We start from the raw sequence: 57,671 nt of genomic DNA on the forward strand, positions 1-57,671 counted from the left end.
AAAAAAGACCTACGGATATCAAGAACGGGACGAGCAGCAGCGTCAGGCTTTCCGAGAACGGCTGAAAACGAAAACGGTCGAACAGCTCGTCTACGACGGGTGTTGCAGGCATTGACAACCGAGATGACTATCCCTATGGCTACAGCTCCGTTGGACAACGATTTTACGCTCTCAAACCTGGCAGCCGTACTGAGCGTGTCAGTTGGATTGCAGCGCTACGCCAAGGGAAAGTGTTTGCACCGATGACAAATGTTTGCTCCTGTAACCGTAACTTATTTGAGATGTGGTTAGAGCAGTGTCTTATCCCTCAATTGCGACCAGGCGATGTTATCGTCATTGACAATGCAAGTTTTCATCACTCCCAGACAATTGATGAGATTGTAGCAGAGGCTGGATGTGAGTTGTGGTATCTTCCCCCATATTCTCCAGATTTGAACAAGATTGAGCCTTGGTGGTTTGTCCTGAAGAATTGGATGCGACAACAATGGAGTGAATTTGACAGCTTTCGTGATTGTGTTGATGCTGCCTTTAAACACTGTCCTAACGTGTTTCCGTAGCGCTATATCCCTCTTTTGTCACTTTCAGGAGAGTAAAATTTAGAACCTGCGTTAGATAAGGCTTTGGGCAAAACGGCTACAAATCAACTCCGATATTAGAAAACAAAGGGTAAAAGATATACAGTACAAGCTTTTTCAAGTTTTAGTTTGTTTTTTCTTTACTCAGAGTGACAAAAGAGGGATATTAGTGAAAAAGCTGGGGAACTTGTAATTGTAATATAACTGTCGTGGTTCTGTCGGTGCAGCATCAAGCACACAAGCAACTACAGAGTTCTTGCATACGTCGAGTCCTACAACTCGCATTGTGTATTCTCCTATTTATTTGCGGTGAGGCCTTTTTACCTAGCTATGCAAGCCTGCGAATCACCCATAGGCACGAGCGCCTAATTCACTTTTAAGGCGGGTTCCGAGCGACGAATCGCCCAGGCATAGTAGGGACTATCGCGCCTTCCACCACAAGCGCCTATGAAATCGAAAAGGCAACGAGCGCCTACTTCACCATTGAGGTCTCATAGTGGTGGAATGCTTGCTAGTACGCTTTGGTTTGGACCCAAGCCGCGACACCGGATCTCTTTGCGGTGTTTCGCCAGGGGGTCAATCTGGCTCGTCAGGCGGCTAATAATCGTCTTCCTCGTAGTAAGGCGGCAAGTCGCCCCAACGAGCATCCCAAAAATCATCCCCGTCAAGAAACTCCTTCCCTGCTAGTTGCTCTATGCTTCCAGGCATCGACACCATAAACAGATAAGAGGCGACTTGCTGGAATGCCTCAACGCTGTTGCGCTCTAAGTTTTGCCATAGGTGGCAATTATTGATGTAAACCGTCCCACAATAAGAAAATTGCACGAGACATTGATCGTAGTGCCAGCGCGAAGAATCGCCCCAATCTTGAGGTCTTGAAAAACCTAAAATTGGGGTTTCTACGTCGATGCCCTCAACGTCAATTTCATAAAGGGTGTAAATGTTGTGGACTTCAATTGTTTCCATGCGTATCAAGTGCCTAAACTTGGGTGCGGGAATATAGCCTAAACCAGGCTTCCATCAACTTCGTTGCATCTTTGTCTCGGTAAGTAAAGGTATCACCATTTATCCAAGTAACTTTAACTAGCGTTTTTGGGCCATATTCAACCTCAACAGAACGAATTTGAGCCAAATTGAGCCAATGGTCGCCTTGTAATTTGCAGAGGTACATAGGTTAGAAATTATCTGCGGGAACATTGTCAAATAAAGGGTTATGTTCGTCCGGGAAGGGACTGACTGGGGCATCTAATTGAAATTCGACAAAGGCTCGTAACTGCTTAACCGCCTCGATTACGCATTCGTCTTCAACAACTGTGGCAGTTGCTTCTAGGCGCTCGGATTCGTAGTTACCCAGGTTTTTGACTTTCTGGTAACTGATGGATTTAATAATCATGGGTTTTTATTAGTAAGGAACGAGGTTATCTAGGCGCTGTTGGACGCGAAGCTTTGCGAGCGCGCTGGCGCTATCGCGCGTTTCTCCTGGAAGCGCGGCTAAAACCATCTCCCGCCAGTTTTTGGGCATGGGTACAACTTCAACATCGGGTAAATTGGCAACGGTGAATATCTTAGGGCTGTAAGCGGGGGCTTCTGGCACAAAATTCTTATACCATTCCTCTTTTAAACACTTCAAAAGCCACCCGGTAGCGCTCTTGATTTCTTTGCCTTTAGCGATGGTTGCTTTGTAGTAACCCAAGGCGGCGCTTACTTGCTCTAGGCTAAAATCCTTCAGCGATTGAGCGATTGAGGTAGGAACGGCGATCGCGCACTTCTCAATTAGTTTGATTTTTTCATCGGTGGATGAATCCTTATCAATAACGAGGGGCGATATTGTGGGCGCGGGCAACGAAACCACCGCCCGTTTCTTTATCGGCTCATTGATGAAAATATGCTTTATTTCCAGCCCGTTAGTAGTGACCAATTCCCAGGTGGTGGAAAGCCTTTTGAATTTGCGTCTAAGTTCTCCGCATTCGAGTATCCAGCCACCAGTCACGCGAGATAATGCCATGCCGACATCTAGCTTGAAGACTCGGTTTGCCCTGGGGCGGACGACTGGGCTTATGTCCTTGGCACGATTGATAATTGTCTTTTTTTCCCTAAGTTCGGCTTTTAAGCGTTCGTTCTCCTCTAATAGTTGGCGGTAATGCTCTCGTAAAACTTCGGCGTTTGCTTCGGCTCTTGTTGGTTTCATTAGTCCTCGCGGTGGTAAGAGTGGATGATTTCCTTAATTACTCGCTCACTTGCACCGATGATTAGTTTTTGTTGCTTGACCTTTGCTTTTAGTAGATCGATGGTTACTGCCTGTTCATTGCATCTTGATTGCAGGCTTTTTCTATCTGCCCTGAGTTCATCAATCTCTTGTCGCAGCCATGCGATTTCTTTTCCTCGGTGGTTACATAGCATCAATATGGTTTCACCTTCACCCCCTAAACTTTCGGTGCGATCGCTCTTCTGATTGGTTTGCACAAATGTTCTCCTATTAGTACAGATGTTTTCCTCTTGACCTATTACTGCCAAATGCGATCGCTACGACTTACGGCGGCAAGTGTTGGAGTGAGAAACTGAGACAAAAGGACAGGCATCATACTTAATTCTCTTGGCGGAGGCATCCAGTAAATGCCTGTCCTTTTATGTCGTCTATCAATATGAGCTTACGCATATTTCATTAAGTTATCAATGCGTATACGCATATCAATATACAATGGTTAGAAAGAAGCAAAGCGAAAACCCAGATGATATGCCAGTACTGCGACGTTTACGGGAGGTTGCTGGTTTAACTCAATCTCAGCTTGCAGGAAAGATACCTGACAAGACCAGAACGAAAACGCTTAACCAGTCAGTTATTAGTAGATGGGAGAGTGGAGAGGATGAACCAGAACTGACTATTCCTCAGATGAGGGCTTTGTGTTCTGCTTTGGGAATTCCGTTTGAAAACTTACCCGATGACTTTGGCCCACCAAGTCGTCCAGCCCAAACCGAATAAGCAAACCAAAAGCCGCCCAAACTTACTACAGTTTGAGCGGCTTCGGTGAAATATCTAGCGTACACCGCTTACAAGTATGGCAAAAAAGCGCACCCTTTCTGACCTAATCCGAGACGAAGTAGAACAGTAATCGCTATTTAATATAGATGCCTATGAGGAGGCTGATGGCTCCGATTGGGTAATAGATAGCTGTTATGGAGCAACCTACGATTTACCAACAAAACCAAAAAAGGGTTCGTGCGTCCCCTTCATTAAACCAACGCACGAACCAAAATCCGCGCAATGGGTACAAACATACTGGGTCTCTCGTCGCGGCACAAAACATGAGTATTTTAGATTCTGCTACTTGAAGCAAAACGGCGTAATTGGTTCGTGCGTCCGGGTGCATATCCCCGGTGGGAATACAAAAAGCGATCGCGCCTTATTGCTAAAAGAAAAAGTAGATCGGGCGATCTCACAGGGCTTGTATCCCGCCCAAATCATTACTTTGATCCACGGCGTAAAGCTACTTGCTGTGGCAGTGGCTCCGCGTCAGACATCGCCTTAAATTTGATCAGGCATTCGTACTTGTTCTCGCCTCGTTCGTCCTTGCCAACACACCTACTAAACCAAATCGCCGCCCCAAACTTATTAGAGGAACTGCGGCGCAGATAGATATGTTTGCGCCAAAGAATCGTGCTTACCCCGTCGCTGTCGTAATCAGCCACCACAGCGCCGATAGATTCCCAATCCATTGTCGCAAATTTATCAAGAGCAAACTGATAGTTAGGAGCCGCCTGGGGAGGAATCATGTGTTCCAGGGCGATCGCAATTCGAGATAGCGATTCACTAATTAACTGCTGCAATTGCAAGTAGGTTTGAGAGTCTTGGGGAGTCATAGCTACAAATTGAGCAATATCTTTAAATTGTCCAGAAACTAAACGGGCGACAACTAAGCCCATTTGATAAGCCAGAGGTACAGAAATTTTCATAATAGTGCTAGTGCCTTAGTAATGCGATTAGGGTCAGCCTCGATATAACGGACAAGAGCTTTAGGATCTTTGTGTCCAGTGAGTAATTGAATTGTGTGCAAATCTACCCCAGCTTCCCAGAGGCGAGTAATAAAAGTGCGCCGCGTCCAATGGGTGCTAAATCCTTTATGAGCAAGGTTGCATGACTCCACCGCACCGCGAAATAGCAAGTCCGCCGCTCTAAGCGTGATGTGAGTACCGGGACAAATGCGGCTTTCAAACAACCATCCATTATTATTCGTGGGCTTATTCGCGCTTAACAGTTCGTGCAAAGCGGGATGAACAGGAACTTGCCGCGCGTGTGGCGCTTGCCTTTGGTATCAGCCTTGCGAATGCCCGCCGGGAAAGTAATTTCTCCTAGAGGATTGCCTACGCCATCAAAAATATCTTCTATTTTTAGTTGAACAATCGCCCCCCAACGCTCTCCCGTAAATCTGGCGATATCGAGCAGCAACTTATATTTTTTACTTCTTAAAGATTTGCGGATTTTTTGATATTCAATTTCCGAAATAATAGCAGCTTGACCGTAACGATTATTTTTCAACTATCCGACCTTCTACTTTTAGCTAATAATTAACTTATTCTTTTGTCTAATTAATGGTTAAAAGTGGAATAAATCAGAGAATAACTATTAATTGAAAGTAAGTCAACTACAGCCTGTAATTAGGATAGAGCGCCATCAGTAATCTTCATGATTTCCATAGAAGCCGAAGTTTACGCCATCTTTATAAAGGAATAAGCTGGAAAGCAAATCACTAATTTATTGCTCTATAAAGTTATGACTGCTCTAGTAGTTTCTACCGATATCCCCTCGAACATTAATACGCTCGAAAAACTAGCCGCTTGGGTAGGATTAGCCTTAGAGGATGTTTTAAAAGTTATAAAGGGTAAAATTTTCTGCCAATCGTCTCACCATAATTCGGAGCATGGCAAGGTAGACAAAGGTCTCTGCCGTTTCAGGGAGTAGCTCGCACGTCTTTGTTTAACCGCCGACACCAAGTCAGCCCTGCGAAGGTTCGCTCCACCACCCAGCTAGGCAGTAAGACAAACTTCTTGCACTCTTGGGGTCGCAGGACTACCGGCACAGTCCAACGGCAAGAATCCATCACCCACCTAGTGAAAGGGTTGCCGTCAAAACCAGCATCAACCCAGATCCTATGCAGGCGCGATACGGCAGTTCCCATTTGTTTGACCTGATTGAGTACTTGTTTGCCACCATCACGCTCACCGACACTAGCTGCGGCGATCTTTGCCCGTAATCCTAAGCCCAGGGTATCCACTGTCAGGAAGCGTTTGCGTCCCCTCACTTTTTTACCCGCATCCTATCCTACCGCTTGACTTACCAACGCCGCACTTTTCACCCTTTGACTGTCTATAATCGCTTCTGATGGACTCGGTTCTCGCTCCGAGGATACTCTCATCCATGCCCTTAGCCCGTCATGCATCTTCACCCACGTTCCCTCTTGGCGCCAGTTACGGAAATAAGTGTAGACTGTCTGCCAGTTTGGGAAGTCCCCTGGTAAGGCACGCCATCCACAGCCCTCACAAAGCACATAGAATATAGCGTTGAGAATGTCCAAAATATCGACTTCACGCTTGCGACCACCGGGTTTTTGGGGTGGTATTAACCCACTAATCAGTTCAAATTGTTCTGGGGTTAAGTTACTAGGGTTTTCTTTACTCATAGCTCTCAATGGTGCTGTATCTAAGTATTTACAGCTTACGCCCTGAGAGCTTTTTTTACTGCTTAACCGACTTTTCAAACATCCTCTTAGAAATTGTCGGTGGAGTGCCACAAATAATCGGCAACTGGGAAGCAACCACAGAACCCGGCAACTACTATACCCGTAACCCAATGAATAGCGGGGGCGCGGCGCGAATTAAGTTCGGGCAATATACCTCGTGGCGGGTTGGACTTCACGGAAAGGATCGCCATGAAGCTTTAGTCCAAGTGGCTCCAGTGTCGGTACACCGCGACTTTAACAAGGATTTTAAACGCACAGGCGATCGCATTACGACTGGTTTATACGGCATTAACCAGCACTGGGGCTACGATTTGCCGCTTAACAATATCAGCACTGCTTCGGCGGGTTGCCTCGTTGGTAGAAGCCACGGCGGTCATAGAGAATTTATGAATTTGATTAAGACGGACTCACGCTACAGACAAGATCCGTCTTTCATCTTCACCACTACAATTATTCCCGGTGACGAACTAGCAAAACTATTTCCTGGGGATTCACCATACAAAAAATCTATGACGGCAAGGCTACTTCTACAGAATACTTAAATCGCTTCCCCGTTGGCGGCGATAGTGCAAAAAAACCTCCGCAGCGACTACTTTTGCCGATAATAATTCCAGACGCGGCGCAATTAATTCTGTAAATCCTTCTCCATCTACAGGAGTAGGGGCATTATTTCCCCCCAGTAGCAACGGACACACCGTTAACCACAATTCATCAATCAAATCTGCCGCCAACATTGCCGCTACAATCTCACCGCCGCCTAACACTGCTAAACGCTTTAAACCCATTGCTAAGATTTTTTCTAGGGCATTAGTCAAATTAATCTTACTTTTGGTAGTTTCGCAGATAACAATTTGTTCAAACTCTGAGGAATTTTGCCAAGGTTTTGCACCCCCAGTTGTGGTTAATAAATATCGGGGTACAGGTTGGCGAAAAAAGGATAATTGGCGATCAATATTTCCACTACCAGAAACTACTATTTGAACAGGTTGCGGGGGTAACAATTGCTGGTATCTTTGTTGTATAAGTTGTGGCTCACAGATACGTATAGTCGTGCCGTAAGCTCGAAGCGTACCTGCGCCGAATAAAACAGCATCGGCGGCGGCAACTTGCTGTTCTAGGTGGTATTTGTCGGCTGGAGACGAAAACCGAGCAGGCGATCGCGCTTTTGTCGCAATTTTGCCATCGGCGCTCATTGCCAAAACAACAGTAGTATAAGGTCGATTGTCAGGTAGTATCATCGCGCAGACTTAGTTTGGAACCAAAAAGACACTTGTACATAGATAACAGCTTTTTCCCAAAGAGCAGTATATGATGACAAATGCAGATATTATTTATACCCTTTACAACCTTAAAGTAGTAAGTAGCGGCTCTCAAACCAAGATATTTTTAAAATTGGTCTGGAGAATTAAGGCGCTCAAGCTGTAGATATCAGAAATATACAAAACCTAAAGAAATGCCCCGTCGTGAGTAAGCCGAAAGAAACCAATGTCAGCACTGTTCTCTTGCATAGTTTTAGGTTTTGTTTTTCGTTGAGGACATTGTTATATGGTTAAGCTCAATCAATCCTCTTTTCGTCGCATTCTACTGTCGAGAATATTACTTCTGAGTTTACCAGTTTTGTTAATCGGCGAAGTAGTAGCATTTCGCCAAGTCCGTTCTAGATTGCTAGAAACATCGCTTCAGCATCTTAATGTCAGCGCCAGGGAAAAAAGTAAACAAATCAGAGCGCAAATTGCCACTATGCAAACAACAATGCTGTTAGCAAGTCAAATTACAGCGCTCAAATCGGGTTCGCCGACTTCAGTTAGACAATTTTTAGAAAAACTCCTGCTTCAACTCCCAACTCATATTAAGTGCCTTCAACTTACAAGCTTGCCAGACGATAAACTAATTGCTAGTACCTGCAAAAGTCGCTATCGGGTCATGAAACAAGAATTGTGGTCACAGCAAGGGGATTTGCTTTACGAAGCGCAAAATATTCAGGTTCAATCGGTATTTGCACCCTCATCGCCCACTACTGCACAAATGCAGCTAATATTATCGGCTCCTGTATACAACAGTGCGCTTCAACGGCGTTATGTCTTGACAATGCAATCAAGTTTAAGCAGCAGTCAAAGTAATACTCGCCAGCCAGCTAATTTTATGCTGGCAGACTCTACGGTAATAATTGCCGAAAATGGCACAATTATCGCCCATCCAACAGTCGAACTTGTAGGAAAAAATATTAGTCAACAGCCAAATTCCCTGCTATGGAAAAAGATAATTAGCAATGCGATCGCGCGGCAAAATGATGGTAACTTAAATAATTTCTCCTTTACCCAAAATGGCGACACCTTCCTAGCCAGCTACAAAGCTATCGATAGCCCAATTTCTACCGAACGGGGACACTGGATAATACTCGCTGTAACACCCCAAAGCATAGCTCTACAAGGCTTGAAAGAAATTAAATTAATTTTATTTTTACTTACTCTCAGCTTACTAGGTGCGAGCTTATTAACAGCCCTGCGTTTAGCGCGGGAATTGGCAGAACCTTTAGAACAACTAGGTAACTACGCCCTCAAGCTGCAAAATTACCATGAAGTAAAACGGATGCCCCATAATTTTAAAATTAGGGAATTCAATCAATTAGCTTCCGCTCTCGATTTGATGGTAAAACGGTTGCAACTGTCCGCCGAAGAACTAGAAAGAGCTTGGACTGAAGCAAAGGCTGCTAACGAAAGTAAAAGCAATTTTTTAGCCACAACTTCTCACGAACTGCGAAACCCCCTCAACGCCATCATCAACTGCATTCGTTTAGTTCGAGAGGACTACTGCGACGATAAGCAAGAAGAAGCGGAGTTTTTAGAACGAGCCGAAGAAGCGGCAATTCACTTACTAGGCATCATCAACGACTTGCTCGACATTGCCAAAATTGAATCTGGGAAGCAGTCTTTAGTAATGGAAGAACTAAACCTAGAGCAGATATTGCAGGAAGTAATTAGCTTACAGAAAATCCACATTCACCAAAAAAACTTGCAATTAATCGTCTCTAAAAGCTCTGAGCCAATTATAGTTAAAAGCGATCGCGCTAAGTTAAAGCAAATCTTAATCAATGTAATTGGCAACGCCGTTAAGTTTACGGAAATTGGCAGCATCAGCATTAAAACTCAAATCGAACCACAAACCAGTAGCAATGACTGGCGAATTAGCATCATTGTTGAAGATACAGGGATAGGTATTGAGCCATCCCAGCAATCTAAACTATTTCGTCCTTTTGGGATGGCTGATGACACAACAACTCGAAAATTCGGCGGTACAGGGTTAGGCCTTGCCATTTCAAGAAATTTAGTTGAACTCATGGGCGGGAGTATTATGTTGTGTAGTGCAGGCATTGACCAAGGAACAACGGTAGCAATTTCTTTACCTTTAATTAAGGTTGTCGTAACCCAAGAATTGCCAGCAATCAAAACACCCTTAATTGCTACTCCCCCTGCTGGCTCAATGTCCTAAAAGCAACTCTAGCGGCGGCTTGTTCGGCGGCTTTAATTGAACGTCCTTTACCCTGCCCCAATTGCCGATCTTGCAGCCAAACTTGAGCGCTAAACCGCTCGTCTGGCACTTCAGAACGATGCCCTTGAGGAGTTTCAATTACCCGATACTCTGGTAATACTTTGAAATGTCCCTGAGTCCATTCTTGCAAGGCAGCTTTGTAATTTAGTCGCGCCGGATCGCTACGAATTTCTGTAGCTAATTGAACAAAATGCGGATCGAGCCAAGGTCTAATTAGTTCTAAAGTATGGGTACTCAGGTACAAAGCCCCTAATACAGCCTCAAAAGCATCGGCTAACCTTGACTGCTGCCCCTCTTTGTCGCTGCTAGTTACCAGTAAGTAAGGTTCAAGCCCATAACTAATTGCTAAAGAAGCCAAAATGCGATCGCTCACCAATACCGAACGAATTGCCGCAAATTCTCCCACTTTCCAATCTGGATAAACTTCCCACAACACCTCTGCCGCCACTAGGCGCACTACCGCATCGCCGACAAACTCTAATTGTTCGTAATTTGCCACCGCCGAGACACTAGGATGAGTCAGCGCCAAATCTAACAATTGCCACTTTACTTGAGTAATACTTGGAACTCCTAAAATTTGCAGCAAGCTTTCTAACTGCTTTTGGCGAGGCGGATAACTCAATTTCGTCATGGAAGTTGTTTAGCAGGAAATTTCCGCAAATTGTCTATATTATTGGCATAGTTTAATCGACTTCTAGAAAATTAATTAAAGACTCCGCCTTTTCTTTGCTCTCTATGGATTTACCGTTAATTTATCATCCTGACTATGTTGTCCCGTTGCCCCAAGCTCACCGTTTCCCCATGCCCAAGTTTCGGCAACTGTACGAACTATTATTAAACGATAAAGTTGCCCAAATAGAGCAGTTTTTTATTCCCGAAACTCCATCCCAACAACTGATTGAGCTAGTTCATACTCCCCAATACGTCCAAGCTTATATACAAGGAACTTTAGATGCTAAAGCCCAGCGTCGGATTGGTTTACCTTGGAGCCCAGCTTTAGTTAAACGCACAAATATCGCCGTAGGTGGCACAATTTTAACAGCCAAACTCGCCCTAAAATATGGTTTAGCTTGCAATACGGCGGGGGGTACTCATCATGCTTTTCCAAGTTACGGATCGGGCTATTGTATTTTTAACGATTTAGCGATCGCCTCTCGCGTTATTCAGCATCTCAATCTTGCTTGCAAAATCTTAATTATTGACTTAGACGTACATCAAGGTGATGGTACGGCGTTTATTTTTCAAAATGACGACAGCGTATTTACTTTTTCGATGCACTGCGAAGTCAATTTTCCTGGTACTAAACAAGTTAGCGATTTAGATATTGCGCTCCCGGTAGCAATGGAAGATGAGGAATATTTACAAACTTTGGCTCATTATCTAACCGATATCCTCACGGCTGTTAAGCCCGATTTGGTGTTGTATGATGCGGGGGTAGATACTCATATAAGCGATCGCTTAGGCAAATTAGCCATGACTGATACCGGGATTTTTCGCCGAGAAATGCAAGTATTATCTACCTGTATTGCGGCTAGATACCCCATTGCCTGTGTCATTGGTGGCGGTTATGCTGACGATCTTAAGAGCTTAGTGTATCGTCACTCTTTGCTACACCGCGCCGCTAGTCAGGTTTATCGTCAATACAGCCTTTAACACTATTTCTTACAGCAAAGGGCATGGAATCACCATACCCTTTGCTTTAACCCGATATTGAGAAACTTACCCCTACGGAATATTTACTTGAGGAGAATTTGTAGGTATTCCACTACTGTCAGGATTCTGCATCACATATTTATCTTTATCTACTGGCACTAAAATGTAAGCAGTCTGAGTTTCGGTCGGCTTTTGCGTACCCTCTACTGGCTGATTTTCTGCCTCTGATACTGATTGGCTGGCAGCATCTACCGTACTTCTGACATTTTGGCTCACACTTTCACTAGCACCCTTAATTACATCGGCTGTCCCTTTAACAGTGTAATTAACGCTTTGAGCAGTATTTTTAACTACATTTACCGTGCCTTTCAAATTTTCGTTGACTTCTTCTGCTGTACCTTTAACAGTCGTACCAACATCTTTAAGAGTGTAATCTACATTTTCCGCTACATTTTTGACGGCATCGCCCACACCTTTTACTGTTTTGCCTACACCTTCGGTTGCACCTTTAACGGCATCGCCCATACCTTTTACTGTATTGTTTACGCTTTCAATCGTAATTTTACTTGCAAAGGCTGCTGCCGCCGCGCCCATCAAAGCCCCAAAAACTGCACCAATGCCGATTGTAGCTAAGTTATATCCCTTATCTGTATTTGGTTCAACCTGATCTTGAGCCGTAGCTTGATCTTGTGTAGTTACATCTTTATCTAGCAAAATGCGATCGCTCATTTTAATTATCTCCTTAAGGCTAAAACTATCAAATTATTGTCAGCAGACATTTCTTAACTAAACAAGTTGCACTTTCTGTCGTTCTATTTGCTAACCTTTTCTATCTTGGCAGCAAATAAATTCTCAATTGAGCAACTGTTGATTACAATCTATTTGTAAGGCGTGGAGTTTGATTTACTTACAATTTAAAAGTAGTTTTTTATTGCTCCACGCACTTAACCCTACAAAAAATAGGTTTTTAAGTTTGAGGAAAAATCGTTATTGCTTAGGTTTAGTATCAATAACATTCGCGATCAAAACTTAATCATTAAAATCAGAGTTTTGCTCGTTATATTGATTTGCTTGGTCATAATCTTGACTTGGTTGATTCAATTCTTCTGGCATAACGCTTTCTTCAGAATCTACATTTGGCGCAGATTCAACAATTATTGTGCGCTCAATAATCCGCTCTTTTTCTACAGGAATTAAAACATAGGTCGTTTGAGGTTCAAATTCTTGGTCAGCAGGATTAACATAGTCAGCAGTTTGCTTTAACTTATCTGTAACGCTTTCTAAAGATTTTTTAGCCCCTTCTGTGGTATCTTTAATTGCATCTACCACCGGATTTACTAAGCCTTGATTGACACCCTCAGCTACGGTTTTTGCTGCTTCTCCTACGCCTTTTGCGGCAACATTAACACCTTCACCTACGCTTTTTACCGCATCCCCAACGCCTTTAGCAGCAAGGTTAGCGCCTTGAATGGTTTTTTTATTCGACAACGCCGCCGCTAACGTTCCTAAAGTTGCGCCCAGGAGTCCACCAAGCAAAACTTTATTTAAGTTGTTACCTTTTTGACCTTTGGATTGAAGCGGATTATCAGAACTTTTTTCTCTAGGCATGGAAGCACCTTTAATGCTTTCATTTTTAGGTAATTCAGTACTTATTTTTTTACTTACGGCTCTAATATAAAATTGACCATCTGTAGCAGTGCTATCATTTTTATTTTGCTGGTTCATAGCTGTTTGTTCATCTAGTTTCATGACAATTTCTCCGTTGTTGTAAACTACTTAGATTGTTCATTTGTGTGATTTCTGTTTGAGAAACATAAACCTACAAACTTTAGCATCTATACAATTGCAGATTTTAAGAAGGGGAAAAGCTTTGCTATTGCCTCAATACTTGCTTCAAGAATGCTGGTTTTTTGCTTCTCTTTTGTAATCTAACAATTGCCGAACTCTAACTTCACTAGACTAAAGATGTACATTCTCCAATTCTTAGTCTTTCTTTAGTTGTAATTTATTGAATTTAATTTAAGCCACTTATTTTTGCTTGAATAAATTTTTGATATGTTTTATTGCTAATTAACCTTAAACAGTAATTCTTAGGTTCTCTAAAAAGTAAATATTAGGCGCTCAAAGCAGCGAATGGGAAATAAACGTCCAACAACTCAATTTAATGCTAAATTTGCCTAATTATCTAGCTAAAACTACGTATTTGCGATTAATTGCTGCGTTTAGAGTTAACCAATTGCTAAAATGCGAAGCCCTGCGTGCGCGCTTGCGCGATCGCACGTCCCGCCAAAGATTATAAAAATAGATGATAAAATTGAAGCTTGTCAGCCAAGGCAAAAAGTAAGTCGAACAGTGTAGTAGTGTATTACTACTTTAGACAAAGGTTTTGTTCTAAAGACAGATGAAGCATTTTGCTAGGCTAGATACAATTTTTAAAAACAAAAAAAGCCGAGGAATAATCTGTGCTGCTATCAAAAGGCTTTGAAATTGAAATGTATACGGGAACGCACCAAGGCGATATTGTTGGTCTTTCTGACCAAATAATAGCCGCCGTTGACGGTTATATGCGCGAACCCGATAGCCGCAATGTAGAATATATCACCCCCCCCTCTACCCAATACGACACTCTATTATGTGACTTGGTGCGACCTCGGCAACAGTTGCGAAAGTTTTTACAGCGCCTAGGTAATTACACTCTTATTCCTGGTAGTACCTTATCCTTGGGTGGTAGCGAAAATTTTTATAGATCCGACCCTCAGAACCCCTACCATACCTATATTGAGCAGACCTACGGCACTAAAGTTGTTACCGCCAGCGTCCATATAAATATTGGCATTGACGACCCAGAGTTATTAATGCAAGCTTGTCGTCTTGTGCGGGTAGAAGCACCTTTATATCTTGCCTTGAGCGCTTCTTCGCCCTTTTTAGACAGCCGAGTTACTGGGTATCACTCTACTCGTTGGGGTCTATTTCCACAAACTCCTACAGATGTCCCTTTATTTACCAGCCACGCCCATCACATCGAATGGGTAGAAGCCCAAATCGCCGCCGGGACTATGCAAAATGTGCGTCACCTGTGGACTTCTGTGCGCCCCAATGGCGATCGCCGTCCTTACGATCTCAATCGTGTAGAATTGCGAATTTGCGATTTAGTCACGAGTCCTATTTCCTTACTAGCAATTACTGCCTTAATTGAAGCTCGTCTCTGGCAATTGCTCGAAAATCCGGGACTAGATCCACTTACTAACAGCATCTTCTCCCCTTCAGAGTTATTAGAAGTAACTAAAAACAATGAAATTGCGGCGGCGACAAGTAGCCTAGATGCTCCCTTAACCCACTGGCAAGATGGTAGAAGTATTGTTGCTAGAGATTGGATTGAAGAAATTTATGCCCAAGTATGGGATATCTCTAAGCAAAAAGGTTTTAGCTGTTTTCTCTCTCCCTTAGCAAAGCTGCTCCGCGAAGGTAATGAAGCCCAGCAGTGGTTAAGATTAAACTCTTGCGGTTTCGATCCTCGGCAAGTGCTGACTTATGCTCAAGTAGCGATGGCAGAGCAAGAATTAGAACTAGAAGATAAGTTATGTCCGTCTTTGCTTGCTTAATTTCTCTCCTATCGGCTTTTGGCTAATAAAATGTCAACTTATCTTGCCAAAAGTCAGATTAAAGCTTCGGAATACCTAATCAATCAAATAACTAAACTAAATATTAATTAAACCTATATAAAAATTATAGGTATGATGTCCATCATAATTAGTATCTCCGGTGCAATACAAGCCTTAAATGCCTCAAGTTGTCTTAATTAACCCTCAAATTCCTCCCAATACGGGCAATATTGCCCGTACCTGCGCCGCAACTTGTACACAACTCCATTTAGTTGCCCCTTTAGGCTTTGAAATTAGCGATCGCTACCTCAAACGTGCTGGCTTAGACTACTGGCCCTATGTAAACCTCCACTATCACGATTCCATTGATGCTTTTCAGTTGTACCAGCAGCAAAAAGGAGGGCGCACTATTGGCTTTAGCGTCAGGGGCAAAGGTAGTTATTTAAACATTCAATTTCAAATAGACGATTGGCTGCTTTTTGGTAGTGAAACTGCTGGGTTGCCCCCAACGCTTTTAGCTTCTTGTCAAGAAACAGCCTACATTCCTATGAGCCAGCCGGGAGTAAGAAGTTTAAATCTATCGGTAAGCGTAGCTGTAGGTTTGTTTGAAGCTTGTCGTCAAGTTGGATTGCTAAAATAACCCTAATTTTCTTCGTAAAATTACGGCTAACTTCAGGGTTTTTAAGGTTGATTAGCGCTGATTATACCTGCTTTTAAGAAATTTATTTAAGCCTTTACTCTTAACACAGTGATTAGATACTTTGCCACCCAAAGCATGATAAGAAATTCCTATATTAATTGAGCAAGTCTGCTACTATCTAGCGTCAACTTCTGCGATTTTAATTAAACTAATTGGCAAGATAAATAATTAACCAATGTCATAGCTAGTATAGGCTTGAGCAGCTTGATATTCAAAATCGTTAATTTGTGTTGGCAAAAAATAATTTGCTCATCGCCCTTGCTTTTTAGAGAAGTTATTAGCTAACTTTGCAGTGGTATTTTAATTAATCAAAGTACGTTGAACGTGAGGTTATGTTACAAAATTTTGCTTAATCTTAGCGCAGGACTGCAACGATCGCCTATGCTAAATCTTTGGGTTTGGGTAAATCTGCTCCCTGGGGCGATCGCCCTAAAGAAATCTCACCCTAGTAGTTACTCAAGAGCGATGATAATTACTTGATAGCCAGCAATTAATATTTACTTGCCAAATTTTCAAGTGTTGAAATTTTTTCAAATTGGTGTAAACTTGTGTAAATTAATTAATTATTCAAAAGATATGAAGTAAATTATGTCGGTTGGATGATGACGAAAACAAAATAGTAGTATTGTAAAAGCGAGGCGATTGTTGATTAGATAAATCAACAGCAGTCAAGCAAAGCGTGTTTCTAGGAGGTCGTTTTTGAAACGAACATCGACTAAAAAAATTAAAGGTTTGCCCAGTTGCAAGATGAGTAAGAATGCACTGGAAAAACAATTACAGCCAAAGGTGCGGGTATTTCGGACATCGGCAGCCATCATTGGTTTAACAGTATCGGTAGGAACGCCAAACCTTTTACTGACACAAGCGGCACAATTGCCACAGGTAAGTAGCTCATCAACGCAGGGCGAAGTCAGCGCCCCAGAAATAGTACAAGTAGTACCGTTAGTAAGCGCATTGCCTATAGAAAGACCTCAAGTAGTGCCATCCACGCCTTACAGTACAGCCAAAAAAGCTATTGCACCGATTTACAATCATCCGGCTCCTGTGGTTGAATCCAGCGCCCCAAAAACAAAGTTTACAGTGCTACAGCCCTCTGAGGAGTTAGTATCCCAACCTCCCGTGGCTAATAGAAGTCTTGCTCTAAGACTTCGGCAACATCAGCAGGAAAGCACTTTAGAGCGCACCCAAGCCTTATCGTCCATAACTGCAAGCAATGCACAACAAAACTTCGCGCCAATTAAGGCTACTAGAGAAGCAGAAGTTGTTCAAAATCGAGCAATAGAGATTGTCCCCAATCAAATAGTTGTCGCTTCTAGCCCCTCAGAAGTGCGATCACCCCTTAATGTAGAAGCAAATAGTGGTTGGACAGCAAAGCAAAGGCTGCTAATAGATGGCTTAAAAAGTAAAGAAAATTCTAGACCTTTAAACAATCCTGTAGTACAAGTACCTAATAATACTGATTTAGCGCCACCAGTAACTACCCTTAGCCAACCAGCAGTAGTTGCAGCCCCGAACCTCGAAGGGACGTTACCAAAAAACATTGGGAGTCAAGCCTTAGTAGCAGCAACTAGCGACCAAAGCCGGGAATTTGCAGCGCCGCTACAAGCAGAAGTAATTGTATTACCGCAGACACAAAGCAATCACGACTTAGCTACTACGCCAACAGAGGTTGCCGCAGCAGCACCAGGCGATCGCACTGCAACAGAGCAGTTAGCAATATCGCGATCGCCAGGATTTGTCCCGCCAGCGTCGGTAGCCCCATCCGCAAATACTACCTCTACAGAAGTAAAAGCCGTTGACGAGCAACAAATAGCCACCCAGGCGCTACCGGAAGCAGTAGAAAATTCTTCTCCCGTTAAAGAAATAGTAACTAGCGTCAACGAACCAATTATAGTAAGTGCCACAACATCAGAGTATCAAGTAAAACCAGGAGATACGCTGATAACTATTGCTTCAGCCCATCGCCTATCTTTGCCGGAAGTGGCTAAATTTAACCATTTGTCCGATCCTGACTTGCTGCTAGTAGATCAAAAGATCAAGATCCCTAGCTTAACTAGCATGACACCTCAAGCAAACGTTGCCGTTTTACCACCAATTGAAAAAGTAGAGCCAACCGCACAGACAAACAGTTTACCTGTGGTGGCGCTGCCATCCGTCGCTAAGGTGCCGCTTGTAGCTACGGCACAAGAGGTTGTACTTACAAACCCACCCGCACCAGCTTACACTGGTGTAGGCGGGAATACTCCTGGTGAAGTAGAAGCAAAGCCACTAGAGCCAACAGCCCTAAATGACCTGCAAGTGCAGTACGCCCAGAAACTACAAAACGACGTACAGAAGCTAAAGCAAAAATACCATGCTCAAAATAGCAGCAACCCTATAGTGCTAGTACGGGCGGTAAAAGGCGAATCACAACAAGTAGTTAGACCTAGCGCGAAGTTAGATAACGAACCGATCAATCCAGACTTTCAAGTTGCTCAAACCTATCAAGACTTAAAACCTGTAACTCAAAAGCAATTAATAAATAGAGTTAATTACTCGGCTCCAGCTAGCGTTAGAGGTAGGGTAGCTACCGCTCCTGTAAGTGGAGATAATTCCAACGAATCTTTTCCTGCACGGCAAGTTATTCCAGAGTTGCCCCCCTTAGATCCGGCTATGAACTACCTGCCTCAGCCTAATGGGGGAGCTCCTTTAAACGGTTATATCTGGCCAGCACGCGGTGCATTAACATCTAACTACGGCTGGCGCTGGGGACGAATGCACCGAGGAATTGATATTGCTGCCCCTGTAGGTACGCCCATATTTGCCGCCGCACCGGGTGTAGTAATTAAGTCAGGCTGGAATAAGGGAGGCTACGGCAACTTAGTTGACATTCAGCACGCTGACGGTACTTTGACCCGCTATGCTCACAACTATCGACTTTTGGTGCAGCCTGGTCAATTTGTAGACCAGGGGCAGCAAATTTCCCTAATGGGTAGCACGGGGCGCAGTACAGGGCCTCACCTCCACTTTGAAATACGTCCTAGTGGCAAAGGTGCAGTTAATCCTATTGCTTTGTTACCAAAGTCTAGGTAATTGGAAATGGGGAATTGGGAATTGGGAAAGATTCAAATTCCCAATTCTTTTCTTATTTAAAGTTACTTAGCATTCCGTAAACTGCCCAAATCGCCATTGGGCGCAGGTAGTGGCAAGCCCGGAATGTACTGACGGCTGTAATCGCTTCAGGGGTACGAAATTGCAGCCCATTGTTGTAAATTTGCTCTACTACGGTTTGGGTTAGCTTTAATGCTTCTTCTTTCATATCCATTTGAATCAGAAAAGCCGCTAGTCCGAAGTTAATTCCCGTCCAGACTTCTAGGGGATGAGTAGCATCGGGGTTTTCTGGGGAACCATCAATTTTTAAGCCATTAGCAGCGCCAAAAGCTCCATTGTGGAATTTGAGAAAGCAAGCATTGTAGACAGTTTTTAAGCTAGAAAGAGTGCGAGTACTTTCTACAATATCAGGCACGCCTAGTAATCGCGCATAAAATTGTCCGCACAACTGATCTGCCATAACTACATCAGAGCCACTTTCACTATCAAGGCGATAATACTGCCCATTCCAGAGTTTTTCTTGATAAATTGGGCGCGATTGTTCTAGCCAAGTTTGATAAATAGCAATAGTTTCATTAATGGGCGGTTGATTTAAAGGAGACGTGAGAATTTCTCCTAATGGATGCTCCGGGGGATAACTGGTTAAAATTTTGCCAATAGCGATCGCACTTTCAAGTCCTGCTAACCACAAGCCGCCACAGTAGGCGCTAACTCCTTGCAAACGCCAATCGTCAAAGGTCTGATCGGGCGCTCCTGAGTTCTCTGGGATGCCGTCGCCATCTAAATCGAAGGTTTTGAGGTAATTTAAAGTTTGGACAATTGCATCCCAACAATCCCACAGCAATTCCCAATCTGTTGACCCTGTGAGGACAAAATCTCGGTGGACTTGCAAGACAAAATCGCTAGGTAAATCTTTCCATAAATTGCAATCTTGGTAGCTTGTATAGTTAGTTTTTTCCCAGGGATGTTCGTTTGGCGCTCCTAAATCGTGGGGAGTTGCATTGGCAACTTTTCGCATTCCTGTAGCTTGGTTGTAGCCAATTTCTCTAAGAGTGCGATCGCTTGTTGAAATTGCTCTAGCGTAAGCTCGTAAAATAGATTTATCTAATTTTGCCCACAGCATTAATAAACCAAAAGAGCCATAAAGCCGGACATCTAAGCTTTCGTACCAACGGTAATCTAAGCATTCTAAGACGGCAAATTGTCCGACTGGATCGCGTTCATCCGCCGCACTCCACAACGTACCACCGCTAGTTAAATCGTAAAGCTCGTTAAATAGAGCCATTTTGAACCAATCAGGCAAATCAACGCGATCAATAATTGGTTGCTGCCATGCTTGGACTTGCTTTTGCCAAGAATGGTATTGTTGTAAAGCATTAGTTACGATCGCCCAAACATTGTGACCGTTACGTCCAAAAAAGTCTGTATAGCGACGATAATAATTTACTCCTGGCGCAAATTCAGTTATCGGGAAATCCCAAGCTAAAACGAAAGGTATCTCTAGACTTTCTCCCGGTTCTAGAGTAAATTTAATGGCGATCGCACTTGCTAATTGTTCGCCATCAGCAACTGGTGTTTCATCTATATAGTTAGGTAAAGTACCATCATTAGAAAAGCTTTGCCACACATCTGCGCCTGTACCTGTAGGATTCCAGCGAGTATGATGGAATATTTGGTATTTAGGATTAGTCGAAGTTGCGATCGCCCATTGTCCTATCCCTTCTTCTACAACGTCGCTGCCAACTTTATCTAAAATACAACCTAGACTATTAGCGTCTTTTACTAAAACGTTGTAATTTCCCGCACTTTGTCCTAAACGCGGTTCATAATCATAAACTGGACTACCATCATCTCTAACTCGCACTTGTGGAGATTTAATCGAATTTGTAAACCAGCCCACCATATTTTGCCATGTCAGCATAATACTGAGCGTTAGCGGTTTATCGGTAGGATTAGCAGCTTTCCAGACAAATACTGCCACAGGATAGCTAGTTTCTTGGTAATTATCCGGCAATATAGGTGAAAATTGTTCGCATATTAGCTGAGACTGAAATACATTTTCGTAGACAAACCAGCTACGAGGATAAAGAGCATGGTATGTACCGCCATCTTTTGGATACCATTGCCAAGCTTGTAAAGTGCCGTCTTCTGGAGCTTCTGTACATAAAGCATAAGCTAAATTGCTTTGCTGTTCAAAAACGCTAAATTGACAAGCGGGAATGCTTTTAAAAGTATGCTCTCCCCCGTCAATATGCCACAAATTAAAATCGCCTTTAGAAGAACGCCCAATACAACCCGCGCCAAAGCCACCTAAAGGCATACCATGCCAAGCACCATCATCAAGGTTACTAGGATTGCGAACAGTGTAGGGTTTGTCCCATCCTAAGCCAATGGGACGATTCCAAGTACAAGGGGGAATTTGGGGTAAGAGGTGATTTTTCATCTCATCATCTTACGATTTTGGTAGCAATTTTGAAAATGCTTCTTTAAACCGCTTGCTAAAGTTTTAAACTCAAATGATTATGCGATCGCTCTATTAAAACTCTCATGAAACAACTTCCAGATGAGAAAATTTTACTTGAACTACTATCTCTAGCTCAAGAAACTGAACAAAAAGCTGAAGAACTATGTGACTTAACCGCAGAAGTTGATGAAAAATGGCGCGATCGCCTAAAGTCACTCACAAAAAAGCTATCTATTCGCCGCAACACCTAAAAACGCTTCTTTAACAAATCTTTCTCTATCTGAAGCAATAAGATCGCCAATACTCTTAAACCGCTTTTACCTAGTAGTTTAGATTCATAGCTAATAAATATCTGTTAATTAAACAAATGAAAGGTCAATTGTAGTGAAAAGCGATCGCCTTTTCCCCTCTACCCCCACACTGACACGAACAGCTTTTTTAACGGCTACTTAATTTTGAGACAACCGTTTTACTTCTTCGCCCCCTAATAGTTGATCGGCTTCAATAAGTAAAGAGGGAATGCGATCGCTATGTGGACTCGCCGCCAAACATTGACTCAAATCTACCTTGTCTAACTTATCAGCCTTAGCACCGGGAAACCAATCGCCGCCAGAACCTAGTAAGTTGTAGCGCATCTTGGCGTACTCAATCATGTCATAAGAAATTGCCAAATCTCTCAGCGCCAAAATCACCGGAATATTCACCTCTCCTGGTGTTTCGTTGAACTTTGGTAAGCCGATATGCCCAGAATTTACCCAATCTTTCCCTAATAATGCGACTTTTTGTTGTTCTAATCTGTGCAAAATTGGCGGCAAAATTTCTTCAGCCCGATCTAATAATTCTAGGGTTTTTAGGTGTTCGTCAAAGTCTTGCGGCTTTGCTGCACCAATGCTTAAAGTATGTACTTGCTCATGACTTAGACAAAATAAGTCATTAAATACCATTGGGCTAAGAGGCGCACATAAATCTACTAACTTTTGGGGCGGTTTGTACAGCATTCCGCCTTTATCAGACGGGCTAATGATAAATACACCCATATCATGACGATTAGCAGCTAGAATCGCCTCCCAGTTGATTTGATTGATGTAGTACCAATGAAGATTTATATAGTCAAATTGATTAGTGGCGATCGCCTGTAAAATAATTTCAGTCGCTCCGTGCGTCGAAAAGCCAATAAATCTAACTTTTCCTCTAGCTTGCAATGATTGAGCAACTTCTAAGCAACCCCCAGGACGCATACTTTGGTTGAAAGTTTCTTGATTATTAATCCCGTGTATTCCTAGCAAATCCACATAATCTAGCTGCAAATTGGCTAAAGATTGCTCAAAATTGCGGAGAAATTCTTTAGAATCGGCTTTAGGCAAAACTTTAGTTTGCACAATTAGGCGATCGCGCTCTAACTTAGATAAAATTTTCCCCAACTGCAACTCTGACGTACCATAACCCCGCGCTGTCTCTATATGGTTTATGCCAACTTCTAAGGCTCGTTTTATTGTTGCTTCTAAATTCTGCTGATTATCCGCCGGAATTTGCTCTTCTGGAACATCTTGCCATTTATACTGATACCTCATCCCACCGCAAGAAAATAGCGGCATTTGCAACTCTGTACGCCCAAATCGTCGATATTTCATGGTTGAGTGATAACTGATGGTGGTAGCTCGGTACTCAATCGTAATGGTAAATTAGGAGTAGACAGCGATTGAGCGTAAGCAGGAGTGAGAAAAGTCTGATAAATCTGCGCGTTTGGTGTCAATTGGTTGATAAATGCCAGACTTACCCCAGAAATTAGCTGACGCAGTGGTTGCGCCTCTGCCCCTCGACGTTCTTTAATTACCCCTGTATCGGTAAGTGCTTGGCTATTAGGATTCCCTACACTTAAATGCGTCCCCCCGATGGCTGTAACTAAATACTTTTGAGCGCCAAGCTGAGTAAAAGGTCGCAATTGATGATTGAGTACGGGCGTTATTGCATCATCGGTACTCGCTAAAACTAAGACGGGAATATTAATTTTACTTAAACCATTTTCCCCAAATAATTGCCCAACTACTGGATTAAGCGCGATCGCATTTTTTATGCGTTTATCTTGCAATTCCACTTTACTATCAATCAAAGTCGCTGCTCCACATTGCAACCAATCGGCGGGTGCTTGCGCCAAAGGGTTTACACCTTTACACGCTTGACGCAATTGCTGTAAGTTTAATTCTCCTCCAGCCACCGCCAAAGCTGTATATCCGCCCAAAGAATGACCAATAATACTCACCTTTTCTGTATATAGTTTGCCATGTAATGCTCCTGGTTGCTGGTTTAGCTTGCTCAACTGGTCAAGCAAAAAGCTAATATCTTTAGGACGATTAACAAACTCTGTAGCTGGTAGCAACGAATTTGGACTAACAGTGCGATCGGGATGTTCTAAAGCCGCTACCGTTAACCCATGACTCGCTAAATGACGCGCTAAGTAGCTAAAAAACTTGCGATCCGCCCTCAAACCTGGAGAAATTACAACTAAAGGAGTTGGGCGCAAAGCGGATAATAAAGAGTTTTGCTGAGGATAGTAGATATCTACAGGAAGATTGCGATCGCGTTTTCGATCTTGGAAAACTACTGTTTGCTCTATTACCTTGGCTTTCCCTAAAATAGTAGGGTCAAAACTAGGTTTAAACTCTGTACTACTGGTTACTGCTAACTTATCTGCTAAAGATGAACCTACTGCCTGACTTTGCAAATAAGAGGGATTAAATTTTACAGCTAAAGCGATCGCCGCCGTTGCATCTATAACAATATTTTCTTGAGGATAAGCTTTAATTAAATTAACTACGCTCACTCCGTTAGCTTGCTGGGCGGCTAAACTGACGGCAGCTTGGAGTTGCGGTAAAGTTAGTTCAGGAATCGCTACCCCCAAATACTTGAGTAATTGCTTTCCATAAGGCGAACTAGATAGTTCCTTAATATATCCATCAGCACGTTTTGGATCTATTTGGAGGCGATTATTTAAAACTTTTCGGACTTGAGGAGTTAAAAAAGCCGAGTAAAGCTGCAATTGTGGGGGTAAAGTCCCAGTTTTGGCAAATTGTTCTAATTGCGAAATTGCGATCGCACTTTCAAATCCTCCCAATTTTAGCGTTACTTTTTCGGCTGCAATTACTGGAGTTGCGGCAAGTTGCATAGTAAAAGTAATCGCTAAATACCACCATTTTTCTCTAACTACCTTTTCAATCCTACCGCTACTAAATTTTTGAACGTTAGACAGTAGTGTATTTTTATTAATCACAAAATTTTATTACCCATTTCGTTCTATTATGTACGCCTCTGGTTTTGACAGTGTTCAGCCAAAATAGGGACATTAATAATTAATTACTCAGTTTTAAACCTGCTTGCTCGTGCAAAGCAGCTTGGAAAACCATAGCTCAGAGCGTTTAAACTAGCAAAAACTAAGGTAACAAAAAATACTGGACTACTTAAATAAGCAAATAAGGGAAACAAAACATAAAATAGTGAAGACTAAAAACTTAGAGAAACTATTACATCGCTATTATGGTATTTATTGTATCGTCGGTAGTTACACGAACAGTTGCGGGTTTAACAACCATTTTAGCAACGGTTGCGATCGCTTATCCGTTTCCCAGCATTGCCCAGTTAAATCAACAGCAACCCGCCGCCCCTAGTTTACCAAGTCCAGCGAGGCGATCAGTACAGCCAGCGCTTGACTATACCTTGGGAGGAGGCGATCGCATTCGTCTTAATGTCTTTGAAGTACCAGAATACAGTGGTGACTACCAAATTCCCCCCGGAGGATCGCTATATTTACCTTTAATAGGTGGCATAACAGTGCTAGGACTAACCCAAGAACAAGCCGCCGAAGCGATCGCGGCTAGGTACTCTCGTTACCTGCGACGACCTTTAGTAACAGTAAGTTTAGTTTCTCCCCGTCCGATTAACGTGGTAGTTGCTGGAGAAGTCTATCGTCCTGGCTCTTATACAGTAGGTTTGCAAGGCGGCGCTGGCGATAATCCTGGGGTGCAGTATCCGACGATTGTAGGCGCGCTGACCTTAGCCGAGGGTGTAACCTTAGCTGCCGATATTCGTCAAGTGCAGTTGCGGCGACGACAGGGATTAGGGCCAGAAGTAGTGACCAATCTTGACTTAACCCAACTAATCCAATCAGGAATTGCCCCGCAAGATATTACCCTGCGTGATGGAGATACAATTTTTGTTCCGGTGTCGTCCCAGGTGAACTTAGCGGAGATCCGGCAATTTTCCACCGCCAGTTTTGCTGGAGCAATCAATAGACCCCGCACAGTAACCGTAGTGGGCGAAGTAAACCGTCCTGGCTCCTACACGGTAATTGGAGGCTCTACGACGGGGATTGCGACAGAGCAAGGTGGAGGCGGCGCGGGTGGCGGACTGCCAACGGTATCGCGGGCAATACAGTTAGCTGGAGGGATAAATTCTTTAGCCGATGTGCGAGGTATTCAATTACGCAGGCCAACCAAGTCTGGAACCGAACAAACTCTTAATTTGAATTTTTGGCAACTATTAACAGGCGATTCCTATCAAGACACCATAATTCAAGATGGAGATACAATTGTAATTCCTACGGTTTCGGAGCAAAACCCCGCCGAAAGCACAGTATTAGCTACAGCAAATTTTTCACCAGCGACTATCCAAGTTAGCGTCATTGGTGAAGTTAAGCGAGGAACTGGCGGTACTGGGGGTACAACCTTGCAACTACCAGCCAATACACCGCTCAATCAGGCGATATTGGCAGCCGGAGGATTCAACGATTCTAGAGCTAGGAGAACTACCGTCGATTTAATTCGTTTAAATCCCAATGGTTCGGTGACAAAACGCCAAGTTAGAGTTAACTTAGGACAAGGTATTAGCGAAGAAGTTAATCCCATCCTCCGCAATAACGATACTATAGTTATCAATCGTTCTTTCTTAGGTAGAGTCGGAGATACTATAGGCGCAGTGGGTAATCCTATATTTAGCCTGTTTAATTTTTTCAGATTGTTTGGGAATTAATTGTTGACTTAAAAGCAGGGCGGCTCGGCTCCTACCGCCGCCCTTAAAAAATCGCCCTACGGGGATTGATTTAACATTGATGCGATCGCCCCTAACAATTTTTCTGGGACAAAAGGCTTAGTAAAGTAAGCATTTGCCCCCAAATCTTTAGCTTTTTTACGGTGTTGATCGTTTTCCCTTGAAGTCAGCATCGCCACAGGTAAATTTTGCCAATTTTTAGAACTGCGAATCTCTCTAAGTAGGCTAAATCCATCCATCCGAGGCATTTCAATATCTGAAATTACGGCGTTGTATAAATCCCCTGGCTGGTTCAATGCCTCTACAGCTTCTTTCCCATCTCGACATTGCACAACTTGATAGCCCGACTTGCTCAAAACTTGGTCTAGTAACCGTCTTACCGTCACTGAGTCATCAACAATTAAAATTGTGGTCTTAGCTTGGGAAGATGACTTAAACGCCCCAGGCGAGGCTAATAAGGGCTGTTTTCGATTGATTAAGTCGCCCCAGTAGTTAGGCGATAGAACTGTAACTACTTCACCCGTACCTAGCACCGTACAGCCAGCAATATAAGGTGGCACTTTGACCGTAGCATCAAAAGGCTTAAGGACAAGTTCTTTTTCTCCTAGTAAAGAATTGACCGCAACAACTACAGGCTCACCGCCTACATCTAAAACAATGCCTAAGTGTTGGTTAAATTGCTCCGCCGCCGGGACGCTATCAGCGCGAGTGTAGGGAAGGATTTTTGTCAAACAAAATATTGGTACAGGGCGATCATGCCATGTTATTGTCTCCGTTTGGGCAGAATAACCGCCAAATTCAGCTAAGGCAATAATTTCTAAAATATTTACTGATGGAATTGCCAATGTGCGCTGCTGACAACGACAAAGTAGCAGAGGTAAAATACTAAATATTATGGGAATCGTAATTGTAAACTTAGTTCCTTGTCCAACTTTAGTTACTACTTGAACTGTGCCGCGCAGTCGCTCTATTTGGGTGCGAACTACATCCAACCCCACACCCCGACCAGAAAGATCGGTAACAGTCTTCGCTGTAGAAAACCCCGGCATAAATAGAAATTGCAAAATTTGCTCTGGCGTAAGCTCCGCAGTTGAGCTATATAAACCCGTCTCTATGGCTCTGTCTAGGACTTTTTGAGTATCTATACCGCGTCCATCATCAGAAATTGTAACTACTACTTGATTGGCTTGAACATGAGACGTTAGAGTAATTTGCGCGACTTTTGACTTACCTGAACTTAGCCGTTCTTCGGGGGTTTCGATGCCATGATCGAAAGAATTGCGGACTAAATGAGTTAGGGGAGTTTGCAGTTGTTCGAGAATTACTTGGTCAATTAAAGTTTCTTTGTTTGTAATCTCAAGTTTTACAGATTTATGATAGCGATCGCACATTGTTTGCAATGGGCTAACAAACCTTTGAGCCAAAAAGTTAAACGGTACTAAGCGAGATTCGGTCAAGTCGCCCCGTAAAGAGTCAAGTTGTTGGCGCAATCGATCTAATCCAGTCTGAAAGTCACGACTAATTAGTTCAATATCAGACTTGGTTTCCTGCACTCGTACCATGACTTCCTGCAAATCTTGCAACGTTGTGTGAAAGCCCGTGTACTGGTCAAATTGCAGAGCATCAAATTCGCCGCCATCTAAATTACTTATCCCCATAGACGCTAAAGGGCTGGCTAATTGGTCGTAAAAAACCCTGACTTGTTCGTTGATAGGATTGAGCTTATGCGACTCTTTATTGAGAGTCAAATTTGACTGATAAAGTTGGGAATTATACAAAGACAAACGCTCGTGACCGATCAGTAATTCCCCTAAAGCATTACTCATCCGGTCGAGTTTAGTAACAGGAATCCGTAAGTTTAAAGCCGGAGCAACTTGGGCGACAAGTTGACTTTCTGTCGCCCCAACGGGTTCAGGAGTCGAAGTTTGCGGAGCAGGATTAAGAACTTGACTGCGCTTTTCCCGCAATTGAGTAATTTCTTTGATGACTGTCGCTAAAAGTATCTCTACTTTGGCGCTTTGTACTTGTTCAACGTTCGAGGCTGAGGCGATTAGCCATTCTAGATTTAAAGTTTGCCCTAATAAAGTACATTCTTCTACAAAACCCGTCAACCCTTGTTTGAGCAATACTATTTGGATAGGTGCGATCAGCAATTTCTCGATTCTTTGCAGACATTCCTCTAAATCAATCTCTAAAACCGTTTTGAGGATAAAAGGATTAATCGCCACTGATTCAAAAGCTGTATCCTCTTGACGGGGAGCTAATTCTTGCAAAAACCCTTCCAGAGCGATCGCAATGGGTAAAGTAGATTCTGACCCTATTACCGCGTCGGGATTGCTAACAGCTTGGGCGACTAACTCTTTAACTTGCTCTATACCAATAAATAACAGTTCGTAAGCTGTATCTATTTGAGATTTTGCCCGACCATCGTTTAGCGCTTCTAGCAAGTCTTCTAACTTGTGAGCGAGTTTGTGTAAAACTGGAATTTCGGCAATCCCCGCGCCTCCTTTAATTGAGTGCGCCGCCCGCATCAGTACCGTATATTCTTGCTCAATTTCTTGAGGCTTTACACTAGCTGGACTACGGGCAAAAGCCACTAACTTTTGCATTCCTTGTTCTAGCATTACCAAATAATCGGGCGCATCCTCGTACAAAAAGCAAGAACGAGCTTCAAGTAAAATTGCTTTTAAACTAGCAGTATCTAGTACCATTTATTTTTCTACCTTGCTTAAAGTGTGATAATTTTTCCTTTTTGCAACTCTCCTCCTTCCTACCGCATTGGGAATTACCAATTACCCATTACCCATTACCTATTTTTCTACCTGAAAGCGAGCTACAGAGTTTTGCAGTTCTTCAGCAACGCCGACTAATTGCTTCAAGGATACCGAAACGGCTTCGGATTCCTGGGAATTATTTAGGGCAATCGCGGCGACTTCGTGCATAGTTTTATTAACACTTTGAGAAGCGATCGTCTGAGAAACGGTACTTGCAGAAATTGACTGTAATAGTTGGTCAATAGTGTTGCTAATGTTGGCTAGTCCCGCCAAGGTTTGCTTAGTTTTGCCCACCAATTGAGTCCCGGTGACAACTTGAGTTGTACTATTTTCCATTGTTTGCAATACTTCGGCGGTTTCTTGTTGAATTGTGCCAACTAATTGCTCAATTTCTTTGGTTGAATCGGTAACTCGTTCCGCCAAGCGTCTAACTTCGTCGGCTACTACGCGGAAACCTTGCCCGTGTTCTCCGGCGCGAGCGGCTTCAATAGAGGCATTAAAAGCTAATAGGTTTGTTTTTTCCGAAATTCCCGAAATAATGCTTACAACTTTAGAAATCTCTTGAGATGACTCCGCTAGGCGTTTGACTTTTTTTGAAGTTTCGGCGACGCTAGAACGAATATTTTGGATACTACCTACAGTTAAATCCATAGTCTCACCACCCTCTTTAGCAGCTTCTACAGCCTCACGAGCGATCGCGGCGGCTTTTTGAGCAGAATCGGCTACCGATTGAATTGATTGCCCAATTTCTTCTACCGAGTTGAGGGCTTGATTAACTGCTTGTGCCTGAGTTGTGGCTTCTGTAGAGAGTTTGCCTACTGAGGCTTCGCTACTAAAGGTTGATTGTTGTACTTGGCTGCTGGCAGCTTTTACTTGGGTAACAATTTCTCTCAAACTGCGAATTGTGGCGTTAAAAGCATCGGCAATAGATCCCATTGCCCCTTCGTCTACTTTTGCCTTAATAGTTAAATCTCCTTGTTGAGCATCTTCAATATCTAGCAAAAAGGCAATTACTCCTTGTTGCAAACGTTCTTTTTCTTGTCGTTGAAAGTCTGCTTCGGCTTGGCGGATATCAGATTGGTCTTGTAAAGCGGCGGCGGCAGCGTTGATGCTATCAGCCATTTGGTTAAAGGTCAAAGCTAGTTTTCCTACTTCATCAGTGGCAAAAACCTCCGCTCTTACTGTGCGATTTCCTAAAGAAAATTCTTGCGCCGTCTGCTGCAATCTTTCGATTGGTTTAGGAATAGCTCGCCTTAAAATTATTGCCCAGGCTGTGATTAAAACTATTGCCAACAGGAGTACAGCTAATTCTTGCCATAAACTTTGATTTAGTAAGTCGTTAAGGGCGTTTTCGGGTGTGCCTCTAACTAAAATTGTCACCGCCTCCCCTGGAGCGTTAGGAACCGCCACCGCCCCTTCTGCTGTCTCTCTTGTGAGGTTTGGTAAGGTTCTAGCTGCTAACGTATAGGTTTGGTTGCCCACTTGCGATCGCTTTGTGACTGATTCTCCTTTGGCAGCGATCGCATCTTCTAGTAGTTCTGTATCTGGCAATAATACCTGTGATTGAGCTTGTTCTAAATTCTTGCCAATTCCTCGATCTATTGAGGTTGCCATAGCAAATTCTCCCGTAGGTTTATGGGAGTAAATAGCACTATAGCCACCGCCAATAGCTTTTAATGTGCCTTTAACTATCGGCAATTTTCCATTTACAATATCTCCCGAAACCAAAGCCCCAATAATCTGTTTGCTTACAGGATCTTTCACCGCCGTTACTGTATAACGAATTAGAGCATCTTGATTTGTAAAACCTTTAGGTAAAATTGCCCCTTCTTTTTTTAATTCATTCCAATTGACAATCGCACTAGCTTTAATTTGCCTCTGGTCGTTAAAAACTTCTTTAACTAAGTTGTTAGGATTAAAAACTTCTCCCTGTCGATTGGTATTTGCATTAATAATAATGCGTAAATCTTTGCCAACTAAAGTAGCGTATTCAATTTTTCTTGCTTTTACTTCATTAACAAGAATCTTTTTGACCTGGCTTTGTAATTCCGCCGATATAGGCTTGTTTTCTGCCTGAGCTTTTGCAGCATTAATAATTGCAATGTTGTCAGATTGACCGCGAAACCCAAACCCCATTTGGTTAACTTTAATGTTGTAATTAATTTCTGTAACGGCTACTTCAGATTTTGCTTGATTAAGTAGCTGGCTTCGCAGTCCAGTTTCAATAATGTATCTTACTCCTAATCCTAGAGCGATTACAGATACTAATTCTGAGGCGAGTAAGGCGATAACCTGCTTTCGGCTAATAGGCAGGTTATAAAACCATTGCAAAGGCGATTTTTTGACACTGGATATAACTGGGAGGGGCGCTTTTTGCCCTTTGTTTTGAGGTAGCTGAAAGTTACTAACGTGGGTGGAATGTAAATTAGGTTCGGGTTCTAAAAAGCTACTTTCAGGAAATTCTAATGCTTCCAAAGCTTTACGGGCAATAGCTCCCATCGAGCCTACGGGGTCAGCATCCACTATTTCTTGATAAACGGCTTTTGCTTCACTGATTCTGTCTGATTGCTGTAAAACTGTTGCTAAACTAATTTTATTTACTAAATCACTGGGGTCTAGTGCAATTTCTGCTTCAAGGGATGCAATTAACGATTCAATATTTTGAGTATTTGTCTGGTACATATTATTATTTGTAGTTGTCATACGTTACTAGGCTCCAGGTTAAAAATATTCTGCAAAACGGCTTGAACATCAATAAGTGTGTGTTTTTCGTTATCAAGTACAATACTATTTGTCTTTAATTCTTTCCAGGCTAAGGTAGAATCAGAAATTAAAGATTGAACTGTTAAATCTACAGAAATAATCCCTTCTAAATGGGATATTACACAGCCTACCTGCTGCTCCGAATTATGATTACCGCTTAATACTAATAAAGTCAAAGTATCTGGCGATCGCCTATTTTTTTTGTCGGGTTCTATTTGCAATAAATCGCTTAGTTCTAAAACCCATAGCAATTTACCACGCTGATTTACTACCCCAATTAAAGAAGCAGACACTCCGGGGACTGGGCAAATTTCTTCGTAGGCCAAAGAAATTACTTCTTCGGTACTTTCCAAAGGAAATAAAACCTTTACTGATTGGCGCAATTGACAGCAAAAATAATCAGTTATCATAGCAATATTTAATTAAGATGCTTGCAAACTATTTGAACTAAGTTGTTAGGAGCAAAAGGCTTAGTAATATAGTCATTTCCTCCTTGACGCAAAGCCCAAAACCGATCAAATTCTTGATCTTTTGAAGAACAAAAAACAATCGGTATGTCTTTAAACTGAGCATCAGTTCTAATTTGCCTACAAAAGTCTAAGCCACTAATTCCAGGCATCACAATATCTAAAACAATTAAATCGGGCTGACCATTTTCTGTCAGCCAAACTATAGCAGATTCCGCCGAATCTGCTAAGGCAACTTTTAAGCCAGATTGTTGCAGCAACAATACTATTAAACGTTGTTCAGCGCGAGAATCTTCAACTACTAATACAGTTTTCATTGATTTATTCCTATTGAAGATGAATTAATTAATTCGCTGACAGTATTTAGTAATTGTTCTGGCTGAAATGGTTTAGTAATATAATTTGTTGCCCCTACCATCCGAGCGCGAATTCTATCTACTAGTCCATCCCTTCCTGTCAACATTACAATGGGAACTTCTTTTAGGGCGCTCGATAAGCGCAACATTCGGCAAAGTTCATAGCCATCAATGTCGGGCATCGAAATATCCATTAATACCAAATTGGGTTTGTCGCGTACTAACATCGTAAGAACTCGTGCGGGTTCCATTAGTTCCAAAACTCGATAGCCGGCCGACTCCAAAATTAGTTTTACGTTACGCTGAACGGTTTTACTGTCATCAATGCAAGCAACTACAGGGCGAGTATCATTTTGAACGCTACGGTAAGGGTTAACGCCCATAATATCTGTCCGCATGAATGAATGTACAAAATTAGCTAATTTTAATACATCCATTTTTAACTGCTGTGCTACTTCGTAAAAACAAAGATTTTTACCTAGGGTTTGAGTTAATAAATCGAGTTGCTGAGGTTTGCCAGTTTTTATTTGATAAACAGCTTGAGCAAATTGTTCAAGGTCTTTTATATAAGGTCTAGAATAGGGAGAATTAATTTCTGCTTGAATTTGTTTCCATTGATTAAGTGGGTTTTGTAAAGGTGCAATAATTTGGGGTAAGGAAACAGATAATAATAAGGGATCTAACCCAATTTTTTTATTAAATCCTAGTTGGACATTGGGCAAACTAAGAGACTGTAAAAGTGCTTCTTGAGAGCATAAAAAAAGCAATTGACGAACTTCTTTTAAAGATAGTTGACCCGATTGCCAACAATGACAGAGATATTGATAATCTGAAGAAAACTTATTCGAGTCAAAAGATTCTAATCGAGGATAGTGCTGTAATAAATAGGCAAGGCGTTCTTGTTGTCCTATGGCGCTAGTTGCAAAGTGAATATGCCCGCTACCTACATAAACTCGCCAAAATAACGAATCAGAATTAGGGTCGCGGATTGTCAGTTGCCCAGAAAGCTTTTTTTGTCCAATATCTTGCAAAGCTTTAGCTACAGAGATACTTCTAGTCGCAGTTGTAGTTGGCTTAGATTGCGGTTCAACGGTTTCAGCCATTGGAGAACTCCTATAGCAGGATACATAATAACAAGGCTATGTTAAATAAAAATATAGAACTCAATATTTGCGGTCAGATAATAACTTTAAAAGTCATCTACAGGCGCTATATAAATTAAGCTACTTTTAAAATTACCGCTAAGGACGCTAGGTTTGTAACCGAGATTATACGGATAACTTAGCTGATAAAAGTTTAATATCCGGGAAATTACTATAGTATTTTTTTGGAAATCTACTGATTAATTAAATTAGATAATCAGGGAAAATACTTAAAATATAAATTAGTAAGTAAGAGTTTTAATTATTTATCGCGGCTTAAGTACATTTGTTTGTGTATTGTACTTATGTGTTTTTTATTACTATAGTGCTAAAAATTTTGGCGATCGCTCAGTTCTGGCATTTTAAGTTGTTGCAAAAAGAACTCCTCTAAAGAAGGGCGCGACAAATTTAAGGTAATAATACGGATATGAAGGGCGGATAAACGAGCGAGAAATTCATCAATATTTTTAGTCAAAATTTGACCGTGCCAGTATCTATCTTTTTCCCAAGTAAGATCGATTACCCATTGATTAAGTAAATCCTCATTACCGCCTTGAGCCTTAATATGATACACATTAGCTGTGCCTAACAGTTCGTCAATAGAGCCACTACAAATCAATTGTCCTCGGTCGAGAATAGCCACGCGATCGCATATTTGCTCTACTTCCGATAAAATATGACTGTTAAAAAAAATTGTTTTGCCTTGCTGTTTGAGAGACAAAATAATACTCCGCATTTGGTAGCGTCCGAGGGGGTCGAGTCCTGACATTGGCTCGTCAAGAAATACCAATTCAGGGTCGTTAATCAACGCTTGCGCCATACCTACACGCTGAAGCATACCTTTAGAGTATTGACGCATCTGTTTTTTACGAGCGGCGGTTTGGGGTAATCCAACTAATTCTAGAAGTTGAGGAATCCGCGATTTTTGAACTTGAGCCGGAATTTGAAACAATCCCGCCGTCATTTGCAAACATTCCCATCCGGTCAAATAGTCATAAAAATAGGCATTTTCTGGCAAATAGCCCAAGCGCTGCTTGACAGGGCGACTTCCCAAAGGATGATTCAATAGCAAACCGCGCCCCGAAGTTGGGCGAACAATGCCTAAGAGCAGCTTTAATAAAGTAGTTTTTCCGGCTCCATTGGGTCCTAAGAGTCCAAAGGTTTCGCCTTGAAAAACACTAATAGAGCAGCCTTTGAGGGAAGCAATTTTTTGATTTAGCCAAAAACCAGTGCGATAGACTTTACTTAAGTCAAAAGTTTGTACTACGGTTGGGCGCGATCGCATATTAGTTGGCTCGGCGGAGTCGATAATTGACTTCATTTAACTTAGGTAAAACGTCTTCTAAAATATCTAATATAGGCTCGAATCGGCAGGAAATAGATGGATCGTTCAAAAATTGTTGCGGTAGTTACAGGCGCGATCGCACTGTTGCTGGGAATTGTATATTTAGTTATTGTCCAATTTTTAGATTTTCGCGGTGAAATGCTCCCCGCGCCCCAAGTACAAATGGTACAGAATATAACTTTAGCGGCTAAGTAACAATAAAAGCGATCGCGCATATTCTGGGGGAATTGGCGATCGCCTTAATTCTTTCTATTCTGCGCTCAAGGGAGAAAATAGCCTAGTATCTGATGAGTAAATCCAAGAAACTCCTTCAGGATCGCGGGTTTGCGTCCAGGTGGAGAAATCGGGATCGTCTCTACGCTTGTAAATGGTGCTGGAATGAACATCAAGCCGTTTAGCAAGCTCTGATTGAATTAAACCTAGGGGCGATTCTACTGGGGAATATTCTTCAACTTCTTTAGGAGACAGTGCAGAAACTACCGGAGTTACAGGGGCAATATTTGCCGTTTCTTCTACTTCTACTAACTGGGGTAAAGGTTCGCTTTCATCTAAAATATTGCCAATAATACTTGCAGTAATAAAATAATACACCGCGTCTTGGCGCTCATAATTGCGGCACTGAGCGCCGAATTCTTGAGCTTTTGTATCTAGATAGCGTTTAGCTGTTACCGCGCTAAAGTTAGCTTTCATCGCTAAATCAAGCGGAGTAATCGCCCCTTGATTGAGTTGAATCAGATTGTAAAAAAGTGGGTCAACTTGTTTGCTCCATTTTTCCCACTGGTATCGCTGCCAAATATTTAACCCTACACTAAGCAAAAGTAGAAATAGGATAATTGGCCAAGTGGCAAAAAGGAAAATAATTAAAATTGCGATCGGCAAGAGGATTATCAGAAATCCACTCTCATTATTGTCATCTATTGCTTGTTCAGCCATGCCTGTTTGTGCAAATTGACTTGCTGGCAAATCAATTTAATTTTTGCTTATATTGGCATCTTTTGCTAATTTTTTGGCAAAACTTGTTTTTGCCAAAAAATTACATAATGGCTGAAAACTCCATTAATGAAACTTCCCAGACTAAACGCGGCTGCACAAAACTAAGTAAATACTTGCGGGCGAGTTCTAATTTCTCTAAAGGAGGAGCGGAAATTTTGCCCGACAAAAATTGCTGCCAATATTGCTGTTGGAGATAATCTAGCAGCCACAATTGCACTTCTAGCTCTAATAAACCTACTTGACGAGCAAGTTCTAAGGCATTACGGAGCGACGATTTGGGCAATTGCTCTAAAGATTGGATTAGCTCTGGAGGAATTGCTTGGCAAATTTCCACCGCAGCTATTGCATTTCCAGGGCTACCTTGACAGGTTGCTAAAATGGCGGGATGTGCTGACAAAATTGCTTCCTGTCCGCTCTGGCGCAATACTTGGGATAGGGCTTCAAGGTTGAGGCGATAAAAAGGAATTTTTTGACAGCGCGATACTAAAGTAGGCAATAAAGATTCGGCATTAGGGGCAATTAAAATTAGGGTGGCTTGTCCTGGTTCTTCGAGGGTTTTTAGTAAAGCATTGGCGGCAGATTCGGCCATAGTTTCGGCTTTTTCAATAACTACCACCGAACGAGGCGCGATCGCACTGCGACGGCTGAGAAATTGAGCAATTTCCCGAATTTGCTCAGTACGAATGATTGGCGGGGCTTTGCGTTTTAGCTTTTTTTCGGCGGCTTCGGCGGCGCTGTAACGCTGTCCTTGGTAAAGATAGGTCGGTTGAACCCAAAGTACATCGGGGTGAGTGCCTTGGCGCAAGCGGGTTTGAATGGGGGGTTGTTCGACGGTGGGCAAGTGCTGGCAAAATAATTGTTCAATAAAACATCGCGCTGCTAAACTCCGCCCAATTCCATCTACTCCAGCAAATAAGTAAGCGGGGGCAATTCGATTTTGGATAACAGCTTGGTTGAGTAATTCAACAGCCTGGGTTTGTCCGATTAAGGATGCAAAAAAATTCATTGGCTAAGGTGTTGCTGCAAAATTGCTCTAATTTGCTCTTGTACGGCTTGCTCATCTAAACTAGCATCCACTCGCTTGATCCGGTGCGGAAAAGCTTGCGCCAACTGATTGTAGCCCTCCTGGACTCTTTGATGGAAGCCTAAATCTGCTTGCTCAATGCGATCGCACTTTCCTCTAAGTCTGGTTCTGATTAAACTTACTTCTACCGCAACATCAAGCCAAATAGTTAAGTGACTTTCTAACCCATTGGTGGCAAAAAAATTAAGCCCGTCGATCATAGAGCGTGGTAAACCCCTACCGTAGCCTTGATAGGCAATAGTTGAATCGGTGTAGCGATCGCATAAAATGATTGTGTCTGTTGCTAGAGATGGCAGCAGCACTTCTTGGACGTGCTGGGCGCGATCGGCGGCGTATAATAATAATTCGGCGGTGGGGTAAATTGGCTGAGTGTTTTTTACTTGCAGCAATAATTGACGCAAGCCTAATCCTAGTTCTGTATCGCCTGGTTCGCGGGTTTTAACTATTTTGCGATCGCTTCCGTTTGCTTGTAGCCATAAATAAGACTTTTCCAATTGGGTAGTTTTGCCAGAACCTTCAACTCCCTCAAACACAATTAATTTACCAGCCATGACTCAAAGGTTTTGATTAAATTTTTATTTTCTGCAACGCCCAAACTAATCTTCTTTAAAAACCTTAAATTGCTCCTCGTCAATTCTCCCAGCTTCGTAAAGTGTTTTTGTAATTTCTGAAATAGTTAACACAGAATGAGCGCAATAACCACTAGTTTTTAATTTATCTTTAACGCCTTGCTCGTGATCCATAAACACTACAATATCTTTAACTTTTAGTCCCGCAGATTCTAGTTTTTGAGCGCCTTCAATTGCACTTTTGCCACTAATTAAAATATCATCAACAACTACCACTGTTTCACCAACACAAAAATTGCCTTCAATAATTTTTCGAGTTCCGTGAGCTTTGACTTCTTTGCGCGGAAAAATCATTGGGTAACTTAGACGCATCGATAATCCTGTAGCTGTAGGCAATGATCCGTAAGGGATTCCGGCAATGCGATCAAACTGCAAAGTTTTTAATATATCAGCGTAAGCTGTCAAAATTAGCGAGAAAACTTGCGGATTAGAAATAATTTTTCGCAAATCTACATAGTAAGGAAAAGTTGCCCCGGATGCTTGGACAAAATCACCAAACATAATACAACCAAGATCGTAAAGCTGTAAAATTAAATCAAAATAACGGTGTTGATTTAATAAACAAACATCGGGCAACCAAATAGCACAACTAGAACCTTTAGAAATAACTTGTTCTCTAATTTGGTTAACTTCTAAACGTAAAGAATTAATCTCCGTAAATTGGTTATTTGCCAAGCTATCTTGAGGTACGGGAATTAGTAAACCATCACCATTATTATTTAAACCCGCCGTTAAAATATTGTTTAAATTGCCACCAATAGCCCAAATACTCCGCGCCAGTATAACTCGTTCTGGTGCTAAGTCTCGAATTCTAGCTAAAACCTCTGGTGAAGTTGTCCCCACCTCTAAACAAACTTGTTCTAAAGTTCCCCAAGTTTGAGCGGCTTTAACTACCTGCAAGTACAAAGGAGCATCGTTGTTAGGATACTGCTGCAAAGCTCTAGCACCCAAGTTAGAAGTACAGGCTAAAATAAATACTGCTTTACCTGGATAAACTAAAAACGGCGCAACATGGTCTTGTCCTACGTAAGGACTAAGGGTAATGGCATCTACTCCCCACTGATTAAATACCGTCCGAGCAAAAACACTGCTGGTATTGAGATCGCTATGTTTGGCATCTAGAATCACTGGAATGTGACTGGGGATAGCCTTTAAAGTGCTTTCGAGTAATTCTATCCCGCCTGCACCCAAAGCCTCGTAAAAGCCCAAGGTGGGCTTGTAAGCACAAACCAAATCGGCAGTTTGGGCGATAATTAATTGCAAAGAATCAGACAAATTGGCAATAAGATCGCGATCGCCGCTTTCAGGCATCATTTCTAAGTTAGGATCGAGTCCCACAAATAGCAAACTTTGATTTAGGGCGATCGCAGCATTTAACTTATCAAAAAAATTCATGAGCTAATTGGCGATAAGGAAAACTGTAGATAGAAATTTTTAGCCTGTCTTTGCTCCAAGGTACAGACTTACAACTGAAGCGAACGCTAAGGAGTTGGGTGCAATCACTCAGAAGTTGATGTATCAGTATTTTGAGCTTTTACTGAGGTAGAAACTATTTCCGGCCTATCCTCTACAAACCAATCATTTAATAAAGATTGCAGCTTCATCCTTTCAATGTAGGGCCAGCCTCCTTGGGATTCAATATCTTTGAGCAAAGTATGGAATCCATGACGGCTATCAGGTAAAGACTCTTGAAAAAATCCTTCTCGGATCTCTCTATGTAAAGCTTCTAGGCATCGTAGCAACGCTAAGAGCGCTAAACTATCATTTTGACAGCTTTGGGCTAAAGTTTGCACCTCTGTAGTAATGGCTGCTAATTTTGCGTCAATGTCCATACTTGTATTCATCAAAATTCCTAGCTCGCTCCCCCATCAAATATTTTTGCATTCCAATAAAATTTATTACTTTGAGTCTCAAAGCCACAGATTATCCGAATGCTCCCCAAAGTAAACGTAACATCCCCGTGTAAAATTCTGTATTGGGGTCTGAAATAAATCATGCTGCAAACTATCACTCTTGAGCTAAATTAATGCAGTTCAAGAGCTTATAAAAACGGTAGTTGCAGGAGATGTAGTCTAAACCACTGTTTAGTAGGTTGCTTAGAGTGCGATCGCACTTTAAGGGTGACTATAGCTAAAGGAGCGTCCTATTACTACTAAAGTAGAAAACGCACCTTGCTAACGACGCATCCGATATTAGCCCAATTTCATTCGTATTATTAGGCTATCCGGTTAAATATGGAGTTACATAAAACATTGAGGTCAACCATGAGGTATCGCGCTTTAATTATTTCCTTCTTAGCAGTCTTCTTAGGGTTAATAACTGCTTGTAGTGATGCTACTATGGCATCAGAAAGTCGAGATGTACTTACCTACGACCAAATTAGAGGTACAGGTCTTGCTAATAAATGCCCGCAAATGGCAGAAACAACTCGCGGTTCGATTGCCCTGGATTCAAATCAGTCTTATAAACTTACTGAACTGTGCTTAGAACCCACAACTTTCTTTGTTAAAGAAGAACCTGTTAACAAACGTCAAAAAGCCGAATTTATTGCCGGAAAATTGTTGACCCGTTATACTTCGACCCTTGACCAAGTAGAGGGCAAACTAAAATTAAATGATGATCGCAGTTTGACTTTTGTAGAAGAAGATGGGCTTGACTTCCAAGCAATCACCGTTCAACTACCTGGTGGCGAACGAGTACCGTTTTTGTTTACCATTAAAGACTTAGTTGCTCAGTCTCAGCCCGGTTTAACTAGCATCAACACATCCACAGATTTTGAAGGCAAGTTTAAGGTTCCTTCCTACCGAGGTTCGGCGTTTCTCGACCCTAAAGGTCGCGGTGTCACCGCAGGTTACGACAATGCCGTAGCTTTACCTTCTAGTGCCGATGACGAAGATCTTACCCGTGCCAATATGAAGCAAGCTGAAGTTGGTGAAGGTACTATTTCTTTGCGAGTTGCTAAAGTAGACAACAATACTGGAGAGATTGCTGGAACTTTTGAAAGCGAACAGCCTTCAGATACCGATTTGGGAGCCGCCGAAGCTAAAGAAGTCAAAATTCGCGGTTTATTTTTCGCTCGGATTGATTCTTCCGCGCTCTAAAACTCAAGCCTCCACTGCGATCGCACGATTGTTTACAGGGGAGATGAGTTAAAATCAATAATCTACCAAAAAGGGCTAAATGCTCTTTTTTTTTGGGGATATTTTATTTTAGATTTAGCTAAAAATTGCGATCGCGTAGTTTAACTTAGCAATTCTCCTGAAATTAGCACAACTTTAGCCAAACTTCAGTGTAATTTCGGTAGCAAAACTTGCCATAAAATTAATATTCTTAGTGTTAGAGATGCATTCCTGATACTTCAGTTAATTAGAAATGCTCTTATTCTTACCGCTACTGCCTTTTAATTTAATTTTTATACATACTCCCGTAGATTTCCTGTCCGCTTTCAATATTAATAATCTCAAAACTTACGTAGCAGAGAAAAAACATGGTGTTAGCCTTCACCGGAAGCAATAGTAAAGTCAAGCAAGAGAGCGCAACTCTGCTAAGAGAATATCAGCAGTCGCCATCGGCTAGTATCCGCAATGAAATTGTCACTCTTAACTATGGGCTAGTAAGAAAAGAAGCCTATTACTGGACTAATCAGTGTACAGAAAGTTATGAGGACTTGCTGCAAGTCGGCTGTTTAGGTTTAATTCGTGCCATCGAAAAATTTGAATTGTCAAAAGGAATGGCTTTTAGTTCTTTTGCCATACCCTATATTCGCGGTGAGATTCAACATTATCTGCGCGACAAAGGCGTTATGGTCAGAATTCCGCGACGCTGGTTAGCATTACAACAGCAAGCTGTAGGAATTACCCGTCAACTGCAACAAAAGCACAACCGCCAACCGACAGATATTGAAGTTGCTACCGCTTTAGACATTACTATTGCCGAATGGCAAGAAGTCAAACTTGCTTGGGTTAACCGCTCGCCTCTAAGCTTAGATACCCCAGCCCAAGATGGCGATGAAGAATCCGCCTTGTTAGGGGATACGGTTCCCGACGCACATTACAACAGTTTTCAACTAGCACAAGAAGACCAAATTCGTTTGCAAGAAGCTTTGGTTCAATTAGAACAAAAAACTCACGAAATTTTAAAATTTGTGTTTTTGTATGACTTAACGCAAAAAGAAGTAGCTGAAAAGTTGGGTATTAGTGTTATTACTGTATCTCGTCGAGTCAAGCAAGGATTAGCCTCTTTGAAAAAGGTGATGCTTGCACCGGAAGACTAGCGCTTTAAAAGTCTTCCCCAAAAAGGCATTACTATCGACTAAGCTTGATATTCTAGTTTTACTTGCTAGCAATGCAAATAATATCAGCAAAACTAGCTTTGATAAATTTTAAAGTATTCAGATAAATAAATAGTTCTTGACTTTTGCTCCGTAATTTTACGTAGCAGAATTTTTTGTATTTATAACTTTGCTAAAACTAGCAAAATCAGCTTTATTAATTAAAGTTTAGACACTTGCAATTAAATTACAGAGCCAAGGACAAAATTAAGTTTTAGTTTACAATAATTGTGCTAGATGCAATACTCATATTGCTTGTATAAGAAATGAAAAAGTACCTATTTTAACCTAAAAACAGTTGTTTATCTGGTTATTTATTAAAACTCTTTAGTGAAGTTATGCGCCGAATCAGAACCACAGCATTTTTAGGAATGCTCGCTATAACAATAACCGGGTGTCCTTCATCTGATACCCAACAAAGTATTAATCCTACGCCATCGCCCTCTGTTGTCGTTCAAACACCGCCCCCAGCAAAACCGCCCTTAGTAGCTATAAACCCCAGCAGTGCTACCTTCTTAGCTCCCGGATTAATTCAACCAACTAATGCTAATCAGCGCACCAAACAAGTAGCAAAAGGCAATCGAGATCCTTTTGCCGCATTGTTTTTACCTGTTCCTGTTGCCCCTGTAAGCGTGGGGAATAGCCCCAATGCTCCCTCCCAAGCTCCACAAATGGCAACGCCTACAGCCTCCAATGGAACTAATAGAACGCAAACTTCCTCTAGAAGCGTAGCTAATAGGTCGTCAAGCCCTAAGTCTGTAACTATTAATAATTCCCGGACGGCAGCAAATCCTCGGACGGCAGCAAATTCTAGAACGGCGGCAAATTCTCGGACAGCAGCAAATTCTCGGACGGCAGCAAATTCTCGGACGGCGGCAAATCAGGACACATCAGGTAATACAGGAGCTACATCGATTCAAAATACTCCCTTCCCACCAAATGCAACCCTGCCAAATAACAATTTAGAACCAGCTTTACCACCAGCACCAGCAGATACAACATTAGCAAACGGTGTAACGGTTATGGGTGTAATTCAAATTGGCGAACAAACTCAAGCGATTGTCCAAGTACCTAATGAAGCTACAAGCCGATACGTTCAAGTAGGACAAAGATTGTCAAATGGGCAAGTGTTGGTAAAAAGAATTGAATTAAATGCAGGTGCAGAGCCCTTAGTTATTTTAGAGCAATACGGCGTTGAAGTTTCTAAGGCTGTAGGCGAACAACCTCCAAGCCAAGGACAGCAAGCAACTTCGCCTACGGCGGCTGTACCGTTACCATCAAGAAAAAGTAGCACAACTACTACCGAACTTCCAGCACCGCCACCAAATATTAATAGCCGATTAAATAATTTGCTATCAACACTGTCATCTAATCCCCCGGTAGCAGCTAAGTAATGATGGACAATCAAAATAACCGAGCAAATTTAACAGTGCAGTTTTCCAATTTACCTTTGGCAGTGTATCGGGAAATTGCCGCTCATCTCTGCCAAGTAGAGGAAGTAGAAACAAAGTTGTTACAAGCTTCTACCCCTGAGTTTAATTACAATGACAGCCAAGTTGAAAGCTTACAAATTCAACTGCCTGCCGCTAATAAACAGAGTAGAGAACAAGTAGAAGAAATTTTAGCTTACTATCAAAACATTTTTGGGGCAATAGCAAGATTCTAGGTGATGAAACTTAGTCCAAAAAAGCAACAAGATATAGGAAAAAGGCTAAGGGGGTTAATCTTACTAAGCTTTGAGCAAAAATTAAATTTTGCGGTTTTGGGAATCTACTCCAGCTTTTGATTTAGCTGTTAAAGGCTTAATTACCTTAGAGATTGCTTGCTGGATAAATTCTTGCATAAATTCATCACGGCGATTAAGCTCAAACTGTCTTTGCACAACTTCAGTAATGCCACCATCTCCCCAGTCTTGATTGTGGCGAAAATACTCAATAAAACTTCTCCCCGCAATCCGCGTTAAATAAGCCGCCGTTACTCCTTGAATTGCCTTCCCAACAACAATTGTGGCGACATTAAATTGCAAGGCTGTGGACAATAGTTTAATTGCTCCTGTGACAATGCCCAAACTTGCCAGAGTTTTCGCTAAAGATAGTGCTAATTCTCGCCCCTGCTCTAGATTTAACTCGCAACCGTAAATTTTGCCGATTTCTACTACCATTTGGGCATTTACTGCCGCCGTTGCCAATAAATCGATGACAGGTATGGGAGTTACTGAAATTACCCCCGCCCCAATCCAGGCAAAACGGTCTACAACCTTCTCGGCTTGACGGCGACGTTGAGAATCAATCAGTTTGCGGGCTTCATCACCAATTTGTTGGGATTGTAGCAAAATGTTGTCTGCAACTAAGTCCTCTCCTTCTGCTCTTAGTACCGCCGCCATGCGCCGGAGTAAGGGCAGAATTTCTGGTTCGGGGTAAAAAATTTCGCCATTTTCGCCTTCGATACTTTGGGGATTGGCAGCAATAGCTACAATGTCTGTGGGCTTGAGAAAATCACTTGTGCGATCGCGCAAATGAGTAATAATTGTTTCAGTATCGATTTGCGTGTATAAATCGATTTTATTGAGGACAATGAGCGATCGCTTACCAATTTGGGCTAAAGTCTGTAAAGGTTGGTATTCTGAGCTTCTGAGGTCATTATCTACGACAAATAATAGTAAGTCTGACCCCGTTGCTAACAAACGTGCTTTTTTTTCGCGCTCGGTTCCTGCTATCCCCGCCTCTAAAATACCTGGGGTATCGGTAATCAATATTTGCCGACTCATGCCTTTTAATTTAAGTCGGTAGGTTTCCCCAACTTCTGTTGTTCCCATAGGCGCATCGACTTTACCAATTGTTTGAGCAAGTTTTGGTTCAAGGTTGCCCAAACTTTCGGCAATGCGCCCAATTAAAGCATTTACCAAGGAAGTTTTACCCGCCGAACCTGTACCAAATACTACTACTTGTAATTCTCCCCCCGATAAAGTTGCTTCAATCTCTTGGGAACGACCTAATAAAGCCTGTTTTGCGACTTCATCTTCAATTTGGGCTACTTGTTGCCTAATGGCGCGGAGAGTTTCTTGGGCTGCTTCAGTTTTAACAACAGGAATTTGCAGATTTGGCGGACTTTTCCTGCCCAAAGCTTTCCAAGATAGGGGTTGACGGCGTTGTAGTGAAGATTTTTCACCTTTTCTAAATAGCAAAATATAGTAGACAAATACGCCAATTAGCGATGCCAGTAAAGCAATTAGCAATAGCAGCAATAAATTAGCTAAAAAAGGCGATGTAAAAGCAGTAGAGCTATACAGCCAGGACAAAGAATTAACTAGCCACAGCATTAACCCCAAAATGAGGGTTAAACCAATAATCAGCGTCAATAGGCGCGATAGGGGCATAGTTGAGAGCGCGGCGGCAACAATTAACTAACTAGATTCTAGTCTTTCTTAGAGATGGCAGTAACTAAAGGGCGATTTTATCCTCCAAAATCCCCAAGGTGGCACAAGTCAAGTTTTAAATGCTTTTTTGGATGCCGATTGCTGACGCGATGCAGTTGGCTAGTCATCACTTTGGCAAGTAAAGAAAATTGAGGAGTGGGTAAAATATCTGTACCTATTTAGCCTCAGCAAATATGAAAGTCGTATTTTTTGGCACTCCCGACTTCGCCATTCCAACTTTAGAGCATCTGCTAGAACATCGAAATTTTGACGTTTTAGCCGTTGTCACTCAACCTGATAAACGTCGCGAACGTGGCAGTCTAACTACGGCTTCACCTGTTAAAAGTATAGCTTTAGCGCGACAAATTCCTGTTTTTTCACCCCAGCGCCTTAAAAAAGATCCCGAAACTCTTAGTAAGCTCAACGATTTAGACGCAGATATATTTGTAGTTATTGCCTACGGACAAATTTTGTCTCAGGAAATTCTTGATATGCCGCGTTTGGGGTGTATTAACGTTCATGGTTCTATTTTGCCCAAGTATCGCGGCGCAGCCCCAATTAACTGGTGTCTTTATCATGGAGAGACTCAAACAGGCATCACCACAATGTTGATGGATGCAGGGATGGATACTGGGGCAATGTTGCTTAAAGCTACAATTCCCATTGAATTATCAGATAATGCGCAAGATTTAGCTACTAAGTTAACAAAGCTTGGAGCCGATTTATTGGTGGAGACGCTGATTAAATGGGAACAGCAAGAAATTACCCCCATCCTTCAAGATGATACTGAGGCAACTTACGCCCCTTTAATTCAAAAGTCTGACTATGTTCTAGATTGGCATAAAAGCGCGAGCGCACTCCACAATCAAATCAGAGGTTTTTTCCCTAACTGTACGACAACTTTTCGCACTCAACTACTCAAAATTCTTGCTGCTGTCCCCCTAGAAACGGCGGATGTAATTCAATTCCCTAATTCCAGCCCTCCCGGTACACTGGTCGGTATGATCAAAGGCATGGGGGCGGTGATTCAAACAGGCGAAGGAATATTGTTATTAAAAAAAGTGCAGTTAGCTGGCAAAAAGCCCCAGTCAGGCGGAGATTTTGTTAATGGGAATCATTTGACAGTGGGGGAAATGTTGCCGTCGTAGCAAATTCTTCTTTTTCATAAAAACGACACCCGTTGCAAAGTCCTTTGGGGTTGACGGCGCAACGGAAGATTTCGGAACGAGCATTAAAGCGGCAACTAGCATCGCCAACTACCCAGCGCCCATCTACAAGGCTGCTCTCGGTCGGTCTTTGCGCCAATTGAACAAATAGGGCTATTTTATGCAATTTATAGCGCCCTGCCTTTAAATGGTAGCGGTGACGGCGTTCTAAAACTGCATAGGTTCGCTCTCCAACATCAACATAGTTACCTGGTTGGGGTGTCCAATCTAGTTGAACATTTCCTAAACATTGACGTGGGTGCGTCAATATAATCTCTGTGGGTAAATTTTGCTCCATAAATTAGTTAATGCCTAGTACGTTTGGTTAAAAATGCGAAGCCCGTTACCGGGCGCGCTTGCGCTATCGCCCTGTCAACCGTTTTGCAATCCTGTATCCTCCCCATTACCCATTACCCATTACTAGTTTTTAAGTGTATGACTTTTTTTCCTTGAGCTTTATAACTAGCTTCCCAGCAAAGGCTAGGATCTAATTTTTTGCTTAATTGAGGTTAAACTAAGTCATGATAAAATTTGAGACGGTAGTTAAACTTGTACTGCTACGCGACAAAAGAATTATCAGTCCTTAAACCTTAACTATTTTCTTACCATTTCTTCAATGGCTTCTCAAAACAGTCCGAGGCATTTACTAATTATTGAAGACGATCAAGGACGTAAGCAATTTTTACTTGACGGTTCTGTTTATTCTATCGGTAGAGACACCCGGTGCGACATTCGTTTGTTTTCACAGTTTGTTTCGCGCCGCCATGCAACATTGGTTCAACTACCGAAAGAAGATGGTAGTTGTTATTATCGCATTGTTGACGGCGATTCTAAGGGTAAGCCTAGTGCGAATGGAATGCTAATTAACGGGCAAAAAATCTTAGCCCACGATTTAAAAAATCGAGATGAGATTATTTTTGGGCCTCAAGTGCGGGCTATATATTATTTACTCAACCGCGAGACTATGCCATCGTTGCCAACGGACGAGTTTGATGTAACGCTAATTGGCCCTAATATGATGCCAGATTTTGATGAGTGAACTACGGTTAATTTTTTTGCTCAACTAGCTAGGCTTTCTACACTTTGCCAATTTTGATTAAGAGCAATTGTGCTATTTACTCGCTCAAACACTTGATAACAGTGATTAGCAACTTGTAAAGGTAATTCCTCATTTTTTACAACTAAGCTCACTCGCGTTTTTGCTTCTGTAGCTGTTGTGCCATCAATCAGTACTTCTACGGATACCAGTTTGGCTAAAGATACGTTACCTGGAATTTCCCGCGCCATAATATACTCGTTCTGATCATAAATAATGTCTAAGCTACAATTAAGCAGAATTTCCTTAATTGACTGTCTTAAATAGAGATTATTTCCAGAATTTACAGCAAAACAACAAGTGTAACGAGCCATTATATTTCATCCCTAAAACATTCTATTGTCCATGCCAGCTTATCGACATCCACCGTTACGATACTGGAACTGTAAGATGCCATCTGCAATAGGACTAGGACTACCGAGATTTTATTTTACATCTTATACTTTGATCAATTCTACAAAAACCGTTGGAACTTGCATGACTGCCAGATTTTAAGTTAGGCTGCGTAGTCGATTGAGAGGTACAGCCTGATTTTCTAGCTCAAATTACTAAAACTTTGCGCCAGAGGTTTTATATAGCGATCGCATTTTGAGTTATGAAATATGGATAGCCACTAGCCCCGAGAATTGGGGGCTAAGAGTCTTGTCCCCCCAAACTTGGGGAGGCAAAAAGCGGTGGAGCTTAACCTGACCGCTTTATTGCCGTCGGTTAGGGGGCGAAACCAGAGCGCTGTTCAAGGGCTGATTTGAGATTGCTATATAAGAAAGTTATCTGACTAATGGTAATAATTACGTCGAAATAGAGCATAGTTGGGTAATTTAGGCGATCATTTCTCCCTATTGCCTTAAGAATCAGGAGCGCAGGAAAGAGTCAGTTATAGGACAATTTTCAATTGTTTTTGATACTTGCTGCCTATTTTGCTCTGTGCAAGGCACAATAAAAAGAATGGTATTAGGGTTTGGTGTAGATGAACGATCTAGACCGATGTTACAGATTACTTGGGCTTGAGCCAGGAGCATCCCTCGAAGAAGTCAATCAAGCTTACAAAGACTTAGCTTTTATTTGGCATCCCGATCGCATTCCTCAAGATAATCTACGGCTACATCAAAAAGCACAAGACAAACTTAAAGAAATTAATCACGCGCGCGATCGCCTGCGGGAAGTAAAAACGCGCGATCGCACTCCCACAGCTTACACTTCTCAACAAAGAAAGCCGCCCCAATCGTCGCCACCAAGCTACTATCAATCTTCACCACCAAAAAAGCCGCCCCAGTCGCCGCCACCGCCACCGCCGCCCTCTAGTTACTCTCAATCCTCCCGGCATCAATCTCATTATGCGTCTTACAGTCAGCCTAAAAAGACCCATGGCGACTTAAGCGGAGTAGATTTAAGAGGCGCAAATCTCCAAGAAAAAGATTTCTCTTACCGAAACTTAAGCAAAGCTAATCTCAGCGAGGCTAACTTGAGCGATGCCTTTCTTCATAAAGTCAATTTGCAAGAAGCGGATCTATCTAGAGCAAATCTATTTAGAGCCAACTTACTGCAAGCAAATCTTAGTAATGCTAACTTGCGCGAAAGTAACTTAATTGGAGCCGATTTTAGCGGTGCAGACCTGAGTGGAGCCGATTTGAGCGGTGCTAAAGTGGGAGCAGGCGATCGCATTATGGTCAAACTAACAGGGGCAAATTTGCGGGGAACAATTATGCCTAATGGTCAAATTCATCAATAATTATTGTGGGCGATCGCTGATACATTAGCAGCAATGAATCCTCAATATCCCCAAGCTGAAGCAGATATCAAAGATATTAAAATACCTGACTAAAAACCCCTTACTTAGTCTAGGATTCTGGGTGTTTTAGCTTCCAAATAGAACTAGAAATTAGATTTATCAGGACGTGAGCAATAATTGGGATGAGCAAATTATTTGTTACTACCGCACTGTAGCCCAAGATAAAGCCGACAATAGTAGCCCATACAACATACTGCCACTGCTTGCAACTGCTCAGGTGCAAAATCCCAAAACAAAGACTAGATACAGCAATTCCGGTTGTATCAGTGCCAAAAGCTGGCAGCATTACACCCCTAAATAATAGTTCTTCGCTGAGTCCTGGTAATAATCCTACCCAAATTAAGTCGGGTAATACCAAGGGTTTAAGGACAAACTCTAAGTAAAAATCGGCACTGTTGCGATAAGCTGCCCAAAATTGGTACATTAAAGAGCTAATAGTCGTGACGATCGCAGCTATAGCAATGGCAAAGGGTAGGGTGGCTGCATTCCAGCGCAAAGGCAATAAGGCAACATCGCCCAATTGTAACCAAAGCTTGGCAAGTAACCCCAGTAAAACGGCAGTCACACCCATAGCTATAAGTAACTGAGTGCGTGTGAGAGGTTGAAGTTGGGGATCGATTTGGGTCACAGAAAGTTTTGGGAGACGATAGACACTAAAGTAATGGCGATAGGGGATTATATGAAGTGCGAAGCTCTGCGAGCTTGTGGCTCTATCGCGCTTAATTACAATTAAACCATTCATACTACTCTAAAAATCGTTAGTAGTTCATCGGCTACTAGACCAATACTTAAGAAGTTACAAGTGCAGAAATAGACTTTTACAATAGTAAATAGTGGCTTGTCAAACACGCAAAAGCGCTGTTAGTAATATTTACTCCTTATAGAATCTATGCCTTTTTCCGCAATTGTTCGGGCTTTGGGGCGATCGCCTCTTTCTACAGAATTATTATCTAAACTAGATCGACAAAAAGAATGTTATCTAAGCGGCGCGCCTCGTCTCCCTAAAGGTTTAGTTGCCTCAGCTTTAGCCCAAAATAAAGAGCAGAACTTATTTGTCATCTGCGCCACCTTAGAAGAAGCTGGACGCTGGGCGGCTCAACTAGAAGCTATGGGCTGGCAAACAGTACATTTATATCCTACTTCCGAAACCTCGCCCTACGAACCTTTTGACCCCGAAACAGAAATGATTTGGGGACAGATGCAAGTTTTAGCCGATTTAATTGTCAAGGATAACACCGATAAGCCGAAAAAAATGGCGATCGTTGCTACCCACGCCGCCTTGCAGCCGCACTTACCACCCCAAGGAGAGTTTTTACCCTTTTGTCTAACCCTCAAACGAAAGATGGAATTAGACTTAAAAACTTTTAGCACTCAACTAGCTAATTTAGGCTATGAGCGAGTTCCCCTTGTAGAAACAGAAGGGCAATGGAGTCGGCGCGGCGATATTATTGATGTGTTTCCAGTCGCTTCAGAGTTGCCTGTGCGTTTAGATTGGTTTGGCGACGAGTTGCAAAATATTCGCGAGTTCGATCCCGCTACTCAACGCAGTACCCCCCGCAATACTAATAATGGCGCGGCTTTAGATAAAATTGAGCAGATTATCCTAACTCCAACTGATTTTGGGGGGATTATTACCGCCGCTTTGACGACCGAAGGCGCAAACACTGTTAAATCTTATTTATCTGAACTTGAACAAGAACAGTTTGATCATGGTAAATCTCCTGAAGGTAGTAGGAGATTTTTAGGCATAGCTTTCGAGCAACCCGCCTCTTTGTTAGATTATTTGCCCAAAAATACCTTAATTGTGATTGACGAAAACGATCAATGTATTGCTCATAGCGAGCGCAAGATCGAAAACGTCCAAGAGCAATGGCAGCAAGGAAATAATAAAAATCTCCCCAAGATTCACCGCTCTTTTGCTGATTCCATTGCCACCGCCGCCGAATTTAACAAACTTTACTTAGCTGAACTTGTCGAAGAAATTGGGCTAAATTTAGCTAGTCGCCCTGTACCTTCTACCCCGCATCAATACGCCAAACTTGCCGAAACCTTACGCAACGAACGCGATCGCCGTTTTTCTACTTGGCTAATTTCTGCCCAGCCTAGTCGCTCAGTTTCCTTGCTTCAAGAACACGATTGTCCGGCGCAATTTATCCCCAATCCCCGCGACTACCTGGCAATTGACCGTTTGCAAATTCAACACACCCCCGTAGCGCTTAAATATTCAGGACTAGCGGAGTTAGAAGGCTTTATCTTGCCTACCTTTCGCTTAGTAGTTGTAACTGACCGCGAATTTTATGGGCAGCATTCCTTAGCTTCTCCTGGTTACGTCCGCAAACGCCGCCGCGCCGCCTCTAAACAAGTAGACCCCAATAAACTCGCTCAAGGAGACTATGTAGTTCATAGAAGTCATGGTTTAGGTCAATTTCTCAAGCTCGAAAGCCTAACTATAAACAGAGAAACCCGCGAATATTTAGTTATTCAATACGCCGATGGTTTATTGCGAGTAGCCGCCGATCAAGTAGGTTCTTTAAGTAGGTTTCGGGCTACGGGTGATGGGCTACCCGTACTTAATCGAATGTCGAGCAAGTCTTGGGCAGCTTCTAAAAGCAAAGTCCGCAAAGCAATTAAAAAGTTAGCAGTAGACTTACTAAAACTCTACGCTGCCAGATCCCAGCAAACAGGCTTTGCTTATCCCCCTGATATGCCTTGGCAAGAAGAAATGGAAGACTCCTTTCCTTACACTCCCACACCCGACCAATTGAAAGCTACGGCGGATGTAAAAAGAGATATGGAAAGCGATCGCCCAATGGATCGTTTGGTCTGCGGTGATGTGGGTTTTGGTAAAACAGAAGTAGCAATTCGCGCCATATTTAAAGCCGTAACTGCTGGTAAACAAGTTGCTTTGCTTGCTCCCACAACTATTTTGACCCAGCAGCATTACCATACTCTCAAAGAACGTTTTGCACCCTATCCAATTCAAGTTGGTTTACTCAACCGCTTCCGCAGCGCTCAAGAACGCCGCAACATTCAAGAAAGGTTGGCAACGGGGGAACTAGATATAGTTGTGGGTACGCACCAATTATTAGGTAAAGGTGTAATTATCCGCGATTTAGGTTTATTGGTCATCGATGAAGAACAACGCTTTGGAGTTAATCAAAAAGAAAAAATCAAATCTTTGCGAAATAAAGTAGATGTCTTAACTTTAAGCGCTACACCAATTCCCCGTACTTTGTATATGTCTTTGTCTGGTATTCGGGAAATGAGCTTGATTACAACTCCGCCCCCCTCAAGGCGACCAATTAAAACTCATTTATCTCCTTACGATTTAGAAACTATCCGCAGCGCCATCCGCCAAGAAATTGATCGCGGCGGACAGGTATTTTATGTAGTACCGCGCGTTGATGGCATTGAGGAAACCTCGGCGGTGTTGCGAGATTCGCTCCCTGGTGTGAGACTTGCGATCGCTCATGGGCAAATGGATGAATCAGAACTAGAATCAACTATGCTCACCTTTAGTAACGGTGACGCGGATATTCTTGTTTGCACCACAATCATTGAGTCTGGCTTAGATATTCCTAGAGTCAATACAATTTTGATTGAAGATGCTCACAAATTTGGTTTATCTCAGCTATACCAATTGCGCGGTAGAGTTGGTAGGGCAGGCATTCAAGCTCAGGCGTGGCTATTTTACCCCAAGCAACAAATATTATCGGAGGCGGCAAGGCAAAGGTTAAGAGCAATTCAAGAATTTGCTACTTTGGGTTCTGGCTATCAGTTGTCTATGCGCGACATGGAAATTAGAGGCGTGGGCAACTTGCTAGGGGCGGAACAATCAGGGCAAATGGAAGTAATTGGCTTTGATTTGTATATGGAAATATTGCAAGAATCGATTAGAGAAATTCAAGGGGCGGAAATTCCCCAAGTTGAAGATACCCAAATTGACCTTAATCTTACCGCCTTTATTCCCGCCGATTATATCGCCGACTTAGATCAAAAAATGAGTGCGTACAGGGCAGTTGCTACAGCTAGTTCTCAAGCTGAGTTAGATGCCATTGCTGCTGAGTGGAGCGATCGCTTTGGCACTGTCCCACCCGCCGCTAAACAGCTATTGCGAGTGATGGAACTGAAGCAATTAGCCAAATCTCTCGGCTTTAGTCGCATTAAACCAGAGGCTAAACAGCATATAGCTTTAGAAACAGCAATGGCAGAACCCGCTTGGAAATTGATGGTTGAGAACTTACCCGACCATTTGCAGTCGCGCTATGTCTACGCCCCTGGTAAAGTAATTGTCCGCAGTCTCAATTTGCTTAAACCTAACCAGCAGCTAGATAACTTAATTGATGCCCTAAGTAAAATGCGAGGGGCAATTCCTGAAGCTGCAATGATTTAATAAACCCCTTTGCCATCAAAACTAGGTATCGCTGAAAAGTACCAATTACCAATTACCCATTACCAATTACCCAAAATTAACTATGCAACTGCATTTAACTACTTGGTGTGAAGTTGAGGCTTATTTAGAGCGATCGCAAGGTATCATTCTCCCGATTGGTTCTACAGAGCAACACGGACCCACAGGCTTAATTGGTACTGATGCCATTTGTGCTGAAGAAATCGCCTATGGCGTAGGGGAAGCTACTCAAGCTTTAGTTGCGCCCACTATTAATGTTGGTATGGCACTGCACCATACAGCATTTCCCGGTACAATTAGCCTCAAACCTAGCACGATGATTTTGGTAATTCGAGATTATATTACCTGTTTAGCTAGAGCTGGATTTAATAAATTTTTCTTTATCAACGGTCATGGGGGTAATATTGCCACTCTCAAAGCCGCCTTTGCCGAAACTTATGCCCATTTAGCCGAACTTAATATTCCTAATGCCCAAGTTCAATGTCAAGTAGGCAACTGGTTTATGTGTGGTTCAGTTTATAACTTAGCAAAACAACTATACGGCAACCAAGAAGGCGGTCACGCAACGCCGAGCGAAGTTGCTTTAACTCAGTACATCTACCCTGAGTCCATCAAAAATGTCCTCTTGTCGCCCGAAGTTGCCAAAGGACACAAAATCTATAGCGCCGTCGATTTTCGTCATCGTTACCCCGATGGACGGATGGGATCTAATCCCGCTTTGGCTAAACCCGAACATGGCAAGCAATTTTATGACTTAGCTGTAAAAGAACTTAGCAACAGCTACTTAGAATTTCTCAATCAGTCCTAAAAATAACTTGGGCAAAAAGCCGATCAGCTTTTTGCCCAAGTGCGGTGCATTTCTACTGGGGTGTAAGTTCAATAATTTTCACTGTTTCCCGCACGTCGAGACTGATTTTATTGTCAGTAATTGTCGTCCCCACTAAGTCCATATCCCCAGCATCATTAATTGTGTAAGTTAAAGCTGTACTTATAGGCGTGTTTAGGGTAATTGTCGTAGGCATAGCTGGCGAATTTATTTCTCTAGTGGGAGTAGTGCTAATATCGCCATTAGAAATTTCATGCCAGATTACTAAAAAGAACTTACCGTGACTCTTTTGTAGTAATAAACTATGTACAAACTTTGTTCTGTTGTATCCTGCTGGTGGAGTAACGGTAATTGAATAGTCTAATACCCCTGGTACAAAATTAGCGCCGGGTTCTTTGAGGACGCTAATTAAATTTTGCAATGCTTTGTAAGCAGGTTTTGCACTTAGATCGTTACGTAGTAACCCAAAGTTAGCCTCTGCGTTGTTAGGATTATTCCACTGATTGACAAACTCGTAAGAGCAAGTGCGGGGAATACCTTTGCGAAAATATTCTAGGAATAACCGAGGCATATATTGACCATGTGCCTTTTCGGAAATACCTCTATAAAGGTTAGTCGTAGAATACCCGGTTTCCGTAGATACCATTGGTTTTGAACCAAAGGGTTGCCCGTATACATCAAAAATATACGGATTTTCGTCAATATTTAACGAAGGAAAATTACCTTGCCAGTAGTATTTAGCGATCGTCGCGTAGCTGTAGGGGTTATTGAAGGGATTACCACCAAAGGGATAAGAGTGCATATTACCCCAATCGACCACCGTACTCAAGTCGCCCAACGGTGACTTATTGCCGTAACTATAAGTACGCCCTAAAGAAGGGCCAATAATTTTAGTCCCGACGGTAACTGGGTCGCTTTTTAAGGCGGAATAAGTATCTTTGGTAAGACTACGCACGTAAGGTATCCAGTACAAGGGCGAACTTGGATTGTTATTTACTTTTTCTGTGTCGCCGGGATGCCAGTAAAAATTATTGTAGGTAAGATCGATTTCGTTACTTATTTCTACCGCGTCAATGGCATTTGTCCCGACTTTATTTTTTACAAAGTCATTGATATAGTAAGCCGGACTTGATACCCAGTAAGAGTTATTAGGTGCAACTCCACTATTGGGGTTCATTATATAGGTGGTTTTAATTCCTACTGATGCCAAATCTTTCATCCGCGCGATCGCATTACCGCTACTGCCGCCATCTCGGACATGACGTATCCCCAGTTGTAGCAGTTTTTGCTTCACTTCATCGTAATTATTCTTATAAGGAGTATTTTCATGATCCCAGTGAGTATTTACACACATACTTTCTACAAAGTCATCAGCACTTTTTGCTGGGACTGTAAGCGCGAAAGCCGAGCCAGTCATACCTTGTACAAATGGCGTTCCGGCGCTCACCAGTAAAGTGCTAGTAAATAATGTTAGCCGTTTGATATGTTTACGTAGTCTTTGCTGTATTTTCATTTTGTCGCTTTATTTTGGATCGCTAGTAAACCGCTTGCCGAAAAGCAATAAATAAAAATATTTACTGCCGCAAAAAGACAGATGCAAATAGGGCTTAGTAAGTTGTATTTCTAATATTTAGAAACACAACTTTTATCGATTTGTCCAAAAAACTAACTCTTGTTGGTTTAGTGCTAAATCAAACAAGCTAATATTTTCCCCCTTTTAAAATTAAACGGGTTCATAAATAATGTGACACACAAATAATGTTTTTTCAGTATTTATACGTAGGTTTGCTGAATCTTTATAGTTAAATAGCGATGAATTTAACAACAGTTGCTTTTACAACCTACGTGTAATGCTTTTACAGTTTATTTTGGTTTCCGCAATTTCATGAAGAAAATATAAAGCTTACTAAGGCAACTCTCTTTTAACCTCAAAATAGAGTTAAAAATCCTACGTTCATTATTTACAATAATTCCCGCCGAGCAAATTTATGAATAGCTCGACGGGAATATATCAATTAGCCTTTAGTCAAAACTTGCCAGCAGTATAAGGTGAGTACTTTTAGGGTGTAAGTTTGAGGATAGTAACTTTGTCAGTGACATTAACACTGACAGTTTTATTGCTAATGGCAACAGATGATTCTGTTCTATTACCAGCATCATCCCAGGTAGAAAGCGTAGCACTACGAATGGGAGTAGTTAAAGTTACTTTGGTGGGCATGGCTGGAGGAGTGATAGTCCGGGCTGGCGTGACGGTGATATCATTATTAGAAATTTCGTGCCAAAGTACTAAGTAAAATGTACCCGTCGCTTTTTGTAGCAATGTGCTATGTACGTACTGAGTCCGGTTGTATCCTGTAGGTGGAGTCACAGTTAGCGTATAGTCTAAAGCTGTAGGAGTAAAAGTTTTCGCGTTAGTAGCAGGATCTTTCAAGCTGCCGAGCAAGTTTTTCAAAGCAGTATAAGCTGGCTTTGGAGTCAGATCGTTACGCAACAAACCAAAATTAGCTTCAGAATTGCTAGGCTGGTTCCACTCATTGAGAAACTCATAGGAGCAAGTGCGAACAATACCTTTGCGGAAGTACTCTAAAAATAGACGTGGCATATATTTACCGTGGACAGTTTCGGAAACTCCTCTGGC

General features: G+C 42.3%; 51 protein-coding genes and 2 pseudogenes (1 of these 53 running past the window's edge). 20 read left to right on the forward strand and 33 right to left on the reverse strand.

Annotation, left to right across the window (positions count from 1 at the left end; all coding sequences use genetic code 11):
- Positions 1-557 (forward strand): annotated as a pseudogene (locus C7B70_RS05545) (IS630 family transposase); the annotation flags it as partial.
- Positions 558-1,172: 615 nt separating this feature from the next.
- Here the strand turns inward: C7B70_RS05545 and C7B70_RS05555 are convergent.
- From C7B70_RS05555 to C7B70_RS05575, 5 genes are read right to left on the reverse strand one after another with little or no spacing between them, the layout of a single operon-like run.
- Positions 1,173-1,541 carry a hypothetical protein gene (locus tag C7B70_RS05555; protein ID WP_106368074.1) on the reverse strand — a complete coding sequence of 123 codons (369 nt, stop codon included), beginning with the start codon at positions 1,539-1,541 and terminating at the stop codon, positions 1,173-1,175.
- A gap of 13 nt (positions 1,542-1,554) precedes the next feature.
- Positions 1,555-1,746 carry a hypothetical protein gene (locus C7B70_RS05560; RefSeq protein ID WP_106368075.1) on the reverse strand — a complete coding sequence of 64 codons (192 nt, stop codon included), beginning with the start codon at positions 1,744-1,746 and terminating at the stop codon, positions 1,555-1,557.
- Positions 1,747-1,749: 3 nt separating this feature from the next.
- A complete protein-coding gene (locus C7B70_RS05565) occupies positions 1,750-1,968 on the reverse strand; it encodes a hypothetical protein (protein ID WP_106368076.1) in 219 nt (72 codons plus the stop codon).
- Positions 1,969-1,977: 9 nt separating this feature from the next.
- The gene (locus C7B70_RS05570) at positions 1,978-2,763 is read right to left on the reverse strand and encodes a hypothetical protein (RefSeq protein WP_106368077.1); all 786 of its coding nucleotides are present in this window, start codon (positions 2,761-2,763) and stop codon (positions 1,978-1,980) included.
- Entirely contained in the window at positions 2,763-3,038 is a 276-nt protein-coding gene (locus C7B70_RS05575) for a hypothetical protein (protein ID WP_106368078.1), read from the reverse strand. The genes C7B70_RS05570 and C7B70_RS05575 overlap by 1 nt, the downstream gene beginning before the upstream one ends.
- A gap of 235 nt (positions 3,039-3,273) precedes the next feature.
- On the opposite strand from C7B70_RS05575, the gene C7B70_RS05580 reads away from it, so the two are divergent.
- Positions 3,274-3,555, forward strand: a complete 282-nt coding sequence (locus tag C7B70_RS05580; protein WP_106368079.1) for a helix-turn-helix transcriptional regulator — start codon at positions 3,274-3,276, stop codon at positions 3,553-3,555.
- 482 nt (positions 3,556-4,037) lie between these two features.
- On the opposite strand, the gene C7B70_RS05585 is transcribed toward C7B70_RS05580, so the two are convergent.
- From C7B70_RS05585 to C7B70_RS05595, 4 genes and pseudogenes are all read right to left on the reverse strand, one after another.
- Positions 4,038-4,526 carry a single-stranded DNA-binding protein gene (locus C7B70_RS05585; RefSeq protein WP_199192083.1) on the reverse strand — a complete coding sequence of 163 codons (489 nt, stop codon included), beginning with the start codon at positions 4,524-4,526 and terminating at the stop codon, positions 4,038-4,040.
- Complete coding sequence (locus C7B70_RS26865) at positions 4,523-4,837, reverse strand: tyrosine-type recombinase/integrase (protein ID WP_199192084.1); 315 nt, start codon at positions 4,835-4,837, stop codon at positions 4,523-4,525. Before C7B70_RS26865 ends, C7B70_RS05585 begins: the two co-directional genes overlap by 4 nt.
- Positions 4,822-5,109, reverse strand: coding sequence for a hypothetical protein (locus tag C7B70_RS26870; RefSeq protein ID WP_199192085.1), 288 nt, complete (start codon positions 5,107-5,109; stop codon positions 4,822-4,824). Before C7B70_RS26870 ends, C7B70_RS26865 begins: the two co-directional genes overlap by 16 nt.
- A 327-nt stretch (positions 5,110-5,436) precedes the next feature.
- Positions 5,437-6,250 (reverse strand): annotated as a pseudogene (locus C7B70_RS05595) (IS5 family transposase).
- Between the two features lie 8 nt (positions 6,251-6,258).
- Here C7B70_RS05595 and C7B70_RS05600 point away from each other — a divergent pair.
- Positions 6,259-6,852 (forward strand): hypothetical protein, encoded by a 594-nt coding sequence (locus tag C7B70_RS05600; protein ID WP_106368080.1) that lies wholly within the window; start codon positions 6,259-6,261, stop codon positions 6,850-6,852.
- Here C7B70_RS05600 and C7B70_RS05605 read toward each other — a convergent pair.
- A complete protein-coding gene (locus tag C7B70_RS05605) occupies positions 6,838-7,548 on the reverse strand; it encodes a dihydrofolate reductase family protein (protein WP_106368081.1) in 711 nt (236 codons plus the stop codon). The genes C7B70_RS05600 and C7B70_RS05605 overlap by 15 nt on opposite strands.
- 307 nt (positions 7,549-7,855) lie before the next feature.
- On the opposite strand from C7B70_RS05605, the gene C7B70_RS05610 reads away from it, so the two are divergent.
- The gene (locus C7B70_RS05610) at positions 7,856-9,799 is read left to right on the forward strand and encodes an ATP-binding protein (RefSeq protein WP_106368082.1); all 1,944 of its coding nucleotides are present in this window, start codon (positions 7,856-7,858) and stop codon (positions 9,797-9,799) included.
- On the opposite strand, the gene rnc is transcribed toward C7B70_RS05610, so the two are convergent.
- On the reverse strand, positions 9,771-10,490 hold the full coding sequence (rnc, locus tag C7B70_RS05615; protein WP_106368083.1) for a ribonuclease III: 720 nt from the start codon (positions 10,488-10,490) through the stop codon (positions 9,771-9,773). The genes C7B70_RS05610 and rnc overlap by 29 nt on opposite strands.
- 104 nt (positions 10,491-10,594) lie before the next feature.
- Between rnc and C7B70_RS05620 the strand changes: the two genes are divergently transcribed.
- A complete protein-coding gene (locus C7B70_RS05620; protein ID WP_106368084.1) occupies positions 10,595-11,512 on the forward strand; it encodes a histone deacetylase in 918 nt (305 codons plus the stop codon).
- Positions 11,513-11,584: 72 nt separating this feature from the next.
- On the opposite strand, the gene C7B70_RS05625 is transcribed toward C7B70_RS05620, so the two are convergent.
- Both C7B70_RS05625 and C7B70_RS05630 read right to left on the reverse strand, forming a co-directional pair.
- Positions 11,585-12,241, reverse strand: coding sequence for a hypothetical protein (locus C7B70_RS05625; protein ID WP_106368085.1), 657 nt, complete (start codon positions 12,239-12,241; stop codon positions 11,585-11,587).
- Between the two features lie 300 nt (positions 12,242-12,541).
- Positions 12,542-13,261 (reverse strand): hypothetical protein, encoded by a 720-nt coding sequence (locus C7B70_RS05630; protein WP_106368086.1) that lies wholly within the window; start codon positions 13,259-13,261, stop codon positions 12,542-12,544.
- Positions 13,262-13,974: 713 nt separating this feature from the next.
- On the opposite strand from C7B70_RS05630, the gene gshA reads away from it, so the two are divergent.
- The 3 genes from gshA (at position 13,975) to C7B70_RS05645 (ending at position 18,886) form a co-directional block, all read left to right on the forward strand.
- Entirely contained in the window at positions 13,975-15,114 is a 1,140-nt protein-coding gene (gene gshA / locus C7B70_RS05635; RefSeq protein ID WP_106368087.1) for a glutamate--cysteine ligase, read from the forward strand.
- 178 nt (positions 15,115-15,292) lie between these two features.
- Positions 15,293-15,754 carry a tRNA (cytidine(34)-2'-O)-methyltransferase gene (locus C7B70_RS05640; protein ID WP_106368088.1) on the forward strand — a complete coding sequence of 154 codons (462 nt, stop codon included), beginning with the start codon at positions 15,293-15,295 and terminating at the stop codon, positions 15,752-15,754.
- 807 nt (positions 15,755-16,561) lie between these two features.
- Entirely contained in the window at positions 16,562-18,886 is a 2,325-nt protein-coding gene (locus tag C7B70_RS05645) for a LysM peptidoglycan-binding domain-containing M23 family metallopeptidase (RefSeq protein ID WP_146134009.1), read from the forward strand.
- Positions 18,887-18,938: 52 nt separating this feature from the next.
- Here the strand turns inward: C7B70_RS05645 and C7B70_RS05650 are convergent, their stop codons facing one another.
- Complete coding sequence (locus C7B70_RS05650) at positions 18,939-21,347, reverse strand: GH116 family glycosyl hydrolase (protein WP_106368090.1); 2,409 nt, start codon at positions 21,345-21,347, stop codon at positions 18,939-18,941.
- Between the two features lie 104 nt (positions 21,348-21,451).
- Here C7B70_RS05650 and C7B70_RS26875 point away from each other — a divergent pair, with 104 nt between their 5' ends.
- Positions 21,452-21,619, forward strand: coding sequence for a hypothetical protein (locus C7B70_RS26875; protein ID WP_199192086.1), 168 nt, complete (start codon positions 21,452-21,454; stop codon positions 21,617-21,619).
- A gap of 198 nt (positions 21,620-21,817) precedes the next feature.
- Here C7B70_RS26875 and C7B70_RS05655 read toward each other — a convergent pair whose 3' ends face one another.
- Both C7B70_RS05655 and C7B70_RS05660 read right to left on the reverse strand, forming a co-directional pair.
- Entirely contained in the window at positions 21,818-22,999 is a 1,182-nt protein-coding gene (locus tag C7B70_RS05655) for an aldo/keto reductase (RefSeq protein WP_106368091.1), read from the reverse strand.
- Positions 22,996-24,636 carry an alpha/beta hydrolase gene (locus C7B70_RS05660; protein WP_199192087.1) on the reverse strand — a complete coding sequence of 547 codons (1,641 nt, stop codon included), beginning with the start codon at positions 24,634-24,636 and terminating at the stop codon, positions 22,996-22,998. Before C7B70_RS05660 ends, C7B70_RS05655 begins: the two co-directional genes overlap by 4 nt.
- Before the next feature lie 263 nt (positions 24,637-24,899).
- Here C7B70_RS05660 and C7B70_RS05665 point away from each other — a divergent pair, with 263 nt between their 5' ends.
- Positions 24,900-26,390 (forward strand): polysaccharide biosynthesis/export family protein, encoded by a 1,491-nt coding sequence (locus C7B70_RS05665; protein WP_106368092.1) that lies wholly within the window; start codon positions 24,900-24,902, stop codon positions 26,388-26,390.
- Positions 26,391-26,446: 56 nt separating this feature from the next.
- Here the strand turns inward: C7B70_RS05665 and C7B70_RS05670 are convergent, their stop codons facing one another.
- The 6 genes from C7B70_RS05670 to C7B70_RS05695 all read right to left on the reverse strand — a co-directional run bounded on the left by C7B70_RS05670 (position 26,447) and on the right by C7B70_RS05695 (position 35,231).
- Positions 26,447-29,119 carry a hybrid sensor histidine kinase/response regulator gene (locus C7B70_RS05670; protein WP_106368093.1) on the reverse strand — a complete coding sequence of 891 codons (2,673 nt, stop codon included), beginning with the start codon at positions 29,117-29,119 and terminating at the stop codon, positions 26,447-26,449.
- Positions 29,120-29,218: 99 nt separating this feature from the next.
- Positions 29,219-31,885 carry a methyl-accepting chemotaxis protein gene (locus C7B70_RS26880; protein ID WP_199192088.1) on the reverse strand — a complete coding sequence of 889 codons (2,667 nt, stop codon included), beginning with the start codon at positions 31,883-31,885 and terminating at the stop codon, positions 29,219-29,221.
- Positions 31,882-32,355 carry a chemotaxis protein CheW gene (locus tag C7B70_RS05680; RefSeq protein ID WP_106368094.1) on the reverse strand — a complete coding sequence of 158 codons (474 nt, stop codon included), beginning with the start codon at positions 32,353-32,355 and terminating at the stop codon, positions 31,882-31,884. Before C7B70_RS05680 ends, C7B70_RS26880 begins: the two co-directional genes overlap by 4 nt.
- An 8-nt stretch (positions 32,356-32,363) precedes the next feature.
- On the reverse strand, positions 32,364-32,729 hold the full coding sequence (locus C7B70_RS05685; protein ID WP_106368095.1) for a PleD family two-component system response regulator: 366 nt from the start codon (positions 32,727-32,729) through the stop codon (positions 32,364-32,366).
- Entirely contained in the window at positions 32,726-33,871 is a 1,146-nt protein-coding gene (locus C7B70_RS05690) for a response regulator (RefSeq protein ID WP_106368096.1), read from the reverse strand. Before C7B70_RS05690 ends, C7B70_RS05685 begins: the two co-directional genes overlap by 4 nt.
- Before the next feature lie 367 nt (positions 33,872-34,238).
- Positions 34,239-35,231: an ABC transporter ATP-binding protein gene (locus C7B70_RS05695; protein ID WP_106368097.1), complete on the reverse strand. Its 993-nt coding sequence runs from the start codon at positions 35,229-35,231 to the stop codon at positions 34,239-34,241.
- A 60-nt stretch (positions 35,232-35,291) separates the two neighbouring features.
- On the opposite strand from C7B70_RS05695, the gene C7B70_RS05700 reads away from it, so the two are divergent.
- The gene (locus tag C7B70_RS05700) at positions 35,292-35,450 is read left to right on the forward strand and encodes a hypothetical protein (RefSeq protein WP_106368098.1); all 159 of its coding nucleotides are present in this window, start codon (positions 35,292-35,294) and stop codon (positions 35,448-35,450) included.
- A 54-nt stretch (positions 35,451-35,504) separates the two neighbouring features.
- Here C7B70_RS05700 and C7B70_RS05705 read toward each other — a convergent pair whose 3' ends face one another.
- From C7B70_RS05705 to C7B70_RS05725, 5 genes are all read right to left on the reverse strand, one after another.
- Positions 35,505-36,188: a hypothetical protein gene (locus tag C7B70_RS05705; RefSeq protein WP_106368196.1), complete on the reverse strand. Its 684-nt coding sequence runs from the start codon at positions 36,186-36,188 to the stop codon at positions 35,505-35,507.
- 100 nt (positions 36,189-36,288) lie between these two features.
- Positions 36,289-37,254 carry a DNA polymerase III subunit delta' gene (holB, locus tag C7B70_RS05710; protein WP_106368099.1) on the reverse strand — a complete coding sequence of 322 codons (966 nt, stop codon included), beginning with the start codon at positions 37,252-37,254 and terminating at the stop codon, positions 36,289-36,291.
- Entirely contained in the window at positions 37,251-37,883 is a 633-nt protein-coding gene (tmk, locus tag C7B70_RS05715) for a dTMP kinase (protein ID WP_106368100.1), read from the reverse strand. The genes holB and tmk overlap by 4 nt, the downstream gene beginning before the upstream one ends.
- Positions 37,884-37,928: 45 nt before the next feature.
- A complete protein-coding gene (locus C7B70_RS05720; protein WP_106368101.1) occupies positions 37,929-39,356 on the reverse strand; it encodes a bifunctional orotidine-5'-phosphate decarboxylase/orotate phosphoribosyltransferase in 1,428 nt (475 codons plus the stop codon).
- 104 nt (positions 39,357-39,460) lie between these two features.
- Complete coding sequence (locus tag C7B70_RS05725; RefSeq protein WP_106368102.1) at positions 39,461-39,805, reverse strand: hypothetical protein; 345 nt, start codon at positions 39,803-39,805, stop codon at positions 39,461-39,463.
- A gap of 420 nt (positions 39,806-40,225) precedes the next feature.
- Here C7B70_RS05725 and C7B70_RS05730 point away from each other — a divergent pair, with 420 nt between their 5' ends.
- From C7B70_RS05730 to C7B70_RS05745, 4 genes are all read left to right on the forward strand, one after another.
- Complete coding sequence (locus C7B70_RS05730; protein WP_106368103.1) at positions 40,226-41,062, forward strand: photosystem II manganese-stabilizing polypeptide; 837 nt, start codon at positions 40,226-40,228, stop codon at positions 41,060-41,062.
- Between the two features lie 386 nt (positions 41,063-41,448).
- Positions 41,449-42,234 (forward strand): RNA polymerase sigma factor SigF, encoded by a 786-nt coding sequence (locus C7B70_RS05735; protein ID WP_106368104.1) that lies wholly within the window; start codon positions 41,449-41,451, stop codon positions 42,232-42,234.
- 428 nt (positions 42,235-42,662) lie between these two features.
- On the forward strand, positions 42,663-43,685 hold the full coding sequence (locus C7B70_RS05740) for a hypothetical protein (protein WP_146134010.1): 1,023 nt from the start codon (positions 42,663-42,665) through the stop codon (positions 43,683-43,685).
- Complete coding sequence (locus tag C7B70_RS05745) at positions 43,685-43,957, forward strand: acyltransferase (protein WP_199192089.1); 273 nt, start codon at positions 43,685-43,687, stop codon at positions 43,955-43,957. The genes C7B70_RS05740 and C7B70_RS05745 overlap by 1 nt, the downstream gene beginning before the upstream one ends.
- An 81-nt stretch (positions 43,958-44,038) precedes the next feature.
- Here C7B70_RS05745 and C7B70_RS05750 read toward each other — a convergent pair whose 3' ends face one another.
- Entirely contained in the window at positions 44,039-45,667 is a 1,629-nt protein-coding gene (locus C7B70_RS05750; RefSeq protein WP_106368107.1) for a YcjF family protein, read from the reverse strand.
- A 233-nt stretch (positions 45,668-45,900) separates the two neighbouring features.
- Here C7B70_RS05750 and fmt point away from each other — a divergent pair, with 233 nt between their 5' ends.
- The gene (fmt, locus tag C7B70_RS05755; protein ID WP_106368108.1) at positions 45,901-46,854 is read left to right on the forward strand and encodes a methionyl-tRNA formyltransferase; all 954 of its coding nucleotides are present in this window, start codon (positions 45,901-45,903) and stop codon (positions 46,852-46,854) included.
- Here the strand turns inward: fmt and C7B70_RS05760 are convergent.
- Positions 46,811-47,209 carry a DUF6464 family protein gene (locus C7B70_RS05760; RefSeq protein WP_106368109.1) on the reverse strand — a complete coding sequence of 133 codons (399 nt, stop codon included), beginning with the start codon at positions 47,207-47,209 and terminating at the stop codon, positions 46,811-46,813. The two genes, fmt and C7B70_RS05760, sit on opposite strands and share 44 nt — an antisense overlap.
- Positions 47,210-47,527: 318 nt before the next feature.
- Between C7B70_RS05760 and C7B70_RS05765 the strand changes: the two genes are divergently transcribed.
- Positions 47,528-47,950, forward strand: a complete 423-nt coding sequence (locus C7B70_RS05765) for an FHA domain-containing protein (protein ID WP_106368110.1) — start codon at positions 47,528-47,530, stop codon at positions 47,948-47,950.
- 20 nt (positions 47,951-47,970) lie between these two features.
- Here C7B70_RS05765 and C7B70_RS05770 read toward each other — a convergent pair whose 3' ends face one another.
- Positions 47,971-48,321, reverse strand: a complete 351-nt coding sequence (locus tag C7B70_RS05770; protein WP_106368111.1) for a hypothetical protein — start codon at positions 48,319-48,321, stop codon at positions 47,971-47,973.
- Positions 48,322-48,974: 653 nt separating this feature from the next.
- Here C7B70_RS05770 and C7B70_RS05775 point away from each other — a divergent pair.
- The gene (locus C7B70_RS05775) at positions 48,975-49,736 is read left to right on the forward strand and encodes a pentapeptide repeat-containing protein (protein WP_106368112.1); all 762 of its coding nucleotides are present in this window, start codon (positions 48,975-48,977) and stop codon (positions 49,734-49,736) included.
- A gap of 109 nt (positions 49,737-49,845) precedes the next feature.
- On the opposite strand, the gene C7B70_RS05780 is transcribed toward C7B70_RS05775, so the two are convergent.
- The gene (locus C7B70_RS05780) at positions 49,846-50,367 is read right to left on the reverse strand and encodes a CPBP family intramembrane glutamic endopeptidase (RefSeq protein WP_233220834.1); all 522 of its coding nucleotides are present in this window, start codon (positions 50,365-50,367) and stop codon (positions 49,846-49,848) included.
- Between the two features lie 318 nt (positions 50,368-50,685).
- Between C7B70_RS05780 and mfd the strand changes: the two genes are divergently transcribed.
- Both mfd and C7B70_RS05790 read left to right on the forward strand, forming a co-directional pair.
- On the forward strand, positions 50,686-54,189 hold the full coding sequence (gene mfd, locus C7B70_RS05785) for a transcription-repair coupling factor (RefSeq protein ID WP_106368113.1): 3,504 nt from the start codon (positions 50,686-50,688) through the stop codon (positions 54,187-54,189).
- Between the two features lie 82 nt (positions 54,190-54,271).
- Positions 54,272-55,015, forward strand: a complete 744-nt coding sequence (locus tag C7B70_RS05790; RefSeq protein WP_106368114.1) for a creatininase family protein — start codon at positions 54,272-54,274, stop codon at positions 55,013-55,015.
- A 52-nt stretch (positions 55,016-55,067) separates the two neighbouring features.
- Here the strand turns inward: C7B70_RS05790 and C7B70_RS05795 are convergent, their stop codons facing one another.
- Together C7B70_RS05795 and C7B70_RS05800 are read right to left on the reverse strand one after the other, a co-directional pair.
- On the reverse strand, positions 55,068-56,546 hold the full coding sequence (locus tag C7B70_RS05795) for a hypothetical protein (protein WP_106368115.1): 1,479 nt from the start codon (positions 56,544-56,546) through the stop codon (positions 55,068-55,070).
- Between the two features lie 546 nt (positions 56,547-57,092).
- A protein-coding gene (locus C7B70_RS05800) for a hypothetical protein (protein WP_106368116.1) crosses the window boundary here: on the reverse strand, positions 57,093-57,671 show its 3' portion. 903 nt of this gene lie beyond the right edge of the window; 579 of the gene's 1,482 nt are visible here — the last part of the coding sequence; the start codon falls outside the window, past its right edge; it ends in the stop codon at positions 57,093-57,095.

The organism is Chlorogloea sp. CCALA 695, assembly GCF_003003885.1.
GTDB lineage: Bacteria > Cyanobacteriota > Cyanobacteriia > Cyanobacteriales > Chroococcidiopsidaceae > Aliterella.

Coding starts and splice junctions, on each gene's coding strand:
- C7B70_RS05775 (WP_106368112.1), top strand. CDS start 48,975: ATGAACGATCTAGACCGATGTTACAGATTACTTGGGCTTGAGCCAGGA.
- C7B70_RS05725 (WP_106368102.1), bottom strand. CDS start 39,805: ATGAATACAAGTATGGACATTGACGCAAAATTAGCAGCCATTACTACA.
- C7B70_RS05620 (WP_106368084.1), top strand. CDS start 10,595: ATGGATTTACCGTTAATTTATCATCCTGACTATGTTGTCCCGTTGCCC.
- C7B70_RS05560 (WP_106368075.1), bottom strand. CDS start 1,746: ATGTACCTCTGCAAATTACAAGGCGACCATTGGCTCAATTTGGCTCAA.
- C7B70_RS05780 (WP_233220834.1), bottom strand. CDS start 50,367: ATGGGTGTGACTGCCGTTTTACTGGGGTTACTTGCCAAGCTTTGGTTA.
- C7B70_RS05760 (WP_106368109.1), bottom strand. CDS start 47,209: ATGGAGCAAAATTTACCCACAGAGATTATATTGACGCACCCACGTCAA.
- holB (WP_106368099.1), bottom strand. CDS start 37,254: ATGAATTTTTTTGCATCCTTAATCGGACAAACCCAGGCTGTTGAATTA.
- C7B70_RS05625 (WP_106368085.1), bottom strand. CDS start 12,241: ATGAGCGATCGCATTTTGCTAGATAAAGATGTAACTACACAAGATCAA.
- C7B70_RS05735 (WP_106368104.1), top strand. CDS start 41,449: ATGGTGTTAGCCTTCACCGGAAGCAATAGTAAAGTCAAGCAAGAGAGC.
- mfd (WP_106368113.1), top strand. CDS start 50,686: ATGCCTTTTTCCGCAATTGTTCGGGCTTTGGGGCGATCGCCTCTTTCT.
- C7B70_RS05770 (WP_106368111.1), bottom strand. CDS start 48,321: ATGGCTCGTTACACTTGTTGTTTTGCTGTAAATTCTGGAAATAATCTC.
- C7B70_RS05795 (WP_106368115.1), bottom strand. CDS start 56,546: ATGAAAATACAGCAAAGACTACGTAAACATATCAAACGGCTAACATTA.
- C7B70_RS05585 (WP_199192083.1), bottom strand. CDS start 4,526: ATGAAAATTTCTGTACCTCTGGCTTATCAAATGGGCTTAGTTGTCGCC.
- C7B70_RS05720 (WP_106368101.1), bottom strand. CDS start 39,356: ATGAATTTTTTTGATAAGTTAAATGCTGCGATCGCCCTAAATCAAAGT.
- C7B70_RS05655 (WP_106368091.1), bottom strand. CDS start 22,999: ATGAAATATCGACGATTTGGGCGTACAGAGTTGCAAATGCCGCTATTT.
- C7B70_RS05565 (WP_106368076.1), bottom strand. CDS start 1,968: ATGATTATTAAATCCATCAGTTACCAGAAAGTCAAAAACCTGGGTAAC.
- C7B70_RS05745 (WP_199192089.1), top strand. CDS start 43,685: ATGATGGACAATCAAAATAACCGAGCAAATTTAACAGTGCAGTTTTCC.
- C7B70_RS05740 (WP_146134010.1), top strand. CDS start 42,663: ATGCTCGCTATAACAATAACCGGGTGTCCTTCATCTGATACCCAACAA.
- C7B70_RS05570 (WP_106368077.1), bottom strand. CDS start 2,763: ATGAAACCAACAAGAGCCGAAGCAAACGCCGAAGTTTTACGAGAGCAT.
- C7B70_RS05765 (WP_106368110.1), top strand. CDS start 47,528: ATGGCTTCTCAAAACAGTCCGAGGCATTTACTAATTATTGAAGACGAT.
- C7B70_RS05605 (WP_106368081.1), bottom strand. CDS start 7,548: ATGATACTACCTGACAATCGACCTTATACTACTGTTGTTTTGGCAATG.
- C7B70_RS05680 (WP_106368094.1), bottom strand. CDS start 32,355: ATGATAACTGATTATTTTTGCTGTCAATTGCGCCAATCAGTAAAGGTT.
- rnc (WP_106368083.1), bottom strand. CDS start 10,490: ATGACGAAATTGAGTTATCCGCCTCGCCAAAAGCAGTTAGAAAGCTTG.
- C7B70_RS05685 (WP_106368095.1), bottom strand. CDS start 32,729: ATGAAAACTGTATTAGTAGTTGAAGATTCTCGCGCTGAACAACGTTTA.
- C7B70_RS05730 (WP_106368103.1), top strand. CDS start 40,226: ATGAGGTATCGCGCTTTAATTATTTCCTTCTTAGCAGTCTTCTTAGGG.
- C7B70_RS05555 (WP_106368074.1), bottom strand. CDS start 1,541: ATGGAAACAATTGAAGTCCACAACATTTACACCCTTTATGAAATTGAC.
- fmt (WP_106368108.1), top strand. CDS start 45,901: ATGAAAGTCGTATTTTTTGGCACTCCCGACTTCGCCATTCCAACTTTA.
- C7B70_RS05750 (WP_106368107.1), bottom strand. CDS start 45,667: ATGCCCCTATCGCGCCTATTGACGCTGATTATTGGTTTAACCCTCATT.
- tmk (WP_106368100.1), bottom strand. CDS start 37,883: ATGGCTGGTAAATTAATTGTGTTTGAGGGAGTTGAAGGTTCTGGCAAA.
- C7B70_RS05670 (WP_106368093.1), bottom strand. CDS start 29,119: ATGGTACTAGATACTGCTAGTTTAAAAGCAATTTTACTTGAAGCTCGT.
- C7B70_RS05690 (WP_106368096.1), bottom strand. CDS start 33,871: ATGGCTGAAACCGTTGAACCGCAATCTAAGCCAACTACAACTGCGACT.
- C7B70_RS05700 (WP_106368098.1), top strand. CDS start 35,292: ATGGATCGTTCAAAAATTGTTGCGGTAGTTACAGGCGCGATCGCACTG.
- C7B70_RS05630 (WP_106368086.1), bottom strand. CDS start 13,261: ATGAAACTAGATGAACAAACAGCTATGAACCAGCAAAATAAAAATGAT.
- C7B70_RS05580 (WP_106368079.1), top strand. CDS start 3,274: ATGGTTAGAAAGAAGCAAAGCGAAAACCCAGATGATATGCCAGTACTG.
- C7B70_RS05640 (WP_106368088.1), top strand. CDS start 15,293: ATGCCTCAAGTTGTCTTAATTAACCCTCAAATTCCTCCCAATACGGGC.
- C7B70_RS05705 (WP_106368196.1), bottom strand. CDS start 36,188: ATGGCTGAACAAGCAATAGATGACAATAATGAGAGTGGATTTCTGATA.
- C7B70_RS26875 (WP_199192086.1), top strand. CDS start 21,452: ATGAAACAACTTCCAGATGAGAAAATTTTACTTGAACTACTATCTCTA.
- C7B70_RS05600 (WP_106368080.1), top strand. CDS start 6,259: ATGGTGCTGTATCTAAGTATTTACAGCTTACGCCCTGAGAGCTTTTTT.
- C7B70_RS05695 (WP_106368097.1), bottom strand. CDS start 35,231: ATGAAGTCAATTATCGACTCCGCCGAGCCAACTAATATGCGATCGCGC.
- C7B70_RS05645 (WP_146134009.1), top strand. CDS start 16,562: ATGAGTAAGAATGCACTGGAAAAACAATTACAGCCAAAGGTGCGGGTA.
- C7B70_RS05665 (WP_106368092.1), top strand. CDS start 24,900: ATGGTATTTATTGTATCGTCGGTAGTTACACGAACAGTTGCGGGTTTA.
- C7B70_RS05610 (WP_106368082.1), top strand. CDS start 7,856: ATGGTTAAGCTCAATCAATCCTCTTTTCGTCGCATTCTACTGTCGAGA.
- C7B70_RS05650 (WP_106368090.1), bottom strand. CDS start 21,347: ATGAAAAATCACCTCTTACCCCAAATTCCCCCTTGTACTTGGAATCGT.
- C7B70_RS05790 (WP_106368114.1), top strand. CDS start 54,272: ATGCAACTGCATTTAACTACTTGGTGTGAAGTTGAGGCTTATTTAGAG.
- C7B70_RS26880 (WP_199192088.1), bottom strand. CDS start 31,885: ATGACAACTACAAATAATAATATGTACCAGACAAATACTCAAAATATT.